Origin of the sequence: Roseivirga sp., assembly GCF_049099775.1 — a bacterium.
Lineage (GTDB): Bacteria > Bacteroidota > Bacteroidia > Cytophagales > Cyclobacteriaceae > Roseivirga.
The window spans coordinates 461,371-519,041 of record NZ_JAGDZM010000004.1; the positions used below are offsets into that span (position 1 = coordinate 461,371).

The 57,671-nt window shown below is 38.0% G+C and carries 52 protein-coding genes (2 of these 52 only partly in view); 38 read left to right on the forward strand and 14 right to left on the reverse strand.

The genetic code is table 11. The features are described 5' to 3' along the window. From JXQ92_RS06495 to JXQ92_RS06505, 3 genes are all read left to right on the forward strand, one after another. Positions 1-529: the end of a TonB-dependent receptor gene (locus tag JXQ92_RS06495; protein WP_421985786.1), read on the forward strand. 2,354 nt of this gene lie to the left of the window's left edge; 529 of the gene's 2,883 nt are visible here — the last part of the coding sequence; its start codon lies beyond the left edge, outside the window; the stop codon is at positions 527-529. A gap of 7 nt (positions 530-536) precedes the next feature. Then, the gene (locus JXQ92_RS06500) at positions 537-2,057 is read left to right on the forward strand and encodes a hypothetical protein (protein WP_421985787.1); all 1,521 of its coding nucleotides are present in this window, start codon (positions 537-539) and stop codon (positions 2,055-2,057) included. Between the two features lie 110 nt (positions 2,058-2,167). Continuing rightward, complete coding sequence (locus tag JXQ92_RS06505) at positions 2,168-5,050, forward strand: carboxypeptidase-like regulatory domain-containing protein (protein ID WP_421985788.1); 2,883 nt, start codon at positions 2,168-2,170, stop codon at positions 5,048-5,050. Here the strand turns inward: JXQ92_RS06505 and JXQ92_RS06510 are convergent. Then, positions 5,047-5,931, reverse strand: coding sequence for a TolB family protein (locus JXQ92_RS06510; RefSeq protein WP_421985789.1), 885 nt, complete (start codon positions 5,929-5,931; stop codon positions 5,047-5,049). The genes JXQ92_RS06505 and JXQ92_RS06510 overlap by 4 nt on opposite strands. A gap of 125 nt (positions 5,932-6,056) precedes the next feature. Here JXQ92_RS06510 and JXQ92_RS06515 point away from each other — a divergent pair, with 125 nt between their 5' ends. Continuing rightward, complete coding sequence (locus tag JXQ92_RS06515; protein ID WP_421985790.1) at positions 6,057-7,070, forward strand: pirin family protein; 1,014 nt, start codon at positions 6,057-6,059, stop codon at positions 7,068-7,070. Between the two features lie 105 nt (positions 7,071-7,175). Next, complete coding sequence (locus JXQ92_RS06520) at positions 7,176-7,487, forward strand: hypothetical protein (protein WP_421985791.1); 312 nt, start codon at positions 7,176-7,178, stop codon at positions 7,485-7,487. Between the two features lie 125 nt (positions 7,488-7,612). Here JXQ92_RS06520 and JXQ92_RS06525 read toward each other — a convergent pair whose 3' ends face one another. Then, a complete protein-coding gene (locus JXQ92_RS06525) occupies positions 7,613-8,038 on the reverse strand; it encodes a hypothetical protein (RefSeq protein ID WP_421985792.1) in 426 nt (141 codons plus the stop codon). 219 nt (positions 8,039-8,257) lie between these two features. Between JXQ92_RS06525 and JXQ92_RS06530 the strand changes: the two genes are divergently transcribed. From JXQ92_RS06530 to JXQ92_RS06560, 7 genes are read left to right on the forward strand one after another with little or no spacing between them, the layout of a single operon-like run. Continuing rightward, positions 8,258-9,976, forward strand: coding sequence for a phospho-sugar mutase (locus tag JXQ92_RS06530; protein WP_421985793.1), 1,719 nt, complete (start codon positions 8,258-8,260; stop codon positions 9,974-9,976). After that, complete coding sequence (locus JXQ92_RS06535) at positions 9,973-10,425, forward strand: DinB family protein (protein ID WP_421985794.1); 453 nt, start codon at positions 9,973-9,975, stop codon at positions 10,423-10,425. The genes JXQ92_RS06530 and JXQ92_RS06535 overlap by 4 nt, the downstream gene beginning before the upstream one ends. Next, positions 10,425-11,438, forward strand: coding sequence for a UDP-N-acetylmuramate dehydrogenase (gene murB, locus JXQ92_RS06540; RefSeq protein WP_421985795.1), 1,014 nt, complete (start codon positions 10,425-10,427; stop codon positions 11,436-11,438). Before JXQ92_RS06535 ends, murB begins: the two co-directional genes overlap by 1 nt. A gap of 1 nt (position 11,439) precedes the next feature. Then, a complete protein-coding gene (locus JXQ92_RS06545; RefSeq protein WP_421985796.1) occupies positions 11,440-11,784 on the forward strand; it encodes a hypothetical protein in 345 nt (114 codons plus the stop codon). A gap of 33 nt (positions 11,785-11,817) precedes the next feature. After that, the gene (locus tag JXQ92_RS06550) at positions 11,818-13,044 is read left to right on the forward strand and encodes a TCR/Tet family MFS transporter (RefSeq protein WP_421985797.1); all 1,227 of its coding nucleotides are present in this window, start codon (positions 11,818-11,820) and stop codon (positions 13,042-13,044) included. 23 nt (positions 13,045-13,067) lie between these two features. Then, complete coding sequence (locus JXQ92_RS06555) at positions 13,068-13,943, forward strand: dimethylarginine dimethylaminohydrolase family protein (protein WP_421985798.1); 876 nt, start codon at positions 13,068-13,070, stop codon at positions 13,941-13,943. 48 nt (positions 13,944-13,991) lie between these two features. Further along, positions 13,992-15,041 (forward strand): helix-turn-helix domain-containing protein, encoded by a 1,050-nt coding sequence (locus JXQ92_RS06560; protein WP_421985799.1) that lies wholly within the window; start codon positions 13,992-13,994, stop codon positions 15,039-15,041. Positions 15,042-15,111: 70 nt separating this feature from the next. Here the strand turns inward: JXQ92_RS06560 and JXQ92_RS06565 are convergent, their stop codons facing one another. The 4 genes from JXQ92_RS06565 to JXQ92_RS06580 form a co-directional block, all read right to left on the reverse strand. Continuing rightward, entirely contained in the window at positions 15,112-17,202 is a 2,091-nt protein-coding gene (locus JXQ92_RS06565) for an OmpA family protein (RefSeq protein ID WP_421985800.1), read from the reverse strand. A 140-nt stretch (positions 17,203-17,342) separates the two neighbouring features. After that, positions 17,343-18,311 (reverse strand): ABC transporter ATP-binding protein, encoded by a 969-nt coding sequence (locus JXQ92_RS06570; protein ID WP_421985801.1) that lies wholly within the window; start codon positions 18,309-18,311, stop codon positions 17,343-17,345. Positions 18,312-18,382: 71 nt separating this feature from the next. Further along, entirely contained in the window at positions 18,383-18,928 is a 546-nt protein-coding gene (locus JXQ92_RS06575; protein ID WP_421985802.1) for a hypothetical protein, read from the reverse strand. Between the two features lie 53 nt (positions 18,929-18,981). Beyond that, on the reverse strand, positions 18,982-20,139 hold the full coding sequence (locus tag JXQ92_RS06580) for a PQQ-dependent sugar dehydrogenase (protein ID WP_421985803.1): 1,158 nt from the start codon (positions 20,137-20,139) through the stop codon (positions 18,982-18,984). A 106-nt stretch (positions 20,140-20,245) separates the two neighbouring features. Here JXQ92_RS06580 and abc-f point away from each other — a divergent pair, with 106 nt between their 5' ends. Then, complete coding sequence (gene abc-f, locus JXQ92_RS06585; RefSeq protein ID WP_421985804.1) at positions 20,246-22,162, forward strand: ribosomal protection-like ABC-F family protein; 1,917 nt, start codon at positions 20,246-20,248, stop codon at positions 22,160-22,162. Between the two features lie 2 nt (positions 22,163-22,164). Here abc-f and JXQ92_RS06590 read toward each other — a convergent pair whose 3' ends face one another. Continuing rightward, a complete protein-coding gene (locus JXQ92_RS06590) occupies positions 22,165-23,625 on the reverse strand; it encodes a hypothetical protein (RefSeq protein ID WP_421985805.1) in 1,461 nt (486 codons plus the stop codon). Next, on the reverse strand, positions 23,622-24,179 hold the full coding sequence (locus JXQ92_RS06595; protein ID WP_421985806.1) for an RNA polymerase sigma factor: 558 nt from the start codon (positions 24,177-24,179) through the stop codon (positions 23,622-23,624). The genes JXQ92_RS06590 and JXQ92_RS06595 overlap by 4 nt, the downstream gene beginning before the upstream one ends. Positions 24,180-24,280: 101 nt before the next feature. On the opposite strand from JXQ92_RS06595, the gene JXQ92_RS06600 reads away from it, so the two are divergent. Continuing rightward, positions 24,281-25,543 carry a DUF5103 domain-containing protein gene (locus JXQ92_RS06600; RefSeq protein ID WP_421985807.1) on the forward strand — a complete coding sequence of 421 codons (1,263 nt, stop codon included), beginning with the start codon at positions 24,281-24,283 and terminating at the stop codon, positions 25,541-25,543. On the opposite strand, the gene JXQ92_RS06605 is transcribed toward JXQ92_RS06600, so the two are convergent. From JXQ92_RS06605 to JXQ92_RS06615, 3 genes are all read right to left on the reverse strand, one after another. Further along, entirely contained in the window at positions 25,540-26,355 is an 816-nt protein-coding gene (locus JXQ92_RS06605) for a CRISPR-associated endoribonuclease Cas6 (protein WP_421985808.1), read from the reverse strand. The two genes, JXQ92_RS06600 and JXQ92_RS06605, sit on opposite strands and share 4 nt — an antisense overlap. Positions 26,356-26,473: 118 nt before the next feature. Then, complete coding sequence (ychF, locus tag JXQ92_RS06610) at positions 26,474-27,571, reverse strand: redox-regulated ATPase YchF (RefSeq protein ID WP_421985809.1); 1,098 nt, start codon at positions 27,569-27,571, stop codon at positions 26,474-26,476. Between the two features lie 179 nt (positions 27,572-27,750). Then, positions 27,751-28,101: a DUF3276 family protein gene (locus JXQ92_RS06615; protein ID WP_421985810.1), complete on the reverse strand. Its 351-nt coding sequence runs from the start codon at positions 28,099-28,101 to the stop codon at positions 27,751-27,753. Positions 28,102-28,285: 184 nt separating this feature from the next. On the opposite strand from JXQ92_RS06615, the gene JXQ92_RS06620 reads away from it, so the two are divergent. Both JXQ92_RS06620 and JXQ92_RS06625 read left to right on the forward strand, forming a co-directional pair. Continuing rightward, positions 28,286-29,191, forward strand: coding sequence for a DUF58 domain-containing protein (locus JXQ92_RS06620; protein ID WP_421985811.1), 906 nt, complete (start codon positions 28,286-28,288; stop codon positions 29,189-29,191). A 3-nt stretch (positions 29,192-29,194) separates the two neighbouring features. Further along, on the forward strand, positions 29,195-29,911 hold the full coding sequence (locus JXQ92_RS06625; protein ID WP_421985812.1) for a hypothetical protein: 717 nt from the start codon (positions 29,195-29,197) through the stop codon (positions 29,909-29,911). Positions 29,912-29,982: 71 nt separating this feature from the next. On the opposite strand, the gene JXQ92_RS06630 is transcribed toward JXQ92_RS06625, so the two are convergent. Then, a complete protein-coding gene (locus JXQ92_RS06630; protein WP_421985813.1) occupies positions 29,983-30,327 on the reverse strand; it encodes a 4Fe-4S dicluster domain-containing protein in 345 nt (114 codons plus the stop codon). A gap of 147 nt (positions 30,328-30,474) precedes the next feature. On the opposite strand from JXQ92_RS06630, the gene JXQ92_RS06635 reads away from it, so the two are divergent. After that, positions 30,475-31,485 (forward strand): acyl-CoA reductase, encoded by a 1,011-nt coding sequence (locus JXQ92_RS06635; protein ID WP_421985814.1) that lies wholly within the window; start codon positions 30,475-30,477, stop codon positions 31,483-31,485. On the opposite strand, the gene JXQ92_RS06640 is transcribed toward JXQ92_RS06635, so the two are convergent. Then, the gene (locus tag JXQ92_RS06640) at positions 31,462-32,235 is read right to left on the reverse strand and encodes a DUF1570 domain-containing protein (RefSeq protein WP_421985815.1); all 774 of its coding nucleotides are present in this window, start codon (positions 32,233-32,235) and stop codon (positions 31,462-31,464) included. The genes JXQ92_RS06635 and JXQ92_RS06640 overlap by 24 nt on opposite strands. A 61-nt stretch (positions 32,236-32,296) precedes the next feature. Between JXQ92_RS06640 and JXQ92_RS06645 the strand changes: the two genes are divergently transcribed. The 20 genes from JXQ92_RS06645 (at position 32,297) to JXQ92_RS06740 (ending at position 55,729) form a co-directional block, all read left to right on the forward strand. Continuing rightward, entirely contained in the window at positions 32,297-33,646 is a 1,350-nt protein-coding gene (locus JXQ92_RS06645; protein ID WP_421985816.1) for a short-chain fatty acid transporter, read from the forward strand. Positions 33,647-33,713: 67 nt separating this feature from the next. Beyond that, positions 33,714-34,457: a hypothetical protein gene (locus tag JXQ92_RS06650; protein WP_421985817.1), complete on the forward strand. Its 744-nt coding sequence runs from the start codon at positions 33,714-33,716 to the stop codon at positions 34,455-34,457. Between the two features lie 203 nt (positions 34,458-34,660). Further along, positions 34,661-37,450 carry a bifunctional aconitate hydratase 2/2-methylisocitrate dehydratase gene (locus tag JXQ92_RS06655; protein WP_421985818.1) on the forward strand — a complete coding sequence of 930 codons (2,790 nt, stop codon included), beginning with the start codon at positions 34,661-34,663 and terminating at the stop codon, positions 37,448-37,450. 212 nt (positions 37,451-37,662) lie between these two features. Beyond that, the gene (locus JXQ92_RS06660; RefSeq protein WP_421985819.1) at positions 37,663-39,525 is read left to right on the forward strand and encodes a MutS-related protein; all 1,863 of its coding nucleotides are present in this window, start codon (positions 37,663-37,665) and stop codon (positions 39,523-39,525) included. A 156-nt stretch (positions 39,526-39,681) separates the two neighbouring features. After that, positions 39,682-41,391 (forward strand): amidohydrolase family protein, encoded by a 1,710-nt coding sequence (locus JXQ92_RS06665; RefSeq protein WP_421985820.1) that lies wholly within the window; start codon positions 39,682-39,684, stop codon positions 41,389-41,391. A gap of 100 nt (positions 41,392-41,491) precedes the next feature. Continuing rightward, the gene (locus JXQ92_RS06670) at positions 41,492-42,283 is read left to right on the forward strand and encodes a YHYH protein (protein ID WP_421985821.1); all 792 of its coding nucleotides are present in this window, start codon (positions 41,492-41,494) and stop codon (positions 42,281-42,283) included. Between the two features lie 98 nt (positions 42,284-42,381). Then, positions 42,382-43,005 carry a toxin-antitoxin system YwqK family antitoxin gene (locus JXQ92_RS06675; RefSeq protein WP_421985822.1) on the forward strand — a complete coding sequence of 208 codons (624 nt, stop codon included), beginning with the start codon at positions 42,382-42,384 and terminating at the stop codon, positions 43,003-43,005. Between the two features lie 285 nt (positions 43,006-43,290). Beyond that, positions 43,291-43,836 (forward strand): hypothetical protein, encoded by a 546-nt coding sequence (locus tag JXQ92_RS06680; RefSeq protein WP_421985823.1) that lies wholly within the window; start codon positions 43,291-43,293, stop codon positions 43,834-43,836. 244 nt (positions 43,837-44,080) lie between these two features. Beyond that, a complete protein-coding gene (locus JXQ92_RS06685; RefSeq protein WP_421985824.1) occupies positions 44,081-46,345 on the forward strand; it encodes an aconitate hydratase in 2,265 nt (754 codons plus the stop codon). Positions 46,346-46,469: 124 nt separating this feature from the next. Next, entirely contained in the window at positions 46,470-47,507 is a 1,038-nt protein-coding gene (locus JXQ92_RS06690; RefSeq protein ID WP_421985825.1) for a serine hydrolase domain-containing protein, read from the forward strand. A 61-nt stretch (positions 47,508-47,568) separates the two neighbouring features. Next, a complete protein-coding gene (locus tag JXQ92_RS06695; RefSeq protein WP_421985826.1) occupies positions 47,569-48,417 on the forward strand; it encodes a hypothetical protein in 849 nt (282 codons plus the stop codon). 43 nt (positions 48,418-48,460) lie between these two features. After that, a complete protein-coding gene (locus JXQ92_RS06700; RefSeq protein ID WP_421985827.1) occupies positions 48,461-49,123 on the forward strand; it encodes a hypothetical protein in 663 nt (220 codons plus the stop codon). 85 nt (positions 49,124-49,208) lie between these two features. Then, positions 49,209-49,454 carry a hypothetical protein gene (locus tag JXQ92_RS06705; RefSeq protein ID WP_421985828.1) on the forward strand — a complete coding sequence of 82 codons (246 nt, stop codon included), beginning with the start codon at positions 49,209-49,211 and terminating at the stop codon, positions 49,452-49,454. Between the two features lie 114 nt (positions 49,455-49,568). After that, a complete protein-coding gene (locus tag JXQ92_RS06710) occupies positions 49,569-49,982 on the forward strand; it encodes a hypothetical protein (protein WP_421985829.1) in 414 nt (137 codons plus the stop codon). A 47-nt stretch (positions 49,983-50,029) separates the two neighbouring features. Then, entirely contained in the window at positions 50,030-50,575 is a 546-nt protein-coding gene (locus JXQ92_RS06715) for a hypothetical protein (RefSeq protein ID WP_421985830.1), read from the forward strand. Positions 50,576-50,671: 96 nt separating this feature from the next. Then, positions 50,672-51,745, forward strand: a complete 1,074-nt coding sequence (locus tag JXQ92_RS06720; RefSeq protein ID WP_421985831.1) for a Fic family protein — start codon at positions 50,672-50,674, stop codon at positions 51,743-51,745. Positions 51,746-51,801: 56 nt separating this feature from the next. Next, positions 51,802-53,184: an ankyrin repeat domain-containing protein gene (locus tag JXQ92_RS06725; RefSeq protein WP_421985832.1), complete on the forward strand. Its 1,383-nt coding sequence runs from the start codon at positions 51,802-51,804 to the stop codon at positions 53,182-53,184. Between the two features lie 114 nt (positions 53,185-53,298). Then, on the forward strand, positions 53,299-54,597 hold the full coding sequence (locus tag JXQ92_RS06730) for a DUF2268 domain-containing putative Zn-dependent protease (RefSeq protein WP_421985833.1): 1,299 nt from the start codon (positions 53,299-53,301) through the stop codon (positions 54,595-54,597). A 55-nt stretch (positions 54,598-54,652) separates the two neighbouring features. After that, entirely contained in the window at positions 54,653-55,201 is a 549-nt protein-coding gene (locus JXQ92_RS06735; RefSeq protein ID WP_421985834.1) for a hypothetical protein, read from the forward strand. Between the two features lie 126 nt (positions 55,202-55,327). Then, positions 55,328-55,729 carry an EthD family reductase gene (locus JXQ92_RS06740; protein ID WP_421985835.1) on the forward strand — a complete coding sequence of 134 codons (402 nt, stop codon included), beginning with the start codon at positions 55,328-55,330 and terminating at the stop codon, positions 55,727-55,729. Between the two features lie 35 nt (positions 55,730-55,764). Here JXQ92_RS06740 and JXQ92_RS06745 read toward each other — a convergent pair whose 3' ends face one another. Next, complete coding sequence (locus JXQ92_RS06745) at positions 55,765-56,523, reverse strand: response regulator transcription factor (RefSeq protein ID WP_421985836.1); 759 nt, start codon at positions 56,521-56,523, stop codon at positions 55,765-55,767. Between the two features lie 489 nt (positions 56,524-57,012). On the opposite strand from JXQ92_RS06745, the gene JXQ92_RS06750 reads away from it, so the two are divergent. Continuing rightward, positions 57,013-57,671 carry the beginning of a serine hydrolase gene (locus JXQ92_RS06750; protein WP_421985837.1) on the forward strand. The gene runs 817 nt beyond the window's last position, so the window shows 659 of its 1,476 coding nt (coding positions 1-659); it begins with the start codon at positions 57,013-57,015; the stop codon falls past the right edge of the window.

Genomic DNA, 57,671 nt, shown 5'->3' on the forward strand with positions numbered 1-57,671 from the left:
TGTAAAACCAAGAACTAGTCCTTCTACAGATTTACAATTGGCCCTAGAACAAGCTTTAAGTCCTGGAAGTAGTGAAAACATCTTCGTTAGTGATAATGCCAGAAAGAACGTAATTACACAAGGATTGGAATTAGTATATGATGTTACAAGTGACCAAGGAACTAATTTTGCCATTAACATGACATTCGCCAATATCATTAGCGATAATGATGATCCATTAACACCTGGTTTCAACACCCCTCCTTTTAAGTTAAATATGACCTTAGGAAATGATAAGATTGGTGAAAACTTTGGTGCTGAAATATCTTGGAGATTTAGATCTGAGTTTGAATGGGAAAGTTCCTTTGTAGATGGAACAGTTCCAGACTTCAATACTTTCGATTTTCAAGTTACCTATAGAGTACCAAAAATTCAATCTGCCTTTAGAATTGGTGGAAACAATGTTTTGAACCGCGAACAGTTTAATAGTTTCGGCGGCCCTGAAATTACTTCTTATTACTATGTATCTTTCTCATATGGCTTACAATAAAAATAACATGACAAGAATTACAAAAAAGCCAAATACACTGTTAAAGGGACTTTTGGCATCAATTTGCCTTTTTACTGTTGCTTGTTCTTATGAAGCACCAGAAGTACCACAGCCTGACGCGCAAGCTTTGGCAGATGCAGATATATCCAACACTGTATTCTTAGGAGGGTCCCTTTTTAGTGGTGTCAGTAATGGAGTACTCTTAGAAAGTACTTCCTCCCAATCTTTGCCTCAAATGTTTTTTAACAGCTTAGGGCAAACGACTGACTTCTCGGCTACTTCGAGCAATACAATCGGATTCAACATTTTCGAAAATGGTGATAACCTAAATGGCTCTGTCGGCCCTTATCAACTGACTTTTCCAGCAGGTGCTGACACGACATTTTTCCAAGAGTTTATCAATGGTGAAGCATTTGCTTACGCACCTGTGAACACAGAGTTGAAAAACTACTCGTTTCCGAAAGCACAAGTATTGGATTTCACACAAGCGGCTAGAACAGAGAATGATTTCATTACCAGTTATTTAGGGAATAATGCACAATCTCCTATCGATCAGATAAGTGCTAGTCAACCAAGCTTCTTTGTCCTAAACCTTGGCTATGAAGACCTATTGGGTTATTCAGTAACTGGTGCAGAAGGAAGCTCCGACCAGGCTGACGCTAACGTGCATACTTACGGAGACATTTTAAATACTGCTGTATTTCAGACAAATTTAACCGAAGTTGTTGATGCATTATTGGCAAATCCCAATGCAAAAGGTGCTTTATTGAACATACCAGACTTCTTAAAGTTTCCATTCTTCACTGAAGTAGAATTTGATATTACTCCCTATGTAATTGGTTTACAGGTGAAATTGGGAGACATGAGGACTGCTGCCAGTCAGTATAATAACTTATTAAATCAGTACTATGCGCTAAACCCAGGCTTTCCGTTTGCAGATCGGCGACCGGTAATTACTTACCCTTCAGACTCACCTTTCCAATGGGGCGTACAAGTTGTCGACAACGACTTACATGACATCGTCGTTAATGGCGAACCATTATTAAAGGTAAGACAAGTGGTAAGAGATGAACTTATTTATTACCGTCACGAGCAATTTCTACCAACCAGTGTTGGTAATCTTCCTGAAAACGCAGTTTCAGAGTCGCAGTACATAAAACTAGCCGAAATTGATATTATTAGAGCTAAAATCGCTGAATACAACCAAGCTATAGAACAAGTGGCAGCAGCATCTAATGGCAGACTTGTTGTGGTAGATATCCATAGCTATTTCGAAGAATTATATACTGGGTTCAACCAGTTCTTAGATATCCCTGCAGAAGGTATTAACATTGAAGGGGTAGAATTCTTACCAGTCGTTGGGGAATTTGGAATTTTCTCTGCTGATGCCCTTCATTTAAACCCTCGAGGTAATGCTTTAATCCTTAATCAGATTATAAACACGTTGAACGCAAACTTTAATGGTAACCTAAACGGTGTAAACCCTAATGATTTTGCAGGAACACCTATTAATATTGCTGGTAATTAATGGGGTAACTTATTTGTATAAAAATCAACTATTCTTGAAATAGAATAGTGTTATTGGAAGTCAGGATTGTTTATTCTTTGACTTCAATATTTAACTAAACTAAAACTACATTGGATCAACGTAGCAGTCTTCGTGCAATTATTTTTTCACTAGGACTGCTATTCTGTGTTATAAGTATTGGAAAAACCCAAACAACACAAACACTCAAGGGAAGAATCATCAACCAAAGTACAAAAGAGATTATCCCTTATGCTTCTGTAAGTATTCCATCCTTAAGCACAAGCAAAAGGAAAGTTGGCGTATCTTCTGGCGAAAACGGTGAGTTTGCATTGGTATTAACACTAGACCTTTTACCAATTGAATTAGAGTTCTCGGCAATTGGTTACCGTAGCAAAAGGTTCAACTTGACTAAAATAGATGACTTTATTGTTATGGAACTCGAAGAACAAGTGTTTGAGCTTGATGAATTCGTAGTTTCAGGCGAAAAAATTGAACAAGAGAAACTCCGCTCTCCTATCCAAATTGAAAAGCTTGAATTAGCTGCACTCAGAAATACTGCATCATTCAATTTTACTGACGCTGTAATGAATATGAAAGGCGTAGATGTGGCCACACAAAGCATTATTATTAATACCGTAAATGCCCGTGGCTTCAATTCTTCTACCAACCAGCGCTTTAAACAATTTACAGATGGTATTGATAGTCAAGCCCCTGGCTTAGGTTTTTCTTTGGGTAACGTTGTAGGCGCAACAACTCTTGACGTGGAATCTTTAGAACTTATCCCTGGTCCTACCACTGCTAGATTTGGGCAAGGAATATTCAATGGTGTGCTAGACGTAAGAACGAAAAACCCATTCGAATATCAAGGCTTAAGCCTAGAAGCAAAAGGTGCGTCAATTAGGACTGAAATGTTTGATCCTAAATTCTTCACTTTCGGCAATAGCTTCATACAAGAACTTTCCGCCAGATATGCCAAAGCCATCGTTAAAGATAAAATTGCTTTTAAGATAAATGCTTCACGTCTTGAAGGCGAAGACTTTAGAGCGAGAAACTATACGAATATAGGCCCAGGGTTTCCATGGGAAACGGAACACTATGTTGATAACCAAGGCGTAAACGGCGTCAATGTCTATGGCGATGATAGAGCTGCTTTCCTTATTCTACCACGAAACGCGGGTTCAGACAGGGATTCAGTTTTTGCAGTAACAAGATCAGGCTACCAAGAAGGAGATTTGGTTGATTATAATGCTGAAAGTGTAAAACTAAATGGTGCATTGCACTTTAAGTTAAATCCAGAAACTGAAGTGATTTTAGCTGGCTTTTATGGCAAGGCATCCACTATGATTACAACAAATGATAGAATTGCTTTACGCGATTTTGAAATCTCACAGTATAAAGCCGAAATCAAAGGCAAAAACTTTACGGTAAGAGGATATACTGTAGGCCAAAATTCAGGAGACTCTTTTAATGTAGGTCTATTAGGAGAAACTTTGGTTCAAACTGCCAAACCAGACGATGTTTGGTTTAATCAATTTGAGAACCTCTGGAAGTTTGGTGGACTGAGAGTGGCCGGACGTGGAGATGGGGTGAGGCTAATTACTAATAGTGGTGCACCCGGCAACCAATACGATAATCGTTATGTCCCCGGAACTGCCGTTTTCGACTCACTCAGAACAGCAATCATCACATCTCAAGAACCCAGTTTTGGTGCAGCCATTTATGATAGATCAAAAGCTTATTATGGAGATGCTGAATACAAAATCAACAAATGGGATGACTTTTTTGAAAGTTTAATCGTAGGTGCGAATGTTAGACAATACGATCCTGAATCTAACGGTACTATATTCGCTGATAGTCCAGAAAATGACATTACGAATTATGAATATGGTTTCTATACCGAGGCAAGCAAGAAAATAAACGAAAAGGTAGAGCTATCTGCTTCGGTAAGACTAGACAAAAATGAGAATTTCGATTTCGTTTCAAGCCAAAGATTCTCCTATGTAAGGGAGTTCAAGAAGAATAACTTTTTCAGAGCTTCACTACAACGTGGTGTTCGATTACCCAATATACAAGAGCAGTTTTTGGACCAGAACTTAGGAGATACACGCTTAATAGGCGGTTTACGACAAGTCGTTGACCCTTATGACTTACCTAACAATGCTATATTTCAGCGGTCGATTGAGGAATTTAATCAAGCCGTAGCAGACGACGTGAATGATAAATTAGTCCTTAATGAGAATATCATTGACGAAAGCTTCTTTCAAATAGATCTTCCGGCGATCAGGCGGGATAATCAAGATATTATAGAACGTGGAATAGTAGATGCAAGTCGATTTAATGGCATTAAACCTGAACGCATAACGAGTTTTGAAATCGGCTATAGGAGTCTTGTAGAAGACAAACGCGTCTTCGAAATCATCTATTACAGAAACTACTATAACAATTTCATAGGCAATACGAGAGTGGTTAAACCTAGAACCAGCCCGAGTACTGATTTAACCTTGGCAACCGAACAAGCTAATAACCCTGGTCAGAGTGAACTTTTCTTTATCACTGATAACTCCGATGGCCTGATCGTAACTGAAGGTTTAGAAATGATGTATGATGTAACGAGCGATGGAGGAACCAATTTTGGGGTAAACGTTACTTACGCAAATATTGGTCAAGATTCTGATGATCCACTAACCCCTAATTTTAACACCCCTCCTTTCAAATTAAACTTTACAGTTGGCCATAGAAAACTCGGTAGACACCTTGCCGCGCAATTATCATGGCGATTTAGATCAGAATTTGAATGGGAAAGCGCATTTGTCGACGGAACAATTCCAGACTACCACACCTTAGACTTTCAAATCACTTATAAGATCCCGACAATCAAATCTGCAATTCGTATTGGAGGAAATAATGTCTTGAACCGAGAACAATTCAACAACTTTGGTGGTGCCGAGATTAGTTCATACTACTACATCTCCTTTACTTTCGATAACCTTTAATTTTGCCTTTCAGGAATCCAAGTCGGTTCGCTGTGAACGTCATTTCCTGAAGTGATTTTTGTGAATTTACCGTCGGCAATATCAATAGTATATATCTGATCCCCATCGTTTTCAGTTATACCATGGAATGCTAATTTTTTACCACTCAAAGACCATGAAACTTCTGTTTCCGCATAGGGTGTATTGGAAATTTGTGCTAGACCTGAACCATCTGCATTTATGATATAAATATCTGGCTTACTGTTGGCCTTATCCTCGCGCATTGTAAAGGCAATTTGATCGCTCTTGGGAGACCAACTGCTAAACTTCTCTATACTTGTATTATCTGTTAATTGCTTAATCATCAGACTATTCAAATCCATCACATAAAGCTCGTAAGTACCTGTGTTATTAGAAACATAAGCCATTTTACTGCCGTCTGGTGCTATGGAGAATGGTCCGTTTAAGCCTACGCCAATCGTAAGCTGTCTTCTGTTCTTTCCATCTATATTAGACCACCAAATATGCCTACTTCCGCTTTTCAAACGTGTATAGAATAACTTTTTACCATTAGGGCCCAACTTAGGAGTTGAAAAACCATAATTCTTAAAATATTTAACCTGCTTTGTGCCTGTATCGAAAGACTTCATCAAAACTTGATCATTCCCTTCTTGGTGATAAAAAGTCATCTTTTGTAAGCCTGCATTCCATTGAGGGTTCCACTCCGCTCCTGCTCCATCAAGTAATTCTCGTTCCCATTTACCAAGTATATCAGATTGATAGAGTCCACGTTCATCATTCTGATTTTTAACATAAACCAATACCTCGGAACCCACGAATTCTTGTTCTTTAGAGCAAGAAACAATGAAAAGAGCAATCAATAATCCGGTCAAAAAACGCATCTAACAAGTTATATTTTCTGAGAAGATCTTAAGTTAGTAACGTTATGAACTATAGCCTCAATAGAAGGTTAAATTATTGTAGAACCAAAACAACTAATTACATGTTGGTACATAAAAGATAAGCTATGTCAGTTTCTATTAAATCAATCGAGCAGTTAAATTTCCCTTGGAAAACACAAGATCCATTTTTGTTTTGCGCGTTTCATAACGATCATTACCCAAAAGGAAATGGACAGTTAGGACCAGCAACAGGCTTATCGGGTAGACAGTTGGGTAGCGACTTTAGTGGAAAAGATGGTTGGAGCATGTATCATGGACAAGATGTACCAGGTTTTCCTGCTCACCCACACAAAGGTTTTGAAACCATTACCATCGCCGAAAAAGGATTAGTTGATCACTCTGATTCACTAGGTGCAGCAGGAAGGTTTGGAAATGGAGATGTACAGTGGATGACAGCAGGAGGCGGAGTTCAACATGCTGAAATGTTTCCCTTACTCGACGAAGAAAATGAGAATACACTACTTCTATTTCAAATCTGGCTGAACTTACCACAAGTCAATAAAAATGTGCCAGCTCATTTTGCCATGCTTTGGAATGAAGATATTCCAATAAAAGAAATCATAGATTCAAATAACAAATCAACTAAGATCAAGGTGATCAGTGGTACAATTGGAGGCACAACATCCTTGAGTCCAGCACCTGATTCATTTGCCGCAAATACTGGTAACGAGATTGCTATTTGGCTGATTGAAATGGACCCTGGCGCAAAATTGGAAATACCGACCGCTTCCAATGAAGCGAACCGAAGTTTATATATGTACGAAGGTTTTGATGTGTTGATAGATGACACCAAAATGGTGAAAGGACAAATGGCAAAGCTAAATGCAGACGTTCAAACGAATATTTCAAATGGTGATCAGAAAACTAGATTTTTGTTTTTACAAGGTAAGCCTATTGGAGAACCTGTGGCACAATACGGGCCTTTCGTTATGAATACGAACAGTGAAATTCAAGAAGCCGTTGGACAATTTCAAAGAACTGAATTTGGGGGTTGGCCATGGCCGTCATCGGCTCATACGCACGATCCAAAGAGAGGTAGATTTGCCTTACATGCAGATGGAAAAGAAGAGGTTAAGTAGTATAAAGAGTGGTTTTAGTTAGGGCAATGAAAAATCGTCACCCTTTTTTTCTAACGTGAGTCAAATGGGATACAACTTATTTTATGCAATTGAGTAAAACTTATAATGAAAGAAAGTCATAGAAAAATTGAAATGCCTATTCCTAAATGGCAATTGGGCATCTTATTAATCGTCAGTGGCATCTTGCTATCGCTTGGCACTTTTTTCGAGGCAATCCTAAGTGACTTTAACTTACTATTTCTTATTTGTGGGGCAGTATTATTTGTAACGGCTTTTATTATCACAGGATTAGATATTGCTGCAAGGCCAATTACTCATAGGTGGCTTGTGTTTATGATAACCTTACCAGTTATTGCGCCTTTTGTTTATTTCATCTTTAGAGATCGACTAAAACCAGTTGAACCAGAAGTTATTTAAATCTCAACATCCTCTACGTATTAATTACTTTACGTGTTCTGCCATTCTTTGATGCACAAAAAAACCATTGTGCGACAAGGCGGAACCTCGCTACACAATGGCATAAATATCTTCTTGGGTTTATACTATTTCTGAGCTCTCCAAGCCACTTGCTTAGCAGTCTCTCCAACCGTAACAATTAATCGGGTTGGCCCAGGTACAAGTACAATTTTAACCTCTTGATCAGGGAAGTCATCCACCTCTACCGGTACACCTTCTCCATATTCAATATCATAGCTATATCTTCCTTTGCTATCTCTTTGGTTACGGATGTAATTCTTCGCGAAATAAGCACTAGGAAGTAAAACATCATTGTCTGGACAAAACTCGTCATGAACATCGGCAATAGCCTCTTCCAATTCCTGACCAAACTCTTCTAAGAAAGCATCTTCTAAATCATGAAGTTCTTCTTCCAAATCATCATATCGCTCGTCGCTATAGTCTAGCTCATCCAACTCATTAATCTTGTCAGCGATTAAAGCAAAATCAACGTTCAATTTATCTATGTCCATCTATCTGGGTATTTGGCACAAAGAACTTTAGTTCAGATAAAACATACAAGCTAAATCGGCAAAACGTATTTTATTTTTGACAAAAGACAGATTTACTTTTGCTGCTACTCATTGCGACTTATTTTTGCCTCTAAGATTTAAATTCATTTTGATCATACTACTTTCATTTCGTTTTTATTGAAATGAAAGAATCCTCAAATTGAGCTAACAAAGAACCTCATGATTGATCCAGCAATACAACAGAAAATTGATTTGTGGCTAAATGGCCCAGTCGATGAAGAAAGTAAAAGGCAAATACAGTTAATGCCGGAAACTGAGCTTATCGATTCGTTTTATAAAGACCTTGAATTTGGTACTGGTGGCTTGAGGGGAATTATGGGGCCTGGCTCAAATAGAATTAATAAGTATACTATTGGAATGGCTACTCAAGGTTTAGCCAATTACCTCCTCCAATGTTTCCCTAGTGAAGAAATAAAAGTTGCGATTGCCTACGATAGCCGAAACAATAGTAAGTTTTTTGCAGAAACTACTGCCGCTGTGTTCTCGGCCAATGGTATTTACGTTTACCTTTTTGAAGATTTGAGACCAACTCCAGAGCTTTCATTTGCAATTCGTACGCTCGGATGTAAAAGTGGTGTAGTCTTAACCGCTTCGCACAATCCAAAGGAGTACAATGGATACAAAGCTTATTGGGACGACGGCGGACAAGTAATAGCGCCACATGATAAAAACATAATTAAGGAAGTTCAAGCTATTGACGGTTTCTCATCTGTGAAATTCCAAAAAGATGATAGCAAAATAGAAATCATCGGCAAAGAAGTTGATGAGCAATACGTGAAGGCCGTTCTTGACCTTACACTAGCCGAAGATGTAATTAAGCGTCAATCAGATCTAAAAATCGTTTTCTCCCCTATTCACGGAACCTCTATCACCTTAGTACCAGAAGTTCTATCTAGAAAAGGATTCAATAATGTGACTATCGTTGAAGAGCAAGCGACACCAGACGGCAATTTCCCAACAGTGGTTTATCCTAACCCAGAGGAAAAAGAGGCGATGTCAATGGCCTTGAAAAAAGCAAAAGCAATTGATGCCGATTTAGTGATGGCCACCGACCCAGATGCAGACCGAGTAGGCATAGCCGCTAAAAACGCTCAAGGTGAGTTTGAATTAATTAACGGAAACCAAGCGGCTTCTCTGTTGATCTACTACCTGCTCGTAAAATGGCAAGAGAACAAAAAGATTGACGGTAATCAGATGATTATCAAGACCATAGTTACTTCTGATATATTGGACAGCATTGCCGCAGACTTCAAAGTAGATTGCCCAAGTACATTGACTGGTTTTAAATTTATAGCTGCACTGATAAAGGAACTGGAAGGTAAAAAAGAATTTATCGGTGGTGGTGAAGAAAGTTACGGCTATATGATTAGTGACTTTGTTAGAGACAAAGATGCCGTAGCTTCTTGTGCTATGTTGGCTGAAATGTCTGCATGGGCAAAAGATCAAGGACTTCCAGTGTTTGATCTCTTGGCCGAAATCTATACCAAATATGGCTTTTACTTAGAGACTTTAATTTCCATGACGAAAAAGGGTAAAGATGGTGCGGAAGAAATTCAAAACATGATGTCTCAGTTCAGGTCTAACCCACCTCAATTGATTGCAGGGAGCAAAGTTTCTAGAATTTGCGATTACGCGGCATCAACGGAAAAGAATTTAGAAACTGGCGAGACAATTGCTATAGACTTACCAAAGTCGAATGTATTACAGTTTTTTCTAGCCGATGGCTCTAAAATCTCCGCTCGACCATCTGGTACTGAACCTAAGATTAAATTCTATATCAGTGTAAATGAACCTTTGGAATCAAAAGAAGCTTATGATGAAACTAAAGCGAGCCTTGAAACCAAAATTGAGGCAATTAAATCTGATCTACAATTATGAATGTAAGCACACAAGCACTTCACGATCTATATGAACGAGACTTAGACCTTGTTCTGGCAGAGTTAAAGAATTACCAAAAAGAAGAAAATCTTTGGCGCGTTAATGGCGATGTTATCAATTCTGGTGGAAACCTAATCCTTCACATTTGTGGTAACCTGAGACATTTTATCGGTTCCATGCTCGGTGGCTCTGGGTATATTAGACAGCGGGATGATGAATTTAATTTAAAGGACGTTAAGAAGTCTGAAATGGTAAATGAGATCAAAGCGACTAAGAAAATTGTTCTTGAAACACTTTCTAACCTTACAGACACACAACTTGAGGACAACTTCCCTGTGAATGTTTTTGGTAAAGAAATGACAACGAGTTACTTCATACATCACCTCTATGGCCATCTTAATTATCACTTGGGTCAACTTAACTATCACAGAAGGCTACTAGACAGCTAATGACCAGTTTCAAAGAGGACGTATCTCTAAAACCATATAATACCTTTGGCATAGAAGCCAAAGCCAAGCGCTTTATCGCATTTCATACCGTAACCAAACTTCAAAGTGCTTTAGCAGAACAAGGGTCGGATGCTTTATTGGTACTCGGTGGTGGAAGTAACGTACTCCTGACGCAAGATTTTCAAGGGCTTGTGCTTAAAAATGAACTCAAAGGCATTGAGGTCGTCGAAGAAAATGAAGAGCATATTTTCGTAAAAGTAGCTGCCGGCGAAAACTGGCATGAATTCGTACTACACTGTATTAGTCAACAATGGGCTGGAGTGGAAAACCTTTCATTAATTCCCGGTACAGTTGGGGCGGCACCTATGCAAAATATTGGTGCTTATGGAGTGGAAATACGTCAGGTATTTGAATCTCTTGAAGCTCTTGAAATTGCTACTGGAGTGTTGAAAACATTCAATAATAAGGAATGTGAATTTGGCTATCGCGAAAGCGTATTCAAAAAGGCTCTGAAAGGAAAATTTATCATTACTTCCGTTGTCTTTAAGCTTAATAAAGAAGCAAGTTTTAATACTTCTTATGGCGCCATTCAAACAACACTAGATGAATTGGGTGTGACTGAAATCTCCATCAAAGCGATCAGTGATGCTGTAATTCATATCAGACAAAGTAAACTTCCAGACCCAGCAGAAATCGGAAATGCTGGTAGCTTTTTCAAAAACCCAGAAATAGATAAAATAGACTATGAAGGCTTAAAAGCTACTTTTCTCAATATTCCTAGCTATGCCCTACCGTCGGGTATGGTTAAGATACCGGCGGCCTGGCTAATCGAACAAGCCGGTTGGAAGGGTAAAACTTTCGGTGAAATTGGAGTTCATAAAAACCAGCCATTAGTTCTAGTTAATTATGGTAATGGAAAAGGTCTGGATTTAAAAGACCTTGCTTTTAAAATACAGCAGTCCGTGAGCGACAAATTTGGCATTTTACTCACTCCAGAAGTAAACATTATTTGAGATGGATAAGTCTAAGTTGATCGACTTTGCACTTGAAGAAGCACGAAAAGGTAGAGATTTTGGAGAGATTAGAAAGGAATTAGCCCAACTCGGATTAGAAGAAAAAGAAATTAGCGAGGTCCTTAGATACGTAGATAATCATTTGTTGAATAAAGCGCTCGACGGAAGCTATAAGAGCCATAGGAGAGAATATTTCTTAGTAGGCTGTTTTCTTTTAATTATTGGAATAGGTATCACGCTAGGTACTTACTTTGGACTCATCAGTATGGGTAATAACTATTTAGTTTCATACGGACCAATAGCTGCTGGACTCGGTTTAATAGTTTCAAATAGATCAAATCGTTAAGTTTTTACTTAACTTCCGCACTTTCTAAAACTAATGGCTAAGCGTACCCCTGCACTCGGATTTATACTTTTTACCGTATTACTTGATGTAATTGGCTTGGGTATTATTATACCTATCATTCCAGATCTTCTAATGAATGATTTGGGTGTTCCTAGTACTGGAGAAGCTTCGCGAATCGGAGGTTTCTTGATATCAATTTATGCTATCGTACAGTTTTTCTTTGCTCCAATCTTAGGAGGCTTGAGTGATCAATACGGAAGACGTCCTGTTATACTAATTGCTCTATTCGGCCTTGCTGTGGATTATTTAGTGGTTGCCCTAGCACCAACACTTTGGTGGTTATTTTTAGCAAGAATAGTTGCGGGAGTATGTGGAGCAAGCTTTAGTTCAGCATCAGCATATGTAGCAGATATAAGCGCACCGGAAGATCGCCCTAAGAACTTTGGCATGATTGGAGCCGCTTTTGGACTTGGTTTTATCCTAGGCCCAGTTGTTGGCGGCGTACTTGGTGAAATTGATACCAGATTACCCTTTTACGTAGCCGCTGGAATAACTGGTTTAAACTTTATATACGGGCTCTTCATTCTTCCTGAATCTTTGAGTTTAGAGAATCGACGTAAGTTTGAGTGGAAAAGAGCTAACCCTATTGGTTCATTTAAAAGCCTGAAAAAGTACCCATCACTAAAAACTCTTTTTATAGCCTTCTTTATTATATACGTTTCTAGTCATGCTGTACAGAGTAATTGGTCATACTTTGGGAAGGAAATTTTCAATTGGGGCAAATTCGATATTGGTTTTTCACTAGCCATAGTGGGCTTTTTCGTTGCTATTGTACAAGCAACCCTTATTGGTCGAGCTGTCAAAAGGTTTGGACAGAACAAGACCATTTATATTGGGCTTGCCTTTAACCTTATAGGTTTTATTCTTTTTGCTATGACAACCCAGGAATGGATGATTTATTCTTTCCTAGCTGTATATGTCATGGGAGGTCTTGCAGGACCAACATTGCAGGGCATTATGTCATCTCAGGTACCTGCTAATGAACAAGGAGAGTTTATGGGCGCGATTACTAGTTTACAAAACCTTGCTAACATCTTCGGTCCTTTAATTATGACTGGTACCTTTTTCTACTTCACTTCAAAATCTGAAATCTACTTCCCTGGTGCCGCTTTTGCGCTCGCAGCGGTCTTTTCAATCGTTAGCGGTACTATCATCTACAAAACAATTTCCAAAAGGCAAGATTCGCTATCTTCATCATGAGGATCAATTGATTGAACGCGGATTTGAAACTTAATATTACTAACGAAACTAACCCTCTAGGCACTGTCATTCTTGGAATTGCTGACGATATGGGGCCTGAATTGGATATCAATCCAGTAAGCAAATTCCATATTGAAAACGGCACCTACCCTACTGAACCTGCCATTAAAGCTGAACTCTTAACGGTTGAAAAAGCCTTGATCGCTGAAGGCATACAAGTCTACCGTCCAGAAAACCTGCCGGGTACTGAACAAATATTTACGCGTGATATTGGCTTTGTAATTGACGACAAATTCGTGGTGGCCAATATGAAGGAGCCTGTAAGACAAAAGGAATTTCAAGGGATAGAACACATTCTTAAAACCGTCAATCCAGACTGTATACTAAAGTTACCATCCAATGTATCCATTGAAGGCGGGGACGTGGTTCTTCACAATGATTACGTCTTTGTTGGTATTAGTAATAGAACAAATATGGAGGGTTTTGAATTTCTGAAATCTGCCTTTCCCCATAAGAAAGTCCATCCTTTTAAGCTTGTCGTTACTGATGATCCAAAAACCAACATTCTTCATTTAGATTGTGCCTTCCAACCTGTAGGTACAAACAGCGCTATCATATATGCTGAAGGTTTTATTCAAAGACCTGATATTTTATATGACTTATTTGGAACGAGTGGGCTTATCCATGTTAACCAAGAAGAAAAACAACGGATGTTTCCAAACATATTCTCAATAGCACCCAACCTAGTGTTAATTGAAGAGAATTTTTACGAACTGATCGATCCGCTAGAAAAGCGAGGTATAAAAACTATCAAAGTAAAATACCTTGAAACTTCAAAACTCAGTGGTCTCCTTAGGTGTTCAACCCTACCTCTTTTTAGACAGCCTAGTGTTGTTTAATCGTCTTTTTTCTCCTTTATCCGTACCTTGACTATCGTTAGGCTAGAAATGGATATTAAAATAGACATATGGATCATTTTGTTTATAGCAGCTTCTGCTCAAGGCATATTTCTATCGTTTATGCTTTTTATTCGGGCTAGTAAACTAAAAAAGGCTAAAGAAAGCCATTATATATTGGCAACGCTCATGTTGCTTTTTACCGTTACTCTGATTTACTACCTTACTTTTTGGACAGGGATTAACTCACAACTAAGTCCATATTTAAGAGTTATTCTAAGGTTCACTTTGCTCTTTGGGCCTCTTTTTTACGCTTATACGTTTAAGCAGCTTTTTCAGCACTTTCCAAAGCGTATTTGGCTCCATACCAGTCCGTTTATCTTAATCAACATATGGTTGATTATAATGCCTATACTTGCCCCAAATCTCATAAACCATAGTTTATTCAATGCATTTATGAGTGTCCACTTATTGGTATACGCAAGCTATTGTGTCGTTTTGACCAGTAGGAATAATCAGATAAAAGGGCTTTTCAATGCCGCTATCTCATTTCTTGCTTACGCCCTATGTCTATTAACCTATTACGTTTTAGCATGGTCTCAAATATTAAAGTTACAGCATGATTATATTGTCTCTCTAGGCATGACGCTCTTCATTTACTTGATAGGTTACCATGGGTTTAAAATGCCAATTGAAGGCCAAATGGTAAAAGATGAAAAGTATCAAAATTCGATGCTTAGTAATCAATCGCTACAACATATAATGGAGCGATTGAATTCGATATTAATTGATGAAAAGTTGTTCACTAAAGGCAACCTAAAACTCACTGATCTTTCTGTAAAGCTTGGAGTTTCTTCTCACGACATTTCTCAAGCCATCAATGTTATGGCTGAAAAAAGATTCTCAGACTACATTAATTCCTTCCGCGTACAAGAAGCGATCGAATTGATGCAATCGGATTTCTACAAGAACGAAAAGCTAATTGCCGTTGCGTTAGATTCAGGGTTTAATAACAAAACCTCCTTCCTAAACGCCTTCAAAAAACAAACTGGTAAAACACCTTCGGACTTTCGGAAAGAAATGTATTCCAAAGCATCATAATTAATTCAATTATAGAGCATAAAAAAAGGCAATCTATTGAGATTGCCTTTTTTCGAATATTCTTGAAAGCTTATTTCTTATTTCCGTTTTCGTCTACAAAATAGAGCTCTACTCTTCTGTTAAATGCTCTACCCTTTTGGGTTCTATTTGAAGCGATCGGTAAGTCTTCACTAAATGTTTTTACAACAAGCTGATCTTTATTTACACCTTTATTAACTAAGTAATTATAGACCATAGTATATCGTCTTTGACCGAGTGCCACATTATAAGGGTCAGTTCCATAGGCATCAGTATGACCACCTACCATAATTCTCAAGTCAGTGCGTCTTTTTAATAAATCGGCCGCATCATTTAGCCTCTCAAAGTATTCCTCTTTGATATTTTGCTTATCAAAGTCAAAATATACTATAGGTAACTCAATAACTTCTTCCGCAGGCACAATTGGAGAAACTGCCTCAACTTGCTCAGCAACAACTTTTTCAACTTCTTCAACTACCGCAATGACTTCTTCTTTAACAATTTCTGCCTTTTCTTCTGCTACTATTACAGGCTGTGATTCTACTTCAGCTTCCTCAATTATAACACCTTCAGTGGAAGGCGGATCTACAGGAATATTGGTTGGATCGAGATCAAAACTATTTATCATTTTCACATAAATCTCTTTCTCGTTCTTATTACAATCTCCTATAAAAAAGTCTTGCTCAATATCGAATTCATCGCGAAAAAGCACTCTAATGGTATGTTCTTTTTCGTAAAGCACCTCTCCATCTCTTTCTACTCTTAAGGTAAAATCATTCTCTATGGGCATATTCATAGAATACACACCATACTCATTGGTTTGCGCAGTAAATTCATCTTCTTTACCTACCACAGAGATTTTAGCATTGGCAATAGGTGTTGTATTATCACAACCTAACAGCTTACCTTGTACTTGCGACTCATTGAACATAATTACGCGATAGATGTCGTTTTCTCCGTACCCTTCCGGGCGGCTTGATGAGAAATATGCATTCTTACCATATAGCGTAAAAAAGGTGTCATCTGTTGGTAAATTTATAGGAGCTCCCAAGTTTTGAGGCTTCGAAAAAATACCAGACGCCGTATCGAGTTTTGTACTAAAAATATCATAACCGCCCATAGAATCATGACCTCGTGAAGCGAAGTATAGTGTTCCATCTTCGGCTACAAATGGCGCATCTTCATTCAACGGTGTGTTCAGTTCCTTAATGGCATACGGCTTTGACCACTTACCACCATCGACTTTATGAACGATATATAAGTCTGAATTTTCATTGTTATTTTGAAAATCAGAAGCATATATAATAGAATTCCCCTTGTTATAAATAAATGCATGTGCCTCCCACTTAGACGTATTGATGGGAAGTTTTTCACGCTCACCCCAAATACCGTCTGCCCCTAGCTTAGACATGTAGAGATCATCTTCCCTGAAAGTTATCAGTGTACTGTCATTGTCTAACAGTTGAACTGGTGCGTCGAAAGTGTCATCAGAAGCATAGCCTTCCAAAGGACTATCCTTTTCCCAATTATCAGTTTCATCCATTTCAGCAGTCATTACCTGCTCATAGAAAATACCGTCATCTGATACTTCACCAAGTCCTTGGCGTCTGGCTGTAAAGAATATACCACGTTGATCAGCTGTTACTACTTGGCTGTATTCTTGGCCTTTGGTATTCACATTAGGGCCCAAATTTTTAACAATTATCTCTTTAGGATCTGCCAATAAAGTTCTTGCATTTTGAATATTATTAAATATTCTGAAATATTCAGGCTTGGCATAGTCGGCTAAGTCATTTTGTTTCACACGACGAATTACGCGTTCGGCATCTTCCACCTGACCGCCAAAAAGGTAGGCTTCAGCATAGGTTACCCAGAAAATAGGGTCTTCTTCTGCAATAGGTAATGCTTCTTGGAACAGTGCATATGATTTTTCGAATCGATATCGCTTTGAATGACATATAGCAGCGAGCCACCGTGCCTCGTAGTTCTTCTTCTTTTTCTTAATTATCGGCTCTAAGTAGCCTAAAGCCACTTCCCAATCTTTTTCTTCCATGGCACCATATACCTTATTCAAGTTTTGAGCATGTACCGAAATAGCGCATATGATAAACAAGGCCACAATAAAAAATGCAGATCTTTTCATTACTGATTTAGTTAAGTAATTAGTGATTTAAACCCAATAAAGGGTTAAGCAAAAAATGATTTGATGGTTAATTCGTGTTGAAGGCGTATAACGGATATACAGTGGAAAGATAAGAATAAATCTTTTATGGTGCTTACCCTTTAATTGAAATGTAAGATTTTGTCTTCATCAAACGTTAGAAATACCGTTTCTTCATTAGCTTTCAATTTGTTCTTTGAGTAGAAGTGAATTGTTTCTCCATTGGTTGAATTTATGGCTTCATTGAAATACTGGTGGCCTAAAAACACCGATTTGGAAACTACTACCCCTATGCCTTGATCCGGTTCATTGATTCGACAATCTTCTGCTCTGATGTATGATATCTTTTCTCTGTTAACATCAGAAATAGCATTGACTCTACCGAAAAAACCAGCTATTTCAAGGTTTATAGGTGCGTTATAGATATTCTGAACCGCATCAATTTGAATCAAACTTCCCTCCGATAAAAACGCCATTCGGTCGGCTATCCACATGGCATCGCGGGTATCATGTGTAACGAAAATAAGGCTTAGAGCTTCTGATTTGATAATATCGACAAGCTCAATTAATAAATTCTCCTTGGTTAATGGATCTAAATTGCTAAATGGTTCATCCATCAATAAAAGCTTCGGTTCTTCTGCTAAGACACTGGCAATTGATAGTCGTTGAAGTTGGCCGCCCGATAGCTCATTGGGTTTTCTTTTGGCCAATTCTCCTATTCCACATAATTGAAGCAATTCAGCCGTTCTCTCTTCTTGAAATTGTTTATCGAATTGAAGTAATACATACTTGACGTTCTCTTCGACCGTCATATTGGGCTTTAACTGGAAATCCTGAAAAACGATTTTTATATCTGAGTGTCCAGCAATGAGTTGTTCATCGGGATTTTCAAGTTCTTCCCCACTGAAACTGACATGACCACTGTCGGGTTTCATCAAACCAGCTATCATTTGCAGTATGGTACTTTTACCTGAACCACTTTTACCTATAAGCGCCAGCACCTGATTTTCACCCAATGAAAAGGAAACATCATTTACGGCTCCTAAATCTTCACCTGAATAAGTTTTTGAAATGTTTACAACTTCCAACATGGCAAGCAATTAACAAAAAAAGGCTACCATTATAAGCAGCCTTCCTTTTTATTGTTTGAATATTTTATGAGTCATTTAGGAATGCACGGGGCATATAATACACAGTCGATTACTAAATAGGGATCAAGGCATTCGTAGGAACATGCACCTGTAGGAATTCCGGCAAATATTATCTCAGTACCATCGTCACAATTATTAAGGTAACCTGCCGAACCAATCCACTCACCATCACAATCGGGTAAACCAGCAACACCAAGAACAGAAGAAACCATCATTCGAAAAGCTCCTATTAGCTCCTCTTCACTTTTAAAATCTGCATTTAAGTAATCTGATGCAAAACGCCTGATATACTTGATTTTCTCAGGTGTTAATTCACTACTACCAAAACCTAGTATCTGTTTTATGGCAAGGACATAATTCTTTGTTGATTGTTCCTTCACATCAGCACTTGCATCTTTCACAGCCTCTTTCATATGAATGATGACTTTGTCTTCATTCTGGCTATTCGCATGATAGATATTCGTATTTATAAGTTCTGCATTGGAGTAATCAGCTCCACTAAATGACATAACAACACCTAGCAAGGCAAGTGTCTTTATGATTATTGATAATTTCATGAATTTAATATACTACTAATATTTCATTAACAGTCATTAAATCATGAATAATCCTATTTACTATAGCTTATTCTATAGATACAATGATTGATATCGTCTGAAACTAAAATTGACCCGTCAGGCATTTCCATCACATCCACGGGCTTACCCCAGCCTTTATTCGTTGGTTTATCTAGCCAACCATCTGCAAAAACCTCGCTTTTAACAACCTTATCTCCTTCTATTTGGACAAACCTTAACTGGTAACCAATATGACCGGCTTCCGCACTTCTATCCCATGAGCCGTGCTGGGCAACAATTAAGTTGTTTTTATATTTAGCGGGAAACATATCGCCTTGGTAGAATCGAAGACCAAGTGGCGCTGAATGTGCTTCATACTTATACGCTGGCTCAACAAACTCGTCTCTTGATCGCTGATCTCCAAAATCAGGATCAGCCACATCGCCTTGATGCCAGAATGGGAAACCAAAATGATCTCCTTGGGCATTTACGTGATTTAACTCACAGGCAGGTACATTATCACCTAGTCTATCTCTACCATTATCATTAAACCACATATCTCCGGATTCTGGGTGCCAAGCAAAACCAACGGTATTTCTAACGCCTTTCACATATACTTCCATATCCGAACCATCAGGGTTCATTCTTGTAATTGAAGCGTATACCTCATTGTCGCTTTCTTTATCACATACATTACAAGGAGCACCAACCGGAACATATAACTTACCATCAGGTCCGAAAGCAATGAATTTCCATCCATGATGTCCATCAGTTGGGTACTGATCGTAAATTACTTCTGAAACTGGGCTTTCAAGGTTATCCATAATGTTAGCAAACCGATGAATTCTATTGACTTCTGCTACATAAAGGTCGCCATCTCTGAAAACCACACCATTTGGCATATTCAATCCAGTAGCGATGGTATCCACTTTATCAGCCACCATATCTCCATCCGTATCAGTTAGCGCGTACACATTTCTTCTGCGTCTATTACCAACAAAAACAGTTTTACCATCCTCAGTTCTCGCTAGAGATCGGGCATCGACTACATTGGGTGCGTAAATTGATATTTTGAAACCTTCTGGCAGGTTAATTTTTGTAAGCAACGAGTCGTATTCTGGAAAGGTAACTGCATCAATGGCCTTTTTTTGGCATGAGCTGCCAATGGCCATAAGTAAGATAAAAAGCGCGGGAATTGTATTTTTAAGCATGGTCAGATATTTAAAACGAAGGTATTAAAAAAAGCAAGAGAAGGTTTAATGCTATTTTATCAATGGTGCATGTTTGATTTGTTTGTGGGAAAGCTAATTTTGCGGCATGATTGCCATCAACAACCTTTCTTACCTCATCGGAGATCGTCCGCTTTACGAAAACGCTTCTCTGCACATTAAACCTCATGATAAGATTGGGCTTATTGGGCTAAACGGTAAAGGAAAATCTACCCTTTTGCACTTAATTATTGGCAACTATCAGGCAACTTCAGGAGAAATCACCAAAAGTAAAGACTGTACGATCGGATTCTTGAACCAGGATCTGCTTTCCTATCAGTCCGATGAAAATATTGTTAATGTTGCCATGCAAGCCTTTAGTAAGGCTAATGAGCTTCAATCAAAAATAGACAGTATCCTCAAGCAAATGGAAGTCAACTATGAAGAGCATTTAGTTGACAAACTAACGCAAGCTCAAGATCAGTTTGAAGCGCTGGGTGGCTATAGCTTACAATCTGAGGCCGAAGCGATACTTGAGGGAATTGGTTTTAGAACGGAAGACTTACAAAGACCTTTGCGAGAGTTTTCAGGAGGTTGGAGAATGCGTGTTATGCTTGCCAAGTTATTACTTGAAAAGCCTTCACTGCTGATGCTCGATGAGCCAACCAACCACCTTGACTTACCTTCAATTCAATGGATTGAAAACTACCTGAGAACATATGAAGGCGCAATTATTGTCGTTTCTCACGATAGAAAGTTCCTTGATAATGTGATTACCTCCACTGTTGAGGTAGCTCGTCAATCGCTTACGCAATACTCTGGTAATTATTCCTTTTACTTGAAAGAAAAGGCTCTAAGAGAAGAAATTCAAAAAGGTGCTTACGAGAACCAACAACAACAAATTAAGCAAACAGAGCGATTTGTAGAACGTTTTAGATCCAAAGCAACCAAAGCAAGACAGGTTCAATCTCGTGTGAAATCTCTTGAAAGAATGGACTTGATTGAAGATGTGGTTGACGAAAACGTGACCATGAATTTTCAGTTTGGCTTCAAGCAAAAGTCTGGTCGGTATATTATTGAATTGGATGATATATCAAAATCTTATGGCGACTTAGAAATACTCAAAAATACATCCGCAAAAATCGAACGTGGCGATAAGATTGTTCTTATCGGAGCCAATGGTAAGGGGAAATCTACCATGTTGAGGATTATAGCAGGAACAGAACCAATAGAAGGTGATCGTAAGGAAGGTTTCAACGTAATGACAGCCTTTTATGCCCAACATCAATTAGAAGCACTGAACCTTGAAAACGAGATTTTACAGGAGCTGCAACAGGCGGGTAGTAACAAGTCTGAAAGAGAATTAAGGGGAATATTGGGATGTTTCTTGTTTCAAAACGAAGATGTTTTCAAGAAAATCAAGGTTTTATCGGGTGGTGAAAAATCAAGGGTTGCCTTGTCTAAGACTTTGCTTTCTGAAGCGAACTTCTTGATGATGGATGAGCCAACAAATCACTTGGACTTTCTATCTGTAAACATCCTTACGCAGGCTTTACAACAATACGAAGGCACTTTTGTCATTGTTTCTCACGATAGACACTTCGTATCTCAGATAGCCACCAAAGTGTGGTATATAGAAGATGGTCAGTTAAAAGAATATCCCGGTACATACGACGAATATGCACACTGGCAAGCCAAGAGGGAGAAAGAAGCTGCCGCAGCCGAGGCCAAAAAACCTAAGACTGAAACCAAACTAAAAACAAAACAACCAAAGCCCCGGAACAACGAGGAAGAGCAGCATCTGAAAAAGCTTAAAAAGGAGCTTAGCAGTATTGAAGACCAAATTGAGGGGCTTGAGCAGCAAATTAAATCCATAGAAACAGAGTTGAGCGACCAAGCTGTTTTCAGTAACCCAGACTTACTTGCCGAGAAGAGTCAATCTCACCAAATGCTTAAAGACAAAGCCACTGCATTAAATACCGATTGGGAAAACCTAGCGGAGCAAATCGATGCTTTGGAAGCTTAAAATCACTCCTCTTTCTTATTCAAGAAGTAATTAATTGAAAGACCAAAACCGAAGGCAGAAGATGGTGAACTTGCGGCCAAGCCTCCGTTCAGGAAGAACTGTCTATAATTAAAATCGGCACTAAGACCCAGTTTAGGGTTTAGTCTGTAGTTAACACTAAAACCAGACACACCACTGAAATTAGTCCTATTGAGCAATTCACTTTCACTTGGGTTTGCTTTACGGGTTTCAAGGAAATTAAGGTCACCTTTTACTTTATAAGCCAAGAAATAGTCAATCCCCACACCCAGCTGGAATGAAAAATCGAATTTCCCGAGTGTAGCAATTTTATACCCCAGAGTAGATTGTATAAAAAGGCTTTGAATGGTATTTTCAATATTATAATCACCGATAAAGAATACATTTTCCGAATTAAAACCGAATGGGATATAAATAGGAAGCGAAGCACCATCTTCAACTGAATAAGCGTTCGATGAATTTCTAAACTTAAATTCTGAATAGCGTAAGCCTAAGTTCATGATAAGTCTCTTACTCACATCGAAAGATGCTCCAATACCTGCGCTAATTGCCCCTAGCGCTTCTCCTTCAGTATTATCAACCGTCGCATTTAAAAATGTAGCCGTATTGGCATCTCTCAATTCTGCCGTACCGGCAATATCAGATGATCCTAAGCCTGAAGAAATATTCAAAACATTGTTTCCAAACGATCCGCTCAAGCTTCGTTCTCTGTTGACGGCTAAAACTGACTGAACTTCCAATGCAGCCGCGTTCGAATTAATTATACTATCAGTATTCAAAGTTTTTTCTGTCGATGCTTGTAGTAAAATAGGTTCTGGAGATGCTACTAAAACATCTAATTCTGGATTTTTGACATCCCCTCCTTTCTCCTCGGCAGAAACTACTATTCGAGAAGCTTCTGCTTCTTTAGTAATTAAATTCTTATTTCTAATAAGATCTATTTTCGATTTAACCTTCTCATTATTAGCTTCTTGAGACTTATCAACTACACTCGCCACTAAGGTGCTGTTTTGAAGTGGGTCTTTCACACCCGAAAGATTGCGCTTATTATCAGCATCACTTGAAGACACTTTATAAGTAGAATCTCCACCTGCTTTTAGGCTATTTGCCGCTGTAAAATCCTTGTCTAAGTTATTCTCCCTATTTGTACTATCGTTTTTTAATGTGTTTAATTCATTATTCTCTTTTTTAAGCTTTTCATTATCTGCTGTGAATTCCTTTTGTGCAGATTCACTTTTATCGGAGAAAAATCCATCACTAAGTAAAAACCCAAAAGTAGTAGCCAAGATTAACCCAGCTGCTACACCATAAGTTTGCCACATAAAGAAGATACCTTTCTTCTTTTTGGGTGTGATGGCAGATGCTATACCTGCCCAGACTTTTTCAGATGGCTGAAATTCAACATCATCGAAAACATCTTTCATATCATTTTCAAAACTGCTCATGACACTGACATATTAGATTGAACAACTTGATTAGCTTCTTCCAGCATGGCTTTTAATAAAGCACGAGCCCTAGCGTACTGAGATTTTGAAGTCCCTTCTGAAATTTCCAACTGCTGAGCTATTTCCTTATGTGGGTAACCTTCAATAGCAAAAAGGTTGAAGACTGTTCGACAGCCGATTGGTAACTTCTGAAGCATGGCCATTATCTCAGTAAAATGTAAGTGCGAAAGCACTAACTCTTTTTCTACATGTAGAGGCGTTTTTTCAATATCTAGCATTGGTTGTTCGTAAAGTTTTCTTCGGTTATGATTAATTGAAGTATTGATAACAATCCTTTTTAACCAGGTGAGAAATTGTGCTTCTTGTCTAAACGACTCTAGGCTTTTGAATATCTTTACAAATGCATCTTGTAGAATATCTTCGGCATCTTCTTGAGATTTTCCATAACGCATTGCCACTGGCATAAGCTTTGCAGCATAGCGATCATAGAGTTCTCGCTGTGCCTTGAGCTCACCTTTAATGCATTTATTAATTAATTCTATATCTTGAATCATTGACGCCAAAGACTCTCGCCTCCCTATTATTGACACAACAAAAAACCAAAAGGTTGTGAAGGCAAGTTTTATTAAAACAAACGGTTATAACTCATACTAAATTGACCAAAATTAAGCTGATTTTACTGGTTTTAGTCCTTTCTACCTTTAACTCATATGGCCAGAAAGAATTACGCTATCAGGATAGGGTTTATGAGCCTAGTATTAAGAGCGTTCAGCTTTACCCACAAGGCACCTCTATACAAGCAAGCCTCTCTCCCGCTGTTAAAGAGCTAAATCAAGGTGCCCAGTTAACGTTGGAGTTTGATGACCTTCGAGAGGACGCCGACTACTACTTCGTCTATTTTATCCATTGTAATGCCGACTGGACACCTTCTAAGATGAGGCCAACAATGTATCTAAAGGCTTTTAATGAATTTGAGATTATAAATTTTGAATTCAGCTCAGAGTCAAAAACTAATTACGTACACTACAGTTTTCCGATACCTACTCTAAAAGAAACCGGAAATTACCTGGCCGTTGTTTACCGCGATCGGAAAAAAGAAGATCTCATACTTTCTAAAAGGTTCTCTGTCTACAATAATCAAGTAGGCGTTGGTGGAAACATTGGTCGCTCATCTTCAGTAAGCAATAGACAAACCAATCAGCGTGTAGAAGTAACACTCAACTATGGTGATTTGAAAACTTTTGATCCTGCAAAAGACTTCACGGTTGTGGTAAGGCAAAACGAACGCCCTGACAACCTTAAAATTGGGCTTAACCCTACTTTTATCGATGAAAATGGCAAACTGATTCGGTATCAAAACTTAGGAAATGAAAATGACTTTCCTGCGGGCAATGAATTCCGCCTTTTCGATATAAGTACTGTAAATTCTTCAGGAAGAAACGTGGCTAAAATCGGGTTTAATGAAAATAAACCAGTGGCGCAATTGATGATCGATAAGGAAAGAGACCCTGCATTTTTTCAGTTTTTAGACCTAAATGGAAAGTACTATATCCGCGATTTGGAAAGCCTGAGAACGGGTAATTTAACGGCAGAATATGTTGACGTTGAGTTTCTCCTCGACTATCCAAAAATCAATGAAAACATTTATGTGCTAGGTGAATTTAACTTATGGCAAAAAAATGATGAATCGCGTTTGCAGTATGACCCAGTTAACAGCCGATATTATTCGAAACAGCTCTTGAAACAGGGTTGGTATAACTACACATATAGCGTTGAAAGTCTACAGCCCAACATGATTGAAAAGAACTTCTTCGATACTGAAAATGTATATGAAGTTTTCGTGTACTATCGCCCAATGGGTGCACGCGGCGACCAGTTAGTCGGGTATAGCAGAATTCCGTATAACGCGCGTCGTTAAACAGCGACAGCTTCGCGAGAGAAGTGATATTTCTCTGTTCTTTCGGTCGGATCAGCATTGGCGATATCAAGCATTCCAAATCCCTTAAACGTGTAGTCGCCAAGGCCAGAATTAAAAATAAATTCTTGCACTTCCTTCGCCGCGTATAACTTGAATGGCAGTGTATAACCCCTCACTTCGTATTTTACATCATTTTCGAAAACAGAATAGATGCGTGCGAACTTCTTCCCTCTTTCTTGAATTCTTGTGAGGTAATCGCTATCAGGAACAATTTGAAATTTATTAAAACTGGCCATTTGCTCGTCAGTATACAAACCAGTCGCTTCCATTCTTCTAAAAGTAGAATCGTAAAGCAAATCTGAAAACTCATCAGTATCTGGAAAGACAAATCGCTTTCCATTTTGGTCGTCAAAACCATTGGATTGAATTGGCACCATTGGAGAAATACACAAAAATTTAGAAACCTCTTCCATCGGAGGGTTCTTTTCAATTTCCGTGTACAACGGACTGATCTTCAAATTGGATAAATCTATTTGCTCAAAAGAGAATATTTGATCCAACAGATAATCTAAGAACATCTGATCTGCAGAAGACAAAACGAGTGTCACTAGGTTGGAGTAATAATGAAGCCCGTTTCTAGAGATTTTAGTTTGTCCTTTAAGCCCTGAAAAGTTATAATCAGGATAATCAATATAATCTGTTCTTCCACCTTTAACTAGTGCACCTTTAAGGAATTGGGCTAAAATATGTTGGTGGTGAAAAGGTAAAAAAGATCCTTTATTCTCAAGTTTAAAAACAATCCTAATTCTCACAGCGCCTTTGTTTTCGTTAAAAATATACAGGACCCGATTCCTGTATTGGCTGCTTAACTATATGTTTATAGTAATGTTTGAGAATTAGAAAAAATAATAATTTCAGATGTCGACTAAATTACACATTGAACCTGAAGTGCATCACATCACCATCTTCAACAATGTATTCTTTACCCTCTACGGCCATCTTCCCGGCTTCCTTTATGGCCACCTCGGTTTTTAGTGCTTCGTAATCATCTAACTTGATTACTTCTGCTTTTATAAATCCTTTTTCAAAGTCAGTATGAATTACTCCGGCTGCTTGTGGGGCTTTCCAGCCTTTTTTAATTGTCCATGCCCTAACTTCCTGCGGACCTGCTGTGAAATAAGTAATAAGGTCTAAAAGGGCATAAGAACCACGTATTAGTTTATTTAAACCAGATTCTTTCAAACCATACTCTTCAAGGAACATTTCTTTTTCGTCTTCATCCTCAAGCTCTGCAATTTGGGATTCAATAGAAGCGGAAATCATAATGACTTGGGCGTTCTCAGAAGATACGGCCTCTTTTAAGGCGGTAACATGATCGTTGCCAGAATGCACAGCACTTTCTTCTACATTCGCCACGTAGATTACTGGCTTTATCGTAAGCAAAGAAAGATCATGAATCATTTTCAGTTCATCTTCATCGGCTTCCACTGATCTTGCATTAGCACCACCTTCGAGCGCAGCTTTATACTTCTCTAAAACAATAAGTTCTTTTTTAGCCGCCGCATCACCAGTTTTAGCAATTTTCAATAAACGTTGGATACGTTTTTCAATTGATTCAAGGTCTTTGTATTGCAATTCCGTATCAATAACATCCTTGTCAAATACAGGATCAACAGAACCTGCAACATGAACCACGTTGTCGTCATTAAAACACCTCACCACATGAAGAATAGCATCTACTTCACGGATGTTGGCCAAAAATTTATTCCCTAAGCCTTCACCTTTACTTGCTCCTTTAACCAAGCCAGCGATATCAACAAACTCTATTACAGTTGGAAGCAATTTCTTCGGGCTCACGAGTTCTTCTAACACCTTAAGGCGTTGATCAGGCACTGTTACAATCCCAACATTTGGTTCAATTGTACAAAAAGGAAAGTTTGCTGCTTCAGCTTTAGCACTTGAAAGCGCATTAAACAAGGTAGATTTCCCGACATTCGGTAATCCAACTATACCGCATTGTAATCCCATAAGAATAATAGATTTATTGACTCGACTTCATGTGAAATCGGCCGCAAAGATAATAATTATTGAATGCTTGAATAAATTCCAGACCGAATAAAGTAATCTTAAAAAGTAGCCCAAATAACGCTTAGAAAAACCGAGTCCCAATTGCCCCTGTTCTAAACTAATGGTCAGCTAATGAATTATTAGTCCCAGCTCAATTCACTATTAGAATCAGCCTCTTCATTGTTGGCTTCAACTGGATATTCGGCCTTGTCTTCTTCAAATTGATCGAAGTCAACTTCAGGCATCAACTCTTCTTTCACATGGTCCACTGTTTCAGAGAGAGCGTTCACAAATTTGGAGAAATCTTCTTTGTACAAGAATATTTTATGTTTCTCATAAGTGAAACCGTCTTCTTTATACTTCCTTTTGCTTTCTGTTATGGTGAGGTAATAATCATTAGAGCGAGTTGCTTTAATGTCAAAAAAATATGTCCTTTTCCCTGCTCTTACCCTTTTAGAAAAGATCTCATTTCGGTCCTTTTGGTCTTCCACTATCCTTGCTTTTTCCTTTTTTAAGGTCGAATTAAAAATAATAACTGTGTTAATATAAACTATTAATAATTACTATTGCAAGAACCGTAAAAATAAAACTGAAAACTAAAAACCTATATTAATAGTAAGCTTAGAAGCGTTTAAGAACCGTTAATTCAGTAACATTCTTTTTTAATAAGATCAAATGCAGTTTTCACTAGAAGAAATCAAAAAATTCGGAAATATAGAACTCCTTGCCAAGCAGATGGTTGAGGGTTTTATCACTGGACTTCACAAGTCTCCTTATCATGGTTTCTCAGTAGAATTTGCCGAGCATCAATTGTATAATAATGGCGAAAGTACTCGCCATATTGATTGGAAAATTTATGCAAAAACAGATCGACTTTATACCAAACGGTACGAGGAAGAAACTAATTTACGTTGTCAGTTAGTGATTGATCAGTCCTCTTCAATGTACTACCCTGCCGAAAATTATGGCAAAATGAGATTCAGTGTATTAGCAGCCGCGGCACTCACCTATTTACTGCACAAGCAACGAGATGCAGTTGGCTTACATACTTTTACTGACCAATTAGAGATTGAAACACCCGTAAAATCATCGGCCACTCATATTCACAAACTCTTTCTTCAGATGAATGGACTTTTGGAGAAAGAGCGCACTGAAAAAAGAACCAACGTAGCGCAAATTTTACATCAGCTAGCTCAAAAAGTTCATCGCCGATCTTTGGTTGTTCTTTTTAGCGACATGTTCGATAATCAGAATAATGAAGAGGAATTGATGGCCGCGCTACAACATTTAAAGCATAAAAAACACGAGGTCCTTTTATTTCATGTTACCGATCATAAAACAGAATTCAACTTCGAATTCGAAGACAGGCCTCATGAGTTCATTGATTCAGAAACAAAAGAACGTGTTAGGTTAAATCCGGCAACCATTAAGAAGGATTTCAAAAAACAGATGGATAGTCAATACCACGACCTTTATCTTAAATGTGCCAAATTAAAAATTGACTTGATCGAGGCCGACATCAACCAAGGCTTTGACCAAGTAATGAAATCATACCTTATCAAAAGAGGTAAAATGATTTAAAAAATGAATAAAACGCTCACATCTTTATGCCTAATCGCGGGCATAGCCTTTACTTCTTGCAATTCCAGTGCACCAAAAATAGTTTACGAATCCGATAGCGAAGGCATTTCTGTAGAAGTATGGAAAACAGACAGCAATCTACACTATACTCAGTCCCATAGTTCAGGAAAAAACATGATGACGGCAGATGGTACGCTACAATACATTCTTGAAAATTTAACGAACTCCACTGATGCCGAACTGGATATTGAAAATATAAAAAAAGGAGATAGAAATTATAGAATTGAAATTAGGACAACAGCCGACATTAGTGTTAATGATGTCATAAATCAAGTAATCTCGGATTGGATGCACGGAATCGATATTGACGTTTTTTATGGGATTGAGCCAAGAAAGACAACAATATTCACCATTTCCGACAATCAACAATTAGCACAAAATGAATATCAGCTGGATAAAGGAACAACAAGTAAAATTGAGAGAAAAAGAGCCCTTTACTCTATTCAAGGGAACTTAAATATTCTGATTAACACACTTGAAGAGCATGAAAACACCGGAGGTATCGACATCACAGAGAAAGACTGGAACGACTCAACAACATACCTTTTCGAACTAGACAGGTCTAAAGGCTATGATGGCATAGTGAAACAACTCCAAGAGAAATATGGAATTTCCTTAAAACAGCAGGAAAAATCTAGAAATGTCCTACGCATTGGTTAATCCGTTCATTTAGGCATAAAAAAAGCCCCATTATCACTCAGAAAAGGGGCTTTCAATTTCTTAAGACTGCTTTAAACGTGCAGCCACTCTTTTTTGGCATAAAGTTCTTCCTCTGTCTCACGGTAATCAGGATCGTCAACACAACAATCTACAGGACAAACCGCAGCACATTGTGGCTCTTCGTGAAAACCCATACACTCCGTACATTTTCCAGACACTATGTAATAGAACTCATCAGAAACAGGTTCTTGAGGCTCATTACCATCTACTTCAGAACCATCTTCAAGTTCAATTTTTTGAAGATCTGTTCCCCCAGACCATGTCCACTCCATACCACCTTCATAAATAGCCGTATTTGGGCATTCAGGTTCGCAAGCTCCACAGTTTATACACTCGTCTGTAATTATGATCGCCATAGTCTTCTAAATCTTATCGTCCGTCATACATCAACTTAATTTGAAGTACGAAGTTTCGTGAAATTCGATTTTTTTCAGGCACAAAAGTAATATGGAATTCATAACGGAAGTAAAGTTAACGTGTATTTTTGCATCAACTTTTAAAAAATGACGGTAGAGGAACGAAAAGAAGGACTGATTAAACTTGGTGAATGGTTTAGAAATGTGGATGAAACTACTTTTTCTGAACTTTCTTTAAACGCTGTAAATGGAAACAATTGGTTTACACCAGATAGTGTAAAATTAAGCTTTCACGCTTGGGGAGCTGTTTTAACAGCGGAACAAATTAACCGTTGGGTATCGCAGCACAACCTTGAGCCGAAAACCAGCAAAAAAGTGGGCCTCATTATGGCAGGTAATATTCCTCTTGTTGGCTTGCACGATTTAATCACTGTTTTAATTTCAGGTCATATGGCTCATGTTAAATACTCTTCCCAAGACCGCGTTTTAATGAGCGCAGTTGTCAAAGCACTTACTAGTATTAATCCATCTTTTGAAGCACTTGTTGTAGAAATTGAACAGCTAAAGAATATAGATGCAGTGATTGCCACAGGCTCAGACAATAGTGCTAGATATTTCAAACACTACTTTTCTAAATACCCTCACATTATTCGTCAAAACAGAGTTTCTATTGGCATTATTAGCGGGGAAGAAACTGAATCGGAATTATCTAAAATAGGTCAAGATGCCTTCCAATACTATGGCTTAGGCTGTAGAAATGTATCGAAAGTCTTTTTTCCTGTGAATTTTGACATTCCAAAATTCATTAAAGCTTTAGAAGTTTATGAGCCCGTTATAAATCATCATAAATTCAGAAATAACTACGATTACAATAAATCTATTTACCTAGTAAACAGAGAAAACCATCTTGATTCAGGCTTCTTCTTAATGCGTGAATCAAATGATCTAGTCTCCCCTATTTCTGTCCTTTACTATGAATTCTATAATTCCGAAGCCGAATTAGCCTTAAAGCTATCTTCCTACACAGAAAAAATTCAGTGTATGGTGTCATCCAAGGGTTGGTATGAAGGTAGTATAGCTTTTGGGGAAGCTCAGTGTCCTGCACTTTGGGATTATGCCGATGGCGTAGATACGCTAGAATTCCTTTCTGGTTTCTAGCAGTTCATAGCGATTCCGACGATAATGTCGCTTAACCCCTCTAAAAAACAGTCTTAGACCATTTTTTTGTTGGGCTGCTATCACTTCAGCGGGTGAAACACCATTACTCACGCCATCTAAAATTTTGGTCAACAAGAATCTGTCATCTTGATATAAATAGTTCACTAAAGCCCACCCCATACCGTAACTATCGTTTGTCTTGAGATCATCCCAAACCTCACGATCTACAGACAAAAACTTAGTCAATTCTCTATTAGTTCGATAACTAATTTTTAAACTATCAGTATAAAAAAGCACTTCTTGTTTAAGTTCTCCTAAACTATCCAGACGATAAGCCGACATCACTTCAGCCAATCCTTCATCCAGCCAAGGGTATTGATGCAAACCAAGACCGACAGTAAGGGCATGACTTATTTCATGTTTCAGCGACCTAGTAAACTCTTCATTCTTAAATACTACAATCTCCTTTGCGGATTCTATAAAAAAAGCTGTGGTAAACCGATCTAGACTACAACACTTGTTTGCGTAATTATAAAAATCAGAATAATCACCAAAAACCTTCACCTTGATATCTTTATCAAAAACGCGATCAAATTGCTTTCGGTAGAAATTATTCTGGTACCTCAAGCTATATTCAATCACCTCAATTTCATATTTGGTAATGGTAGTACCAATAGTTGAAACCTGAAGTCTTTGGGCATAAAGAACACCCTGACAGCAAAGAAGCACTATGAAGACTAGTTTTTTCAAAGTTTCAGCAATCTGAAATCATTTTTTTGTCAATTCTGACATTTTTGATACAACTTTAATCATGCGAGAAGAAAGTTTATACCTCAAGTTTGTTAAGAACATGCTACCCTCACCATTCTCCATTGCTGTGCTCTTGACCCTATTAACTGCGCTTTTGGCTTTGATGTTTACGGATAGACCTGAAAATGCAGTCTACTCCTATCCCATCGTAATATTAGACTATTGGCAAACCGGTTTCTGGGAACTACTAGAATTCACCATGCAAATGGCCCTTATTTTAATATTGGGACATGTGCTTGCACTAACACCGCTTTTCAACAAGTTAATCAATAGACTTACACTATACTGTGATAGTACAGCAAAAGCTGCGTTTCTTGTAAGCTTCATTACTATTTTAATGAGCTTTATAAACTGGGGACTTTGCCTTGTTTTTGGGGCTATTTTCGCCCGAAAAGTAGCTGAAAACGCACAACAAAATGGTTGGAAACTGAACTATCCCTTAATAGGAGCCGCAGGTTATGTTGGTATGATGTGCTGGCACGGTGGTTTTTCAGGTTCCGCTCCGCTTACCGTCTCGGGGACAGATCATTTCCTAGTCAATCAGATAGGAACCATTGGTATAGAGGAAACGCTTTTTTCGACAATGAATCTAACTACATCGGGGCTCTTAATCCTTATAGTACCTATGGTTTTCTACTTTTTAGGTAAAAGAAGCGCAAGCAGTGAAATCAATCTACCACTAGTTAAAAAGACCGAAAAATATCAGGAAGTCATAAAAGGTGGAGAACGAATCGACCATTCAAAAATTATTGCCATGGCCTTTGGCGTAGTTATTTGTTTTATGGCCGTTCGACAAATTTATATCACCCCAAAAGGTGCTGGTTTATCTTTTATAGGTCTTAATTATATCAACTTCTTCCTCTTTGGACTTGGCGTTCTATTGCATGGCTCTTTTCATAAATTTCTCTTAGCCATTCAATCAGCCATAGGTGGTGCTGCCGGAATATTAATCCAATTCCCATTATATGCGGGTATTATGGGAATTATGAATTACTCGGGTCTCGGTGCATTGGTTTCAGAAGGTTTCGTGGAAATATCTAATGCCACCACGCTACCGATTTTCACGCTGTTTAGTGCAGGCTTAGTTAACATCTTTGTGCCTAGTGGCGGCGGTCAATGGGCAGTACAAGGCCCAATTATTACTGACGCAGCGCAAACACTTGGTGTTTCAGTCCCAAAAGCTGTTATGGCTCTATCTTATGGCGACCAGCTCACCAATATGCTCCAACCCTTTTGGGCTTTACCACTACTCGGTATTACCAAACTTAAAGCCAAAGACATCTTACCATATAGCATGATCATTATGAGCGTTGGGCTACTCATATTCCTTACCATGCTATTGGTCTTTTAAAAGAAACATCATAATTCACTTTCTAGTAATTCGTTATCTTAGCATTGCTCGATAAATCAATAATATTTTGGCCAACAGATATAGCCTTTCAGGAGACCGACGAAAAAGCCCAATAGGCACCATTGTAAAAGGTTTTTTAGAATTGATTGTAATTGTAATTGGTATTTACATCGCATTTCAACTAGAAAACAATCGTGAAGCAAAGCATAAGGCCGATTTAGAAAGAAGCTATCTGGAACAATTACTTGAGGAAGTAAAAATCAACGAAGAAGAATTAAGAGCCGATCAAGATGAGCGAAAAGAGCAGCTGACATTGCTCAAGAAATTACTTGTAACACCCTTAAGACAGGTTGATTCTGATACGATACAAAAAGCGGTCGACGCGCTCTTTACTGTAAGACTTTATTCTCCGACGGATGCCGTTTACCAAGATTTAGTCTCATCAGGCAATCTTGGCATTCTAAAATCAGATGCTTTCAAACGAATTCTAATGAACTACCGAAGGGCTCTCGCTCGAGTTCCTAGTACAGAAGACAGAGATTTGAAACTAATATCGGAACAGCTCGAACCCTACCTTATGGAAAAGCAACTCCTTTCTTTTCTTGAACCTCATAGAGACTTGGAAGAAATTTCCATTTCGCAAGATCAAAAAGATCGGATGATCAGGCAATTATTAAGAGATAGGAAGTTCATCGATCTTGTTTATTTACGAATTCATACTATTCAAGATGTCATCTTTTTTGAGAACCCAATGCAATGGCATCTGCGAAATATGAGACAGCTGTTGGAAGAAGAACTTGACCCGAAATAATTCCAATATTCCATTCCAATCTCTTACCCTATTTCAGGTTTTATTTCCTTTCTTTTTTGATAACTTTGCGCCCCTTACAAAGTTATTACTTGTAGGTGCTATTCAAGTCGTGAAATATGGCTCAAATTGTTTAGAGTTAACATATTAACCTTTTTGATAGTAAGCCTACAGGTTAGTTTTTGATTTAAAAAATTATTGTTTGTATGAGTATTTATGAAGATTACATTAAAGAGATCGAAGAACGGAAAAATGAAGGGCTTCAGCCGAAGCCGATTGATGAAAGCCACTTGATCAGTGCCATCATTGAACAAATCAAAGATCTTGATAATCCATATAGAACCGATTCTCTTAAATTCTTCATTTACAACACCCTTCCTGGTACTACAAGTGCGGCTGGAGCAAAGGCTAAATTCCTCAAAGAGATTATTCTAGAAGAAGAATCATTGGAAGAAATAACACCGGCTTTTGCTTTCGAATTACTATCGCACATGAAAGGCGGCCCTTCGATAGAAGTTCTTTTAGATTTAGCTTTAGGTAATAACGAAAACATTGCATCCGAAGCTGCCAAAGTCTTAAAAACTCAAGTATTTCTTTACGATGCCGATACTCAGCGTTTAGAGACAGCTTATAAAAGTGGTAGTGCTATCGCCAAAGACATTATTGAGAGCTATGCTAAAGCAGAATTCTTTACCAAACTTCCCGATGTCGAAGAAGAAATCGAGATTGTAACCTTTATAGCGGGAACTGGAGATATCTCTACTGATTTACTATCGCCCGGTGCCGATGCTCACTCAAGATCGGATCGTGAACTTCATGGACAATGCATTTTCGAACACAACCATGATATGCAAAACGACCTAATCGCGCTAAAAGAAAAACACCCGGATAAACGTGTAATGCTTATTGCCGAAAAAGGCACTATGGGCGTAGGTTCCTCTAGAATGTCGGGCGTTAACAATGTGGCCTTGTGGACAGGAGTTCAGGCAAGTCCTTATGTTCCATTTATTAACATTGCCCCAATCATTGCAGGCACAAACGGAATTGCCCCTATTTTCTTAACAACAGTTGGTGTAACCGGCGGTATAGGTATTGACTTAAAAAACTGGGTTCAGAAGAAAGATGCGGACGGAAATACTGTTCGTGATGCTGAAGGTGAACCCATACTAGAACAGACGTATTCCGTTGAAACGGGTACTGTTTTAACGATTAACACCAAAGAGAAAAAGCTTTACAATGGCGATAAGGAATTGATGGACATTTCATCTTCTTTAACTCCACAGAAAGTGGAATTTATAAAAGCAGGTGGCTCTTATGCCGTTGTATTTGGTAAAAAATTACAAACCTTCGCTGCAAAAACATTAGGCATTGATGTGCCGGTCGTTTTTGCTCCTTCAAAAGAAATTTCTCATGAAGGACAAGGCCTTACAGCCGTTGAGAAGATTTTTAACAAAAACGCTGTTGGTAACACACCGGGAAAAACTCTGCATGCCGGATCTAATGCACGTGTAGAAGTAAATATTGTAGGTTCTCAGGATACTACAGGTTTAATGACTTCTCAAGAGCTGGAAATGATGGCTGCGACCGTCATATCCCCTATTGTAGATGGCGCTTACCAATCTGGCTGTCATACAGCTTCCGTTTGGGATAGTAAAGCGCAAGCAAACATTCCGAAGCTAATGAAGTTCATGAATGACTTCGGTTTAATTACAGCGCGTGATCCTAAAGGTGGATATCATGCGATGACCGATGTAATTCATAAAGTACTCAACGATATTACAATTGATGATTGGGCAATCATTATCGGCGGAGATTCGCACACAAGAATGTCCAAAGGTGTCGCTTTTGGTGCCGATTCTGGTACCGTAGCCTTAGCCTTAGCCACAGGTGAAGCATCAATGCCAATTCCTGAATCAGTAAAAGTGACTTTCAAAGGTACAATGAGAAGCTACATGGACTTTAGAGATGTAGTACATGCCACACAACAACAAATGTTGAAGCAATTTGGCGGCGAGAATGTATTCCAAGGAAGAGTCATAGAAGTACACATTGGTACTTTAACTGCTGACCAAGCCTTTACTTTCACCGATTGGACTGCCGAAATGAAAGCGAAAGCGTCCATCTGTATTTCAGAAGACGATACGCTGATCGAATCACTTGAAATTGCCAAGTCTAGAATACAGATTATGATCGAGAAAGGCATGGACAATGCTAATCAAGTGTTGCAAGGCCTTATCGATAGAGCAAACAAAAGGATTGATGAAATTAGATCGGGTGAAAAACCAGCGCTTACGCCAGATAGCAATGCTAAATACCATGCTGAAGTGGTTGTTGATCTCGATGTGGTAGCAGAACCAATGATTGCTGACCCTGATGTTAATAACGACGACGTTTCTAAGCGTTATACACATGATACCATCAGACCACTCTCGTTCTATGGTGGAGATAAGAAAGTTGATCTTGGTTTTGTAGGATCTTGTATGGTGCACAAAGGTGACATGCAAATTCTTGCTCAAATGCTAAAGAATGTTGAAGCACAGCAAGGTAAAATAGATTTTCAAGCGCCACTCGTAGTAGCACCTCCTACTTACAATATCGTGGACGAATTAAAGGCTGAAGGCGATTGGGAGGTATTACAGAAATATTCTGGTTTTGAATTCGATGATAGCAACCCTAAAGCAGCTGCAAGAACGAGCTACGAAAACATGCTGTATTTAGAGCGACCGGGCTGTAACCTCTGTATGGGTAACCAAGAAAAAGCAGCACCAGGCGATACTGTTATGGCTACGTCTACTCGACTTTTCCAAGGTCGAGTTGTAAAAGACTCTAATGAGAAAAAAGGTGAGTCCTTATTATCTTCAACACCAGTTGTTGTATTATCAACCATTTTAGGTAGAACGCCTACAATGGAGGAATATGAAAGAGCTGTAGATGGTATTGTACTAACTAAATTCTCTCCACCAAACAAAGAACTAAGCACAATAGCTGCTTCTTAAAGCGTAAGTAACGAATAAGCTTAAAAGCCATTTTGAGGGATAAACCTTTAAAATGGCTTTTTTAAATTGCATCAACTATGATTAATTTTTAACGCATAACAAAGAGACAATGAGTTGATACTAACTATCATAGTTACCAAATTCAATACCGATATTTAAAAACCTTTCATTGATCTCTCATAGGTCAAATCAGATCTTTTCAACAACTTGTAATGCATTCCATTTGGATTGAAGTGAAAATATTTGAAACCATTAATGAACAGTGTAAAGAAGAGATTTTATCGCTTGAGGAAATCACTAAACGATATTCATTCCTAAGACTAGCTTCTTTCATCATCTCTTTCATTGTCATCATTGCCCTAGCGAATGAACGGTTGATTACTTGGGTATGGATAGTCACTCCCCTCTCCGTGTTTACTTTTACTTATCTACTGGTACGTTACAACCAATTCAATAACCAAAAGCAAAAAGAAACACATTTAAAAGAGGTTAATGAAAATGAGTTGCTAAGATTATCTAATGAGTTATCAAAGTTCCCGACAGGCACCCAGTACCTAAAGGAAAATCATGCTTTCATTGCTGATTTAGATGTATTTGGACCTCATTCCGTGTTCCAACTCTTAAATAGAACGACTACAGAATCAGGTAGTGAAAGGTTAGCAAATTGGCTATCCAAATCAGCTGATAAAGAAACCATTAACGACAGACAGGAAGCCATACAAGATTTAAAACCAAAATTAAAATGGAGACAGCAATTTGAAGTATCGGGGTTATCCTACAAGAATACCGAAAGTGACTATCAAAAGCTTCTGAAATGGTTTGATATACCTGAGCAGTTGTTACCCAAACAAACATTATACTTGTCAGCTAGCATTTCCTTGGGTGTAATCTCCACAACTTTAGCTGTCTTATGTTTGATTAACATCGCAACGGATGGTTTGCAAATATACCTTCCCCTATTCTTATTGGTAACAGGCATCAATTATTCGATTTTGAAAAAAGTGGCGCCAATAGCCGAAGAAACTATAGACCATACGCATTATAATGTTCAGATATTGGGTGGGTATGAAATGCTTGCCCAGAATATTTTATCTGAAAAATTTGAGTCAAAGAAACTCAAATTGCTTCAAGCCGATTTAATTCGAGGTGACGCAACAGCCAATAAAGAGATCAAGCAACTCAGAAAAATCCTAGAGATTTTTCAACTGAGAGGTACTAGAAGAAGCGACAACAATAAGTTTTATGTACTCTTCAATATTTTCTGGCTTTTCGATATTTATTGGATCCTCCTAACTGAAAAATGGAAATTTAGAAACCGGAAGCAAGTACCGATTTGGATAGAAGCCATTAGCAATTTTGAAGCACTCAATAGCCTAGCTGGTTTTGCTTATGCCAACACTGATTATGTATTCCCTGAAATCAAGGCTGAACCATACCATCTAGATTTCCAGATGATTGGGCATCCTTTAATTGCTACTAAAAGCAGAGTTTGTAATAATTTCAGTTTGAAAGAACGCGGTCAAATCGCTATGATCACAGGTTCTAACATGGCTGGCAAAAGTACATTCTTAAGAACTATAGGTGTTAACCTTGTTTTAGCTTATGCCGGCGCACCCTGCTGTAGTAAATCCGCAGGAGTATCAAGCATGACAATGTTCACCAGCATGCGTACGCAAGACAATTTAATAGAAGGTGTTTCTTCTTTCTATGCAGAATTAAAACGGGTAGAACATTTGCTTAAACTTATCGAAAGTGGGCAACCTATATTTTTCATGTTAGACGAGATGTTTAAAGGCACTAATTCTGAGGACCGATACAAAGGAGGCGTTTCGCTAATTAAGCAACTTAATGAATTGAATGCATTCGGTATCATTTCTACCCATGATCTAGAGTTAGCGAAACTGGCAGGCCATCATATGATCGTATCCAACCATAGTTTTAATAGTAAAATAAAGGCTGGCATTTTGAAATTTGATTACAAACTCCAAGGTCATATTTGTACCGATTTTAACGCCAGTGAATTGATGAAAAACAGCGGTATTAAGATTATCAATGATATTGAAAAGATGGATTAGGGACTAATTACATATTTAAAAAACACAGAACTAAAGCATATTTATACAAGGGGACATAAGTATCGTTTAATTATAATGCTTTGAAATACACTAAATATGCCATTCCTTTAAGGTGAGAATTTCAATAACCAAACTACACCACTAAACTCAACGTTCATGAAAAAGTACTTACTCCTACTCTTTCTATTCCCATTTCAAATCCTTGCGCAATCTACGATCATTAAAAATGTTAATGTTTTAGATATAGAAACGAACAAAGTCATTAAGAATACGGCAGTTGGCATGGCCAATGGGAAAATTACTGCCATACAAAATTTCGATAAGTTCTCAGTATCGGATTCAGATAAAGTTATCGATGGTGAGGGACGCTTCTTGAGTCCGGGTTTAATTGATGCTCATATTCACTTTTTCCAATCAGGCGGACTATATACTCGACCAGATGGGCTTGATCTAAGAGAGATTGTACCCTATCAAGAGGAAATAGACTTCGCAAAGAACAATGCTTCAGACTATATGAAACGCTATTTGAGAAATGGCATTACAACGGTAGCAGATGTGGGAGGACCAATGTGGAACTTCGAAGTTCGAGATTCGATCGCCAAAAACATGACATCGCCTAATGTGCTAGTGACTGGCCCACTTTTTTCAATGGTATCTAGGCCGAAATTAGACCTGGGTGATCCACCAATTATTCAAGTACAAACCAAGGAGGATGTTTTAGCATTGTTCAATAAACAACTTCCATATAAACCAGATTTTATTAAAATATGGTACGTAGTATCACCTCAAAGTCCTGCTGAAAAGACCTACCCTCTTGTAGAATATCTAGCTCAACTCTGTAGAGAAAACAATCTGAAATTAGCTGTCCATGCCACAGAATTAGCAACTGCTCAACTCGCAGTAAAAGCCGGAGCAAATATTTTAGTGCATAGCATCGACAACACGATTATTCCTAACGAATTCATTAAAGAGCTTAAAGAAAAAGACATTACGTACATACCTACCCTTATTGTATCTAAAGGGTACATTAAAGCCTTCACTGGCCAAATTGATTTTACATCAGATGATTTAAAATGGGCAAATCCGATGGCCTTCAATACGCTATTAGACCCTAAAAAGATACCGAAAGACAAATGGCCATATGCCTTACAAGCATTATATGGTACAGAAATACCACCAGTATATGATCAATTAGATTCGATCATGCTAGAAAACTTGTCTAACCTGTCGGAGGCTAAAATAAATATAGTTACTGGAACAGATGCAGGTAATATTGGTACTATGCATGCCTCATCATTCATGACAGAGCTAACAATGATGCAAAAAGCAGGTTTGTCCAATTGGCAACTCCTTACTTATAGCTCATTAAATGCCGCAAAGGGTTTCGGCAGAGGTGAGGAAATGGGTTCGATCAAAGTGGGAAAATTGGCGGATATGATTCTTTTGGACAAAAACCCAATTGAAGATATTCAAAATCTAAAAAGCATTTCACTTGTTATAAAGTCGGGTGAAATACTCGAGCCTAAGCGCATCTTAGTAGAAACTCCCGCACAAATCGTTCAAAGACAAGTTAACGCTTACAATGCGAGAGATATCGATGCATTTGTTAACACCTATTCAGAGGATGTGGAAATTTACGACGAAAATGGTCGCTTAAGCTTGAAAGGGCGTGATCAAATGCGAGTATCGTATACCGGGTTATTTGAAGGAGTACCTGACCTTTATTGCGAGATAGCTAACCGTATTGTCATCAATAATAAAGTAATTGATAAAGAAATTGTCCGAGCCAATGGATCAATTATCAAAGCTGTAGCCATTTATGAAGTGGAAAATGGTAAAATCACCAAAGTGAGCTTTATCGAATAGATTTATCCTCATTTTAAATTAAAAGTTTCCGTACCGCAGGTTTTCTAGGAAAATGTCATCTAATCAGGTGAACACATTTTCAAATTATAATCTGCTAACTATGAAACACTCAAGTCTTTTTACAATCACCCTGTTAGGATTATCCTTAATGCTTACATCCTGTGGAAAGGATGACGATGACGAGATAATAGAAATGGAAGAGGAAACAACAGTTGGTATTTCCACTCCTCTTTCGGCTTTTGAAGAATTTAATTCGGCAGCGGTTACGGTATCTTTCGACGGTAACCAAATAACCATTGAGTCAAATGGTCTTCCAAATCACACCTCCCCTTATTGGGAAGAAACTAATCCACTTTACATTGCCCCAGTAGTTGCGAGTCGTTTGACCCCTGGCTCAATGGGTGGCGAACGTAGTTTTACCCTTACCGTTTCTTCTGCACCAGAAATAGCTGCATTCAGCTCAGCAACAGGCTTAGGACCAATAGGCATCTCTGTTACTGGAGTCCCTATTTTTAATGATACAGAAGGTCAAAATCGTCCGATTGAAGAGCAAATTGTTCAAACATTTGACTATGCTGGTGCACATAATGGCCCTAGCGGCTACCACTATCACATAGAGTCATATGATGTTCCAGAAAACACAGTGCTCTCACATGATGATGAAAAACTGGTAGGTATTATGGCAGACGGATTCTTAATATATGGAAGAAGGTGTGACGCTAATGGAGATCACCCAACAGACCTCGATGCTTCAGGTGGCCATACTTCAACAACACAGCATAGTGATGGCACAGAATTTTACCATTATCATATAGTCAATGAATTCTATTTAGGGACAATAATCGCACTATTTGCCGGTAATTTACAAGGTACACCGAGTAGTATACTTTAATCTAATATTGGTTTTTGGTATAAACAGAACCCTCATTCGTATCGAAAAATACTAGTGATGGTTCTTACCACTTCCCGCTAAAATCTTAAATGAATAAAATGAAAACCATTTACCTGGTGTTTTTACCAATGAGTTTTCTATTGGTGGCCTGTACATTAGACAAAGAGGGGAATTCAAAAAACGGAAACCTAGAATTTCGACAAGAGGTCCCTGAGATTACCATTGAAAAATCCATGCTTCAGTATGATCCCAAAATATCATTGTGGCTTTTGAATGGCAAGCCTTTTTCTGGATTTGCCATTAGTCATTATGAAGATGGCAGCTTAATGGAAAAGATTGGCATTTTAGATGGTAAAAGGGAAAACAAAGTTATAAAATGGTACCCTGACGGTCATTTTAAAAACATCACTAACTACCACGAAGGAAAACTACATGGTGAAAAAAAAGTATGGACAAGTGATTCATCGCATGTCTTAATAGCTCACTACAATTTTTATCTCGGTAGAGCACATGGCAAACAAAGGAAATGGTACTCAACGGGAGAGCCATATAAAATCTTAACCCTGAATATGGGTAAAGAGGAAGGGATTCAACAGGCCTTTAGAGAAAATGGAGCCTTGTACGCCAATTATGAAGCACGAGGAGGTAGAATTTTTGGGTTAAAGAAAGCGGCCTTATGCTATGGTTTGGAGGAAGAAAGTTTTCAAGCAAGAAATGATTAAAATCATCTCTGAATTAAAGGATTAAGATAGTAACCCTCCCATACCCCGTTACAAAATCATTCACAATACGCTCTGGCCTACCTTCAAAATTCACACGGATTAAATGTCAGGTTTTCTGCGTAAATAGGTTTCAATTCATATGATCCGAGCACGAGTTATTCAAAACTACTCTCAGGTGTAGTACTCAAAAAATCACATTCACGTATTTTTAGAATATCCGCACACCAATTGATTTTTTAACCTCGTGATTGATACCATAATCATCACGCCTGAAAACAATCTATCATGAAAGGAGAAATTCGTCTCAAATACGTAGGAGCACTTTTTTTAGCCGTGCTTATCAGCTGTTTTCTACATGAATTTGCGCATTGGATAACCGGTGAAATATTGGGTAACAGAATGTCAATGTCTCTCAATGGCGCCTCCCCTATATCGGGTGAATACACTCAGAAATGGCATGCCAACATCATCAGTATAGCAGGGCCTCTTATTACGATTATTCAAGCCATCGCCTTCTACTTTATTCTCAATAAACAACAAAAAATCAACTTATATCCACTCCTCTTCTTCCCATTTGTCTATCGTTTTTTTGCGGGAATAGCCAATGTTTTTGGCGCCAATGATGAAGGAAGAGTAGGCCTATCATTTGGTTTAGGCCTTTATACCATTTCAATCATTTTCAGTGGCTTTCTACTTTTCCTAGTCTGGAAGTTTTCAGCAAAATATAAACTCAGTTTGAAGTTCAACTTGCTTACTTTCCTACTTTGTGCCGTATCATTGTTCGCAATCGTATTCTTCGATCAATATTTCAAAATTAAAATCATAGGGTAAATCAATATCCCCCTCTTTTGAAGACGTTAAGCTTGTCTTACTCTAATGCAAATTCAAAAGTTAAAGAGGTACAAATACTAAAAACTGTTTGTGCTATAGATATATACCCTTCATCCTGTTCTTTCGAACTCTTTATAGCCTAGAGTAGTTATTCTAATGTATCCGTAGCATATTAGTTACAGATAAACGCCCGACCTTAAAAGATGTGTCTGGGTACAACAAAATGACTTAAACCAAAAGTTCTATGGCATTTGATATTGATATGATTAAAGCTGTTTATGACAGAATGCCCGCTCGGGTTGAAGCAGCAAGAAACGTATTGGGTAAACCCCTAACCCTCTCTGAGAAAATACTCTACTCCCATTTATGGGAAAGTAATACCGATGAAGCTTTTGAACGAGGCAAATCATATGTAGACTTTGCACCCGATAGAGTAGCCATGCAAGACGCAACAGCACAAATGGCCCTTTTGCAGTTTATGCAAGCAGGAAAAGAGAAAGTAGCGGTTCCTTCCACCACGCATTGCGATCACTTAATACTCGCCAAGCAAGGTGCCGAAAAAGATTTAAAGAGCTCACTCACTGCTTCGGGTGAAGTTTTCAACTTTTTAGAGTCTGTATCAAACAAGTATGGTATTGGGTTCTGGAAACCAGGTGCAGGAATTATTCACCAAGTGGTTTTGGAAAATTATGCCTTTCCGGGAGGTATGATGATCGGTACAGATTCACATACGGTTAACGCTGGCGGACTTGGAATGGTGGCTATTGGTGTTGGTGGCGCCGATGCCGTCGATGTGATGGCCGGTATGCCTTGGGAACTGAAATTTCCGAAGCTGATCGGTGTAAAACTGACCGGCGAAATGAACGGTTGGACAGCCGCTAAAGATGTTATTCTGAAAGTAGCGGGAATTCTAACCGTGAAAGGTGGCACAGGAGCTATTGTAGAGTATTTTGGACCTGGCGCCCTTTCGCTTTCAGGAACAGGTAAAGGAACCATTTGTAATATGGGGGCCGAAATTGGCGCCACTACTTCTACATTTGGATACGACGACGCCATGGAACGCTACCTAAGAGCTACAGATAGAGCTGATGTTGCAGATTTGGCTAATACAATAAGACCACATTTAACAGGTGATGATGAAGTTTATGCCAATCCCGAGCAATACTTTGATCAAGTCATAAAAATCGACCTCAGTACTTTAGAGCCACATGTAAACGGACCATTTACACCTGACAAAGCTACGCCAGTATCTCAAATGAGGGATGAAGCCAAAGCCAATGGGTGGCCAATGGAAGTAGAATGGGGTTTGATCGGTTCATGTACCAACTCTTCTTATGAAGATCTTTCCAGGGCAGCCTCTATTGCGCAACAAGCCGTTGATAAAGGCTTAACCACCAAGGCCGACTTTGGAATAAATCCAGGCTCGGAACAAGTTAGGTTTACAGCAGAACGAGATGGCTTACTACAGATCTTTGAAGACTTAGATGCCACCATATTCACTAATGCATGTGGACCATGTATCGGCCAATGGGAACGTTCAGGCAATAATGAGAGGGTCAATACGATTGTTCACTCGTTCAATAGAAACTTCTCTAAAAGAGCTGATGGGAACCCGAATACGCATGCATTCGTCACCTCACCTGAAATGGTAGCGGCGATTGCCATTTCTGGTGATTTAGGGTTCAATCCTATTACTGATACCTTAATTAATGACAAGGGCGAACAAGTGAAGCTTGATCCACCAATTGGAGATGAATTGCCTGACAAAGGTTTTGATGTTGAAGAAAACGGTTACCAAGCACCTGCCAAAGATGGCAGTAATGTTCAAGTAGTGGTAAGCCCTGATTCAAAGAGACTACAACTTCTAGAACCATTTTCTGCATGGGATGGCAAGAACATTACCGGTGCCAGACTATTGATTAAAGCATTTGGAAAATGTACTACCGATCATATTTCAATGGCCGGCCCATGGTTAAGGTTTAGAGGACATTTAGACAATATCTCCGATAACTGTCTAATTGGTGCAGTCAATGCCTTTGGCCAAGCGACTAATAAAGTGAAAAATCAAATTACGGGTGAATTCGGTCCCGTACCAGCTACTGCCAGACAATACAAAGCGGAAGGCATTCCTTCTATAGTGGTTGGCGACCATAATTATGGTGAAGGATCATCAAGAGAGCATGCCGCTATGGAACCAAGGTTCTTAGGGGTAAAAGCAGTTTTGGTAAAATCATTCGCCCGAATTCACGAGACTAACTTGAAGAAACAAGGTATGCTTGGACTAACTTTTGCGAATGAAGCCGATTATGATAAAATTCAAGAAGATGACACGATCAACTTCTTAGATTTAGTAGACTTTGCACCAGGAAAACCGTTGACAATTGAGTTTGTACATGCCGATAGTTCAAGTGATTTAGTACTGGCAAATCACACCTACAATCAAGCACAAATTGGTTGGTTTAAAGCAGGCTCTGCACTGAATCTAATCAAGGAAGAAGCGAAAAAGTAAGATAATCCAATATCCAAAAAAGCCCATTCTAATCAGAATGGGCTTTAAATTGGTTTCTAAAGAATGAGGTTTATAAATTCACCCAGAATAACAAGCGCCTAGAACAAATAAATTTAAAACCACTATGGCCAAGAAAAAACCAAGGAAAGTATTCGGTATAGCCCTCATAATAGTCTCTTTAGGCTCTCTATATTTCGTGCCTTGGCTCTTGGTTAAAGCTTGGATACTTCCTTTACCCGAAACCATACAAGAACAACTAGATCAGGCCATAGACCACGGATTTGATGGTATGATAGTTTATGTAGATCAAGGAGATCAACCACCTCAATACTTTACTTCTGGATGGCATGATCGGGAATTGAAAATACCAGCCAAACCGCAAGCATTATTTAAAATTGCGAGTATCAGTAAGCTCTATGACGCAGTCGCTGTCACAAAATTAGTCAGCGATGGACGACTTGAATTAGACAATACCATATCGCACTATTTACCTGAATTAATCGGACGTATTGACAATGCAGAAGAGATTACGCTTAGGCAAATGATACAACACCGAAGCGGTATCCCGAACTTTACAGATGCACCTGATTTCTGGGCTAAACCAACAGAGAGCTTTGAAGCAAGTCTTGCTTTAATAGATGGCATGTCGGCCAACTTTGAACCAGGAAAGGGCTATGAATACTGTAACACAAACTACTTGCTGATCAATAAAATAATGGATGATGTACTCGGTTATCCAAATTTTCAATTTATAAAAGAGAAGATCTTAATCCCTTTAAACCTTACAAATACCTACAGTTCAGTTAAAGATGTAAACCTAGAAAATGTCATGAGTGGCTATCATGTCGGATATCCTCATGATTTAAAAACGAACGACTATGGGATGCACTCAACCGCACAAGAAGTAGGCATCTTTCTTAGAGCACTAAATGATGGCTCTTTATTTAAGGAAGGAGAACAAGAAATTTATGCATCAGTTTATGAATATGAACATTCTGGATGGGTCCCAGGTTATCAAAGTTTTGCGAAGTACAATAAAGAACTCGACGCAGTATTTATTCAATTCTATAGTACAACAGATGCAAAACTATATAACTGGAACCTATCTGAAATTATTAATGCACGAATTGTTAGAATATTTAAAAGACAAAATGATTTATAAGTACGGGGACTGATGTACCAGACAATCAAATTTTGTTTTGTATTCTCGCGTATCATTCATCATGAAAATTAGCCTTACATACCCCAGTAAATGCTTTACCATTTTAGCATTAATGCTTTACCTCTTCTCATGTTCAAGTAAAAAGACGCAATCCGTCGGTGCTTCTGCTGACTCACACACTGCATCTAGCTTAGAATTAGACCATTTTAATATTTGGGTTAATAATCCTGAAGCGGCTAAAAACAAACTTATTAGTATTGGTTTTAAGCCAGTACCAGACTCACTTTCAGCGATTCACTATGGGCAAGGAACGGCAGGCAAATACTTTAACTTCTTAAATACCTATATAGAGTTTATCTATGTTTACAATCAAGAAGAGCTTGAAGAAAACAATGCTAAAAATATAGGTTTAGACTTTACAGAACGGGCTAATTTCTCAGAAAATGGAGCATCCCCTTTTGGCTTAGCCTTAAAATTGGAACATTACGACCCATCCAAAATTCCATTTGAAAAGGTTCGTTATCAACAAGAGTGGATGGGAACGGAAGGCAGTATTTATGCTGCAAAAAGCTCCAAAACTAGGCTTTCAGAACCATCAGTCTTTGTGGTATACCCCAATATTCAGGCAAAGATTTTTGAAACAAAATTAGACCTGAATGAAGCATTAAAAGAATATGAGTTTTATCGTCAGACTTATATTCATCCAAATGGTGCTGAAAAAGTTACAAAAACAGTTATTTCAACACCTCTAGTAGATTTGAATACACTGACAATAAAAGCTTTGAATCGGATTCATGAAATTGAAGTGAAACAAGGCACAGAACACTTATTGGAGCTCCACTTTGACAACGGCAGACAAGGAAAAACTTTTGATCTAAGGCCAGAATTGCCACTAATGATATACCTATGAAAATTTGAAGTTTTAAAAAGTATTTTAGCATTAAAACCAATGTATGGCCTTTTTATTTGCAGTTCTATTTACTCTTCAAACCAATCAAGTTAGTTTAAGCTGGCAACAAGTTTCTATAAATGAAGATTTATCGGTTGAACTCCCTGAAAACCATGAAATTATAGATACGCTTGGACAGGTAATCTATGTGGCCGAGTCGCAATATTCAATCATCACATTGAGCAGTATGCCTGAATTTTCCTTACCAGATAGTGAGTCGATCTCATTAAGAAGTATTGAGGAACTAAAAGAGTTTTATGACGGGTTGGAAAAAGGGACCATTAATTCAAAAAAGGGTAAGATTATAAGCAGTAATGATATTTTACTGGACTCGCTCACCGCTCGAATCTTTCAGGCCGATTATCCAAATGGAGAAACAATGTTAAATCAAGTCATTGTTATTCAAGACCACGTCTATTTTGCTTCGGTAAGGTTTGCCACAGAAAACTTAGATTATTCAAAAGAAGAAGCCGATCGATTTTTTAAATCTTTCCAACTTAACGTTAAGACCAAAAATCAGCTCAAAGAGGTATCTACTGAAAATTCCGCAGCCTATAACGTAGGTTATTTCATCGGAAAGTATATCGGTTACTTGATGATCCCTATTTTACTTATTTGCATAATTGTATTTCTTAAAAAGGCCAGAAAGAAAAGAGCCAAAGCATGATTAAAGTTTTGAGAGGCAATGGGGACACATTTTATAGTCATTTGATGATTCTTTCGTAAGATCAGCTGATCAAAAGAATATCCAAATGAATCAAGATACTATAAAGGCCTTTACAGATGAGGAACTATTGCAAGCGGCTAAGAAATCAAAAACCTACAAATTATATGATGCCGTAATTATAGGGCTCCTTATAGGCATTTCTCTTTATAGTATTATCAGTAAAGGTTTTGGCCTGCTTACTTTTTTGCCACTACTCTATTTACCTATTGCCTCAAAAAATGAAAAGCATCGTAATGGTATTTTGAGTGCCGTAAAGCAAAGAGGCCTCTGAAAAATCCATCCATAAAGTACATTTAAGATAGCTTTCTTGAATTATTCTTAAGAAAAAATTCGCAAATTACAGGAAGTCGTGATCTTCTAAAAAGTAGATAAAAACGATAACCTCATGATTGAACTACCCTTTGAATACTGGAACAAACTAGCCTACCAACTGATAATAACCTGTGCTTTCTTAGGTGGCTTTTCAATTGCCATAACGGCAAACCTTTTGATCAACAAATCGAATGATAAGCTTCATAACCGCATACTTAAGGCGTCAACCATATCTTCCGGTTCATTTTTAGTAACAGTTTTTGCCTTCACCAAAATATTGCTAATGACTACCGAAGGCTATCCGCTAGAAGTAACAAGCAGTGCTATCGATACGCCAAGAATTATAGGTATGATCACCTATTTATTTGGAATAATATCACTGCTAACTGTTATTGGACTCTCAGGATGGACAAAATCAAAAAGCACAGGGATTTTTACCACAATAGTCAGTGCAATAACGCTCATTCTAATTCTTCTATTCTTTTAAATATGACCTGAACTCTCTTTTACATTATCACGACACAATAACACATTATGGACAATCATTTTATAATCACGACGACTGTTACCATTGGTCTAGCTTTTTTTGGTTATTGGGCTAAGTATTTCAATGATTTAGGGATAGCAAAAAGGAAGGACAAACTCGACCGCGTAAATCGCCAATTAAAAGAGTTCTATGGCCCACTACTTAGTCTAACCTCCTCTTCTGACGCATCTTGGACTCAATTTCGATCTAAATACAGAAGCGATACTCAAGGTTATTTTGATCAGAGCAACCCTCCTACTGAAAAGGAAAAAGAAGTTTGGAGAACTTGGATTAAAACAGTTTTTCAGCCAATAAACCAATCCATTTATGAGATGACACTCAAGAATGGCGACTTAATCATTGAGAATGAATTCCCAAAAGCCTTAAAAGACCTTTGCGCGCATTACGAATCCTATAAACCAATTATAGCCCAGTGGGATCAAGAAAACTTTGACGTGCACGTATCTTTATTGAATTACCCTGTCGAAATACTTGCTTACGCGGAGGAATCATATCAAACCTTAAAACAAGAACAAAGTGGGCTAATCGGTTAGAGCAGTTCTTAATTTAATCTCCCGAAGTGGGTTTATTCAGTACACACCCTTAATACATGTACTATTTTTTGTATTTTTGGTACATATTAATTTGATATGGGACAAAAGACACCCTATATATCCTTACCAATCGCCCAATCTAACTATGAGACCATACCGGTACTCAAAGCCGATAGCTTAGCCAACCAAGCGCTCGGTGAACTAAAAGGCATTGCGAAGACCATTCCGAATCAATTGATGCTGGTTAACGCAATTGTACTTCAAGAGGCAAAAGACAGTTCAGAAATAGAGAACATCATCACAACACAAGATGAGCTTTACAAAGCTATGAGTGCTAATATTCAATCAAGCCCAGCCGTAAAAGAAGTAGTTAATTATAGGAAGGCAATTTTTCATGGCTTCAACTTGATAGAATCTAAACAAACACTTGATTTAAACGATCTATTGAGTATTCAGGAAACAATTGTCACCGACAAACCGGGTATAAGAAACAGCCCAGGTACAGTTTTGGTTAACGATAAAACGGGTGAAACAGTCTATACACCGCCACAAGAAAAGGTGCTTATTCTTGAGCTACTACATAATTTCCTCGAAAACTTCAATACTATCAATAAAAACATTCCTCCTCTAGTTAATCTAGCTATACTACATCATCAATTTGAAAGTATTCACCCATTTTATGATGGAAATGGAAGAACAGGACGAATCTTGAATATCCTTTTCCTTTCTAAGAATGGGTTACTCGATCTACCGATACTTTATCTCAGTTCCTTCATTATTGAACACAAGTCAAACTATTATAAATTATTAGATGAGGTGAATACAACTGGCAAATGGGAAGAATGGATTCTTTATATGCTCAGGGCCATAGAAGAAACCTCAAAAAAGACCATTGCAAAAATTGACCTCATCAATAATGAGCTAAAAAAAGCCATTGATCTAGCACGTGAAAAAATGCCCAAATCCTTTAAAAAAGAGTTAATTGAACTACTCTTTGAACAACCCTATTGTAAAATAGAATATGTTGTAAAAAGGCTAGAAGTAGAACGAAAGGCAGCATCTAGATACCTAAAAGAACTCGAAACCATAAAACTATTAAGTTCACAAAAAGTAGGAAGAGAAATGATCTACAAAAACATTGGTCTCATAGAAATTTTAAAGAAGCGTTGAATAATTTAATGACCTAAAAACACGTTGATTGATCTATCTAACAAGAAATACACCAGATGAACCAAAGAATTACTTTTTTATCGCTCCTTTTAATTTTCTGCTTAAATGTAAAAGCTCAGGGCATTTACAATATCGTTTGTGAAGGAAACCTCACCAGATTGGATAGCATTCTCAAACACGAGAAATTAAATGTAACAGACGAACGTGGTAGATCTTTGCTACACTGGGCGGTGGGATGTAACCAAATATCGGCATTTGACAATTTGATTAAAAGAGGTCTAGCGCTTAATAGCGAAGATAAAGATGGCTACACCCCATTGTACGTAGCAGTCCAATTCAAACGTGACTCATTGTTCGGCAAAATCATTGGATTACAGGAAAACAATAACTGGAAAAGTAAACAAGGAGCCCCGCTCCTAGAACGCGCCATCCTAGATGATAAATTGAGCTATGTAGAAAAACTAATACAAAGCGGTGTAGACATAGAAATCAAAAATAAACGAGGAAGCAGTCCATTAGAAATTGCACAAAGAACTGGTGCCGAAGAAATTGAAAAATGGCTTATCGTCAATGGTGCTGACCCATCGAAGGTCCGGAATTTTACCGTAAGGGGCCAATATATGGGAGAAACACCGCCACAACTGGAAAAAAAGATTTTCGCTCCCAATTTTATCTCAACAGAAGAATTTGAGTTTGGCTCAGTATTCAATGCTGCAGGTAATGAATTTTACTATGCTATTGCAAAAGGTGAAAAACCGTTTATTCGCTATTCTAAACTAGAAAATGGTATATGGAGCGAACCTGTGACAATACTTTCTAGCGACAAATACGGATACAATGACCCATTTCTTTCTCCCGATGAAAACAGGCTATACTTTATATCTAAAAGAACCATGGACGGTTCAGCTGCCAAAGAAGATCATGACATTTGGTATATAGAAAGACAAGGAAGTGGGTGGTCGGAGCCCATAAACGCGGGACCTAACATTAACACTAAGGATAATGAATATTATATCTCTTTTACCTCTACTGGCACAATGTACTTCGCCTCAAATGTGAATGCCAAAGGAAATAGAAAAAGAGCAAATCAAGATATTTACTATGCCACTTTTAAAAACGGGGAATTTCAAAAACCAGTGGCATTAGGAAATGCTATCAATACTGAAAACTATGAAGCAGATGTTTTTATAGCACCAGATGAATCTTATCTTATTTATTGTTCTACAAGACCGGAAGGTTTAGGTCGGGGCGACCTATATATTAGTTTCAAAGAAGAGAATGGACTATGGTCAAAAGGTGTTAACATGGGTGAACTCGTAAATACAGAGCACCATGAACTTTGCCCTTTCGTTACTGCTGATGGGAAATACCTGATGTACACGAGTAATGAAGATATCTACTGGATAAGTACTAAGGTTTTTGACGAGTTAAAGAAGTAATCAACCACTCTTTATTGCTTAGAAGCAACCATTCTAATTAATTAACCATCATGTATATGCATAGCCGATGACTATAAAAAGCCATCTGGCTGATATACCTTTAACTGTTAATTAATGAAATCCTGCTTTTTGTTTTTGTTCGCGGCTTTGTTGATCAGTTGTCAATCTAAAAAGGCACCCACCACAACTTTCTGTGAAACAATAGATTTAGGACTTGCTGGTTTACGGTTTGATTCTCTCCGCAACATTGGGCAGCACTCCAAAGCAGCCCAGTACTTCTTCGATATAGGAAAAGTACATCAGTCTTCAGAAATATTTGTTTACTCAGCTTGGCAGTATAGCGAAGCAGGTATAATTGATTCAGCTCTATTGGCGGTAAAAAATGCTGTAAAGTTCGGCATGAGCAATCCTTATGTTTTAACAAAGCTCGGATTAGAAGAGTCCAGTAAAAACAGTCCATTTCGAAAAGAAGTAGATGCTCTTCTCGAAAAAATCAGGCTGCAAAACACTTCTATTGAAAATTTTGAAGTAGTTACGACACCTTACAGAAACCTTTGGTCTTATTATGATCAAGCCATTAAAGATCCTTCGAACGCTGAAAAATACCTATCCGCATATATCTGTAATGGGTCAGCGCCTCTTAAAGATTATTACCATATCCGATATGAGAATGTAGATAATATACGTCGGGTGATGATCGATGAGCACCAACGTTATTTTGACTACGTGAGAAGTTGGGTAAGCGAAGAAAAGCTAGACACAGTAGCAATGGAATCTAAAGAAATGATGCGAAGGTTTGCCGAACTATACCCTAAAGCCGTTTTCCCAAAAACATATCTAATCCCAGATCTAATTAATGTTTCGGGTACCATTTCTGAACTTGGCCTTTTCGTTGGCGTCACTATGTTTGCCAAATCTGATACTATGCCACTTGAAAACTTAAATGAATGGCAAAAGTCAACCATTACCGAATTTGGCAATATGAAATACGACTTGGTTCACGAACTCATGCACTTTCAACAATCTTATTCAGCAGCTGAGAACAGTAATATTTTACTGGGGAAACTCATAGAAGAAGGTGCTTGCGACTTTTTGGTAACGCTATTAACAGATGATAACGCCATGAGCCCTGCTATGAAAAGAAGGCTAGAATATCTTAAAATAGATGACAATTATGATATGGTATTAAATGCACTAAAAGAAGACCTATATACCAGTAATTTCTCTAGATGGATGTATAATGGCGGAGTCATAACGGATAGGCCAAGTAACCTGGGCTATACAATGGGTTATCTTATCTGTAAATCCTTTTATGAAAACAGCTTAAATAAGAAAGAAGCTATAAATGAGCTTCTCAATACAACTGATTTCAAAAAGATAATTCAAGCAAGTAGTTACAAGGAAATACTCTAGTGCAACCCTAATCCTTATTTCTTGGTCTAACGCATTACCAAACTTAGTAGCACTTATGATCGATCAAAAAATCAATTATCAATACGTCATTTCAGGCATTCTTGCAGTCGCCTTTACATGGATTCTTCATGAGTTTACACATTGGGCAACAAGTGAATTACTTGGATATGAAACCATTATGAGGTTAAATGGTACATCACCGGTTAATGGTAGCATTCCTAACGCCTCCCATCGTGCTATCATTTCAATTTCCGCTCCTATCATAACAGTCCTTCAAGGACTATTTACTTTTCTCTACTTAAGAGGCAAGTCATGGAATAAATATATTTATACCTTTTTGTTTACCGCTTTCTTTATGCGACTGCTGGCAGGTTTTATGAATTTTATTATGGCTAATGACGAAGCAAGAGTTAGTCTCTACTTAGGTCTGGGTACCTTTACTATTCCTATCATAACCTGTGCATTATTGTTCTACATGATTTACAAGGTTTCAAGACAATATCAGCTAAAAAGAAATTTTCATGCATGGACTACGGTTCTAATTCTGACACTCAGTTCCATACTCATTCTATCCGATCAGTTTTTAAAAATCAGGATTATTTGATCTAATAAAGCTTAGACCTAAAGCTCAAAATCAATTACTACAAGAGTTTCACAATTCTCCATGCTGGTTGTGAGCTTTAAAACTATTGGCCACATTGAACTACTATTTGAACGAAACCCTATAACCATGAAAACTAAAATCACTTTTGCTGTTATCAGCTTATCGATTCTTTTATTAGGCTTAAAACCATTTTCAGGTCAAAGTGAAGAGAAAGGTATGGTCAAAGTCACCCTGCTTTACCAAAATGGTGAAGGCAAAACATTTGACATGGAGTATTATGAAAAAAAGCACATGCCTTTAGTGGCTGAATTACTGGGTAGTGCAATGAAGTATTACAAAATAGACAAGGGTATAGGTGGAAGAACGCCTAACGAACCAGTTCCATTCTTAGGAATAGGTTATCTATATTTTAATAAACTATCAGATTACCAAGAGGCATTCGGCCCTCATGCTCAACAAATTATTGGAGATATTCCAAATTTCACGAACATTCAGCCCATTTTGCAGATTAGTGAAGTAGTAGAATAAAGAACACTTTAAAGTGAGCCGCCAGAGTTGGTTTTTTACAATAGATTGTTCCGAGTAGCATAAGACACGGCCTCACTGATATTGGCGACGTTAAGTTTTTCAAAAATCTTTTTACGATGAAATTTCACCGTGTCTGGAGAAACGAAAATCCTATCGGCTATTTCATTGATGGAATGACCTCGTATAGAATACTGCATAATTTCTTTTTCTCTATCAGTCAGTACAATTTGCTCAAGTCTTCTCCAAGTTTCATCTTGTAAATCGTACTCAAAAGACTCGTTAAGCGAATTTCTATGAATAATAATGTTTCCAGACTTTTTATTTTCAGAGAGAGAAACAATGCATATTGCCTTCCATATCTTACCTCTTTCTGTCAAAAATAGAGGTGTTAGTTGCTGATTAATAAGTACTAAATTGCCATCGGCAGTCTTAATGTGAAAATCGTAAGAAATGCTACCATCTTTCCGCTGTTCTAGTTCTATTGTCTCATAAAACTCAAACCCAACAGCGTTAATCTTAAGTAGTAATTCAAGATCTTCTTTGGGTACATATTTGAAATAGAATTCATACCCCATTTCCAGTACTTCTTCCCGACTATGTCCATTCAAAAACAAAGGGTTACTGGAAACATATTCAAACCCTTTTTTCTCATAATCTATAATATAAATACTCTTGTTTGTGGCACGAGAGAAGGCATCAACCACTGCGAGATAATTATTTATCTGTTTGGCATCAGTTTCTGTAATATTCCAAACTGTATTGTTGGATGAAAAAAAAGAGTTTATGTCAGACATTGATAATCACATTCATTGATAATGACTAATATAATGCTTAAAAACTACACTCAAGTGTAGTCAATATATCAATACGCTATTTTACTTTTGCGCAAAAAAATCCTAAGGGAAAATAATGGATTGGAGTAAGTAAAAACTTAGGCCAATTCATCCGCAGTTCTTCAAGGCAAGAACAGAAACAGAAAGCTCTTTTCTCATTATTTAAAGGCCATTTCATCTTGTTTTTCGAGTAGCGAATTACACATACTTGAGCACGACTGTTACCACCTTTCGGAATCAAATTTCATTCAAATCAAGCAGGCAAAATTTCTTTAAAAGAACTACACTTAAGGGTAGTTGCTCAAACCGTCGGATGGCATAGTTTTGCTTTTAACAACAATGATATCTACCTGTCCCCCAGAGCTTAAGGATTTAAAACAGGAAGATTTAGCGCCTTACAAACGAACTGAAATTTAAGCTAATATGACTATACGTTACAGCATAAAACGGATGAGATTACTACTAGTATTTTTATGCATCTCATTTACAACTAATGGCGCATTGAGCCAAAGTATGTCGCCAAACATATTGGGTTTAGATCAGCAGATTGATTCTATTATGAATACCTATAATAGCGTAGGTCTTTCAGTCGCTGTTGTTTTTAAGGATGAAGTAATTTACGCTAAAGGTTTTGGTTATCGTGATCTAGAAGCAAAACTATCAGTGTCCACAAATACTGTTTTTCAATTGGGTTCAATGACAAAAGCCTTTACAGGAGCCCTGATCGGAATCCTAGAATCGGAGGGTAAACTTTCCCTAAACGACAGACCTGCTAATCACCTTCCTGATTTTAATTTTTACAATAGAAAAATGGACGAGCTCATCACTATTGATGACTTACTGAGCCATAAAAGCGGCATAGGCAACCAGGGAACTACAGAAGTATTTTTCCCAGAGAAAGATTTACTTTCCGTAGCCCACAGGCTTAGACACCTGCCACCACAAGCTGAAGTAAAAAATAGTTTCTCCTATAGTAATATGGCTTTCTCTTTGGCAGGTACCATTATTGAACAGACGTCAGGAAAGAGTTGGGAAGCCTATAACAAGATTAAGCTATTCCAACCTTTGGAAATGTCATCTACCTTCACTGAAATCTCCCAAATGAAGGC

Excerpts from the sequence above, each read along its gene's own strand:
- JXQ92_RS06590 (WP_421985805.1), bottom strand. The coding sequence starts at position 23,625 with ATGAGCAGTTTTGAAAATGATATGAAAGATGTTTTCGATGATGTTGAA.
- murB (WP_421985795.1), top strand. The coding sequence starts at position 10,425 with ATGACCAGTTTCAAAGAGGACGTATCTCTAAAACCATATAATACCTTT.
- JXQ92_RS06740 (WP_421985835.1), top strand. The coding sequence starts at position 55,328 with ATGAAAACTAAAATCACTTTTGCTGTTATCAGCTTATCGATTCTTTTA.
- JXQ92_RS06660 (WP_421985819.1), top strand. The coding sequence starts at position 37,663 with ATGCATTCCATTTGGATTGAAGTGAAAATATTTGAAACCATTAATGAA.
- JXQ92_RS06510 (WP_421985789.1), bottom strand. The coding sequence starts at position 5,931 with ATGCGTTTTTTGACCGGATTATTGATTGCTCTTTTCATTGTTTCTTGC.
- JXQ92_RS06680 (WP_421985823.1), top strand. The coding sequence starts at position 43,291 with ATGAAAGGAGAAATTCGTCTCAAATACGTAGGAGCACTTTTTTTAGCC.
- JXQ92_RS06620 (WP_421985811.1), top strand. The coding sequence starts at position 28,286 with ATGCAGTTTTCACTAGAAGAAATCAAAAAATTCGGAAATATAGAACTC.
- JXQ92_RS06635 (WP_421985814.1), top strand. The coding sequence starts at position 30,475 with ATGACGGTAGAGGAACGAAAAGAAGGACTGATTAAACTTGGTGAATGG.
- JXQ92_RS06710 (WP_421985829.1), top strand. The coding sequence starts at position 49,569 with ATGATTGAACTACCCTTTGAATACTGGAACAAACTAGCCTACCAACTG.
- JXQ92_RS06525 (WP_421985792.1), bottom strand. The coding sequence starts at position 8,038 with ATGGACATAGATAAATTGAACGTTGATTTTGCTTTAATCGCTGACAAG.
- JXQ92_RS06630 (WP_421985813.1), bottom strand. The coding sequence starts at position 30,327 with ATGGCGATCATAATTACAGACGAGTGTATAAACTGTGGAGCTTGCGAA.
- JXQ92_RS06665 (WP_421985820.1), top strand. The coding sequence starts at position 39,682 with ATGAAAAAGTACTTACTCCTACTCTTTCTATTCCCATTTCAAATCCTT.
- JXQ92_RS06745 (WP_421985836.1), bottom strand. The coding sequence starts at position 56,523 with ATGTCTGACATAAACTCTTTTTTTTCATCCAACAATACAGTTTGGAAT.
- JXQ92_RS06530 (WP_421985793.1), top strand. The coding sequence starts at position 8,258 with ATGATTGATCCAGCAATACAACAGAAAATTGATTTGTGGCTAAATGGC.
- JXQ92_RS06725 (WP_421985832.1), top strand. The coding sequence starts at position 51,802 with ATGAACCAAAGAATTACTTTTTTATCGCTCCTTTTAATTTTCTGCTTA.
- JXQ92_RS06520 (WP_421985791.1), top strand. The coding sequence starts at position 7,176 with ATGAAAGAAAGTCATAGAAAAATTGAAATGCCTATTCCTAAATGGCAA.
- JXQ92_RS06560 (WP_421985799.1), top strand. The coding sequence starts at position 13,992 with ATGGATATTAAAATAGACATATGGATCATTTTGTTTATAGCAGCTTCT.
- JXQ92_RS06730 (WP_421985833.1), top strand. The coding sequence starts at position 53,299 with ATGAAATCCTGCTTTTTGTTTTTGTTCGCGGCTTTGTTGATCAGTTGT.
- ychF (WP_421985809.1), bottom strand. The coding sequence starts at position 27,571 with ATGGGATTACAATGCGGTATAGTTGGATTACCGAATGTCGGGAAATCT.
- JXQ92_RS06735 (WP_421985834.1), top strand. The coding sequence starts at position 54,653 with ATGATCGATCAAAAAATCAATTATCAATACGTCATTTCAGGCATTCTT.
- JXQ92_RS06515 (WP_421985790.1), top strand. The coding sequence starts at position 6,057 with ATGTCAGTTTCTATTAAATCAATCGAGCAGTTAAATTTCCCTTGGAAA.
- JXQ92_RS06705 (WP_421985828.1), top strand. The coding sequence starts at position 49,209 with ATGAATCAAGATACTATAAAGGCCTTTACAGATGAGGAACTATTGCAA.
- JXQ92_RS06685 (WP_421985824.1), top strand. The coding sequence starts at position 44,081 with ATGGCATTTGATATTGATATGATTAAAGCTGTTTATGACAGAATGCCC.
- JXQ92_RS06695 (WP_421985826.1), top strand. The coding sequence starts at position 47,569 with ATGAAAATTAGCCTTACATACCCCAGTAAATGCTTTACCATTTTAGCA.
- JXQ92_RS06645 (WP_421985816.1), top strand. The coding sequence starts at position 32,297 with ATGCGAGAAGAAAGTTTATACCTCAAGTTTGTTAAGAACATGCTACCC.
- JXQ92_RS06545 (WP_421985796.1), top strand. The coding sequence starts at position 11,440 with ATGGATAAGTCTAAGTTGATCGACTTTGCACTTGAAGAAGCACGAAAA.
- JXQ92_RS06595 (WP_421985806.1), bottom strand. The coding sequence starts at position 24,179 with ATGATTCAAGATATAGAATTAATTAATAAATGCATTAAAGGTGAGCTC.
- JXQ92_RS06500 (WP_421985787.1), top strand. The coding sequence starts at position 537 with ATGACAAGAATTACAAAAAAGCCAAATACACTGTTAAAGGGACTTTTG.
- JXQ92_RS06720 (WP_421985831.1), top strand. The coding sequence starts at position 50,672 with ATGGGACAAAAGACACCCTATATATCCTTACCAATCGCCCAATCTAAC.
- JXQ92_RS06570 (WP_421985801.1), bottom strand. The coding sequence starts at position 18,311 with ATGTTGGAAGTTGTAAACATTTCAAAAACTTATTCAGGTGAAGATTTA.
- JXQ92_RS06675 (WP_421985822.1), top strand. The coding sequence starts at position 42,382 with ATGAAAACCATTTACCTGGTGTTTTTACCAATGAGTTTTCTATTGGTG.
- JXQ92_RS06535 (WP_421985794.1), top strand. The coding sequence starts at position 9,973 with ATGAATGTAAGCACACAAGCACTTCACGATCTATATGAACGAGACTTA.
- abc-f (WP_421985804.1), top strand. The coding sequence starts at position 20,246 with ATGATTGCCATCAACAACCTTTCTTACCTCATCGGAGATCGTCCGCTT.
- JXQ92_RS06625 (WP_421985812.1), top strand. The coding sequence starts at position 29,195 with ATGAATAAAACGCTCACATCTTTATGCCTAATCGCGGGCATAGCCTTT.
- JXQ92_RS06700 (WP_421985827.1), top strand. The coding sequence starts at position 48,461 with ATGGCCTTTTTATTTGCAGTTCTATTTACTCTTCAAACCAATCAAGTT.
- JXQ92_RS06715 (WP_421985830.1), top strand. The coding sequence starts at position 50,030 with ATGGACAATCATTTTATAATCACGACGACTGTTACCATTGGTCTAGCT.
- JXQ92_RS06565 (WP_421985800.1), bottom strand. The coding sequence starts at position 17,202 with ATGAAAAGATCTGCATTTTTTATTGTGGCCTTGTTTATCATATGCGCT.
- JXQ92_RS06690 (WP_421985825.1), top strand. The coding sequence starts at position 46,470 with ATGGCCAAGAAAAAACCAAGGAAAGTATTCGGTATAGCCCTCATAATA.
- JXQ92_RS06655 (WP_421985818.1), top strand. The coding sequence starts at position 34,661 with ATGAGTATTTATGAAGATTACATTAAAGAGATCGAAGAACGGAAAAAT.
- JXQ92_RS06550 (WP_421985797.1), top strand. The coding sequence starts at position 11,818 with ATGGCTAAGCGTACCCCTGCACTCGGATTTATACTTTTTACCGTATTA.
- JXQ92_RS06670 (WP_421985821.1), top strand. The coding sequence starts at position 41,492 with ATGAAACACTCAAGTCTTTTTACAATCACCCTGTTAGGATTATCCTTA.
- JXQ92_RS06580 (WP_421985803.1), bottom strand. The coding sequence starts at position 20,139 with ATGCTTAAAAATACAATTCCCGCGCTTTTTATCTTACTTATGGCCATT.
- JXQ92_RS06575 (WP_421985802.1), bottom strand. The coding sequence starts at position 18,928 with ATGAAATTATCAATAATCATAAAGACACTTGCCTTGCTAGGTGTTGTT.